Genomic DNA, 57,671 nt, shown 5'->3' on the forward strand with positions numbered 1-57,671 from the left:
ATTTTTTTTGGCCCACCCATATACTCAATTTTCTTTGTTTTATCTTCAATAAAAATAACATGAAAGTCACTATCAGGTGTGGCCACCAAATAAAATTCAACTTTATTATCTCCCATATTTCCGCTGTAAACTCGATAGATAGCCTTTGTTACTTGCGGAATAAGAAAAACCATCATCATTATATATTTTATTGTTTTCATTATTTAATTCATCTTAACTTATTAAATTACTTAAACAGTACAAAAGATAACCAATTGTTATTATTCATCTTTTATAATTAACACCTTTAAACAATTTGATTGATTTTTAATATGCCTATTTTAAAATAGGCATTTCTATAATATGGTGTTTAATCCGCATATTCATCTATCAGTAATTCGCTAGCTTTTTGGCAAAAAAGTTTCTCTTTTTTATTGCAGGCGCGTGAAAGTAGAATTTTTTCTCCGTTTTCCGAGTATTTAATTAATTCACATTTTGAATTAGTAAGAGTGTATTTTTTATCATCTGAATATTCATACAAATCTGTAATAGTAGCCCTTGTCATTGCCGTTTTTATAGGACATATTTTCTCTTTTTTTGCGGTTTTTTTATCTGAATCAAAGGTAATAAATCGTCCAGTCAAATTTAGATAAACAAATTTATTTTGTTTTTCATCATAGGAAAAATACGCATCAATTACATTACTATCGTTGATACTCTCTTTCGATTTAGAAATATAGAAATCGTTATCTCTTCCATCAAAATTGGCATCGCGATTTGTATTTATACTAATAAACGAAAGAAAACCAAAATCTTTCAAATCATTGATTGTTTGAAGTAAGCTACCGTCTTTTTTACGATAAACATTTATTCCAACAACTTTTAGAAACTCTCCTTTCTTCTTTGAAACAAGCGTTTTAAAATAATAATCTTTGGTTGATTCTCTTTGTATAATTTCTTCATTTTCAAATTCAATATTATTCTTTAATTTTAAATTGTTATCATCATTATATGTAAATTCATAATCAAATTTTCTAACTAATTTAAAATCACCATATTTTTTAGAATAACCTTCTAAATTTTGATTCAAGATTATTGAGCGATCCTTATTAAAATCAATGTTTTTTATTACTATTGTATCTATAATATCTTCACCAAAATTAGTTTTAGGAACGTTGAAAACTAATCCATCTTCAATTTGAGCATTATGAATATTATCAAGTTGCTTTGGCTCAAAAGAATCATTATTAAGATAAATAATATTTATATCATTGTCATAAAAAGCATCAAAATAAAGCTCCACCTTATTTTTTCCAATTGTACCCTCATAAATAGTGTAATTAGCTAATGCAAAATTAGAAAAAAACACCATCATAATAAATAAAACTTTTTTTAAATTTATCATTTAAACTTTTCCCACTTAAATTTCACTTTATTTATTTTTTTTTCTTTTTTCTAGAACATCTTTTTGAAGTTTTTTATCAATTGATTTTAAATTAACAAAAAAAGCCGGATTTATTTTAAAGCCTAATTTATTGGTTTCATTATCTTTTTTTGTTGATTTGTTATATCGATATTTCATTGCTATTTCAAAATGTAAATGCGGATTAATCGCGCCTTTTGCGTTACCAGTATCACCAGTATAACCTAGTAAATCACCAGCTTTAACTTTTACACCTTCTTTTAATGATTTTAGCCTTTCACTCATATGGCAATATCGTAAATAAAAATAATCGGCATTAATATCAAACTCATCTCCTTCTTCAAACTCATCTTTATATTCAGAGGTATAGCTATTTCTAGATTTTCTTAAATCATCACCACTAACTTTTAAAACCAGTACATCTCCAAATCCTTTAGGATCTTCATGAAGTGATGCAATTTCTCCATCTAAGCAAGCGTAGCAAGGTGTTCCTATATCAGCAAATAAATCTAAACCTGTATGCGCTTTTTTGTTTCCATTTGCATTTGTACGAACTAGCCCAAAAGCGCCATTAGATGGTTTTTCGACTCCTCCCGAATTATATAAAGTCCGTTGCGGATTTTTTAAAGGTTCATGCCAAGGGCTGGCTTTAATTTTAAAATAGTTAATTAACATCATCGGGTGTATAAAACTTGCCTGACCATCAAGATTTAAAGTAGCTGGTAGCGTGATATCTGAAGAATTACTTTCATTGTTCGTTTTGGATTGTTCTGATTTGTTCTGTTGGTTTTGTTTCGCTAAACCTTTTGCAACATCATCCCACCATAACATTTTTTTTATCTTTTCTTTTTCATTATCCCAACGTGCTACTTGTAGTTTTAATTCTGTATAACAAAAGTCTTCAATTTTTTTATTATTATTGATTCCTTGTGCCTGCAATTCTCGACGTTTTAATTCTAATCCTCTTTTTACCGATTCTCGTTCATTTTCTGCTAATGTACTTATATAAGCATCACATTTTGCGGAATCACCCTCTTCTAAATAGCTCAAGACTTTTTTTGCTTTCTCGTTAAATTCACTATCTAAGGCGTCCCACTTTGGTATTTTGCCTTGTGCATCCATTTCACTATACCATTCACTTTCGCTCTTAATCAGTAAACGTGAAAGTGCCGATGATAATTGTGGTTTATCCGTGATTCCGTTGAAACTTTTTGCATCTATCTTGGCATATTTTTTTTGGTCTAAATGATATTGCCTATCTAAAATTGTTAATGTCTCTTTTAACGTCGGTTTATAGGCTTCAAGAGATGCATTATCTCTAGATGAAGACTTTTTCACATCTAAATAAAATTCTTTTGTGGTCGCCTTTTCTTCGATCAGCTTAAAATCGAACCAATCCCAACAACTCACTTTTTTTACGCCATCACTATTTATGGCTAACCAACCACGGATAGGGACATTATCTTTATCAAGAGCATGCTCTATAAAAATCCATAATGTTCCATCTTTATCCACTGCTCGATGACTCAACTTTTTAAAGACCCCATTATTAATATCAAGTAATAATGGAGTATCAATAATCGAACTGTTATTCGCTAATTCGCTTGCCTGTAATGGATATTCACTCCAGGCTTTTTTATCAGTCGCTAAAGAGATATTACCCTCTGCGTTTATGTTTTTTGATATCTCTTCACTATTTTCTATCCATGCCGTTTTTTTCTTAGTTTTGGATTCAGTGATTTCGATTTGTAACCATTTGACATTGATATCTTTACTGATTACTTTAATCTCAGTATGTTGCCCCACGTCTGTGTCTGCATCTTTCGGTGATTTAAGTAGTTTTGCTTGTTTCGAAATACCTAATAAGGTCTTCTCTTCCTCAGGAAGTTTACTGGCTTCTGCTTGAGTTAGTGCAATAAAATTAGGCAGGTCATCACAAGTAAAACATTCAACATGCAAGTTGGTTTCGCATTTAATTTCAGTACTGTTCTGGGAAAGTGATATCTTAGGGGTATGGTCATGCCCAATATGCCCAATCAAATCACCTGCTTTTATTGGAAATGGTGTATCTAATACAACCACTTCATTGTATTTTTTTCCTCGGGAAATTCTTTCAAGGCAATCAAACCAAATTTTTTTCTTTTCATTTGGTAAAGGAATGGTGGGTTTACCATCCCGAATCACTTCAGTTAATTCAACATAACGTTTTGCATTTTTATTTCCCGATATTTTAACTTGCGTTCCTTCTGGTAGCATTGATAAGATTTTTTTATCATTTCGAACTCTTAACCCTTTAGATTTAGCCCAGTTAGTCTTAAACTCTTTTGTTAGTATGCTAAGCTCTTTAGATTGACCTGAAAGAAGTTTTTTGTGCTCATTTAATTCTAAAATCTCAAATTCTTGCGAGGTCATCTCTTTACCAATAAAAATCCAACCTAAAATGTCTGTTTGACTTTCACCTTGAGTATGTTTGATTGATTTTAACTCGGGAATAGAGGAATAACCTTCCGCTAAGCTTGTAACAGCATACCAGTTATGATTTTCGTCATGTAAATTGAGATTTAAATTCACTTTAGTGCCGACTTGTAAAACCGCTAATATACTGTCATTTTTTGAATTATCTGCCTTATCGCGAATACATAAACCTTCGACGTTATCTAATTCTTTATGATCAGGTAGAACACGATAAATATCTTGTTCCCAAAATGAAGGTGTTGGCATTTTAGAATTTTTATCATAAAAGGCGGTATCGGCCAGATGCATATATAGGCTATAAAAATAGAGTTGATGCGGTGGCAGTTTTTCTTTTTCAGCTTCGGCTGGTTTGTTTTCTGATTCAGTATCAGCTTTATCTGCCGTTGAATTAGTAGAAGTTGCAGTATCATTTGTCTTAGAAGCAGAAGATGCGGGAGAATTATCTTCAGCAGGTTTTTCTTTTGTTGAACTATTTTCGGTATCAGGCTCTGTTGATTCTGTTTTTTCTTCAACTCGCTCCATTTCGAGTAGATGACGTACCAAAACAAAACCTGTTGAATAGAAAGCAACTGTATCTCCGTAGCTAATATTTTGATAGTTATCATTAATTCGATAAGCAACTACTTCACCATCGGCAATACAATGAACCTGTCGTTCGTTTTCATCACCTAATTCTTTAAGTACTGTTTCATCAAAGTGAACGCCCACATGTATAAGCTGATTAATACTAATTGGATAAAATCCTTTTGACGCTTTCAATAAGGCACTGTAATAATTATTGACTGTAAGATCCTTTTTACTATTAATAATAACTGGAAATTTCCATTCTTTTACTGCTGATAATGACATTGCTCATTCCTTAACCTACAAAATATTATAATAATTGTTTTTAAACACAATATATGACACTAAAGAGATTTTTAAATCTAGGATTATTATTTTTTGATACCTTAAATGCCATTTTTAGTATTATTTTTTTTGACTAAACATAAATATAATTAAAATAGTCAATAAATTATATCTCTTTTAAATTAATTTGTGATAAAAGTAATCTAAAATGGTTTATAAAAATACCTTATCTCGTATAATTTGCAATCATTTTTTGAAAAAAATTTTTTGATTTAAATTAGATAGATAACTTAGTAATGACAGTAATAAATTAACGCAATACCAGTTAAAAATTGATTTCTGAGTAGTAGCAAAAAAGGTTGAGTAAGATTTACACTTTAGGAATTTTGTATAAATTGATATTCAATCATTATCTTTAAAAATTAGTTTTTTACTGAAACGTATGTATAACCTGAAACTTTTTGACAGAAATAATCAACTATTCTTAATGAAGAAAATGATTTATATAAAAATTAACAATAGAAAAATAGGAAGTAATCGGCTGTTAGACATTAGGTAATACCTGGATAGCTGTTAAGGCTTTAATAATAAAGCCTTAACCTAAATATAAGATAAGTAATAGTCAATTAATACGTTTAAAATATTCGAAAGTCAGCAAAGCAAAATTTTTAGACTAACAATAATAATTATTTAATCTAAAAAATAAACATTACTTTCTTTCCGCCAAAACTCTTTCAACGGTATCAACAATTGCTTGAGTCTGTGAATCAATTTCTATGTTAACTCTATCTCCTACTTTTTTACTATCTAAAGTGGTAATCGCAAGTGTCTCAGGAATTAAATTGATTTTAAAACGATTATCCATTACATCACCCACTGTTAAGCTAGCACCGTCAATACCAATAAAACCTTTATAGAGAACATACTTGGTAAATTTAGGTGGTAATTCTAAAGTCATTTGGCAATTCGTTGCAGTTTTTTGAATATCAACAATTGTGGCCATACAAGATATATGCCCAGACATAATATGGCCACCTATTTCATCGCCGTATTTAGCACTACGCTCAATATTGACCAGATCATTAATATTTTTATCACCTAATGTAGTAAGCGCTAAAGTTTCTTGCATTATGTCAAAGGTAACCCAATCATCTTTAAAATCAGTCACGGTTAAACAACATCCGTCGTTAGCAATGGATGCACCGATTTCGATATGTTGTGTTAATTTTTCTGGTAATTTTACCTTATAAGTACGTAATTTATCTTGATCGATGATATCAATAATTACACCAACCCCCTGCACAATACCTGTATACATACTTTATCCTTGAATTAAACGAATATTAGCCTCTATTGTACTTAATCAGCTCGTAATTATCTATCATTAAGCAAATTTGCTCCTGACATCAACTACAAAAACAGATTTAAACAAGCGTTCTGTTTAAAACAAACAATGTTGTATTCCGTTTAGTTTTATCTTTTTGATAATCATAAAACACCAATGTATAACTATCATTTTGGCAGGAGATCAAATCCTAAATAATTAAGTTTTCTTTAGCTAATATAATAATTTCATTAGTAAGTAAATTAGTAAATTTGCCAGCTTGCTGTTGTAAAAATGCCTCGATCACTTTATTGTTTCGCAAGGTTATCCAGCCGTTTCCTGTTTCTATAGTAAAACGAATCACAAATGTTTCAGTGGCAATTTTTAATGGTTCTCAGACCCAAAATAGAGGAGAACCTACATCAAATAACTTATCTCGTGTCGCTTCACCTTGTGGGGTAAGAGTGATTAGATAAAAAATTCCACCCTCGCCGTGAGTTACTACACATGATGATTCGTAAAAACTCAAATTTAAAACACAATTCGGATAATCATTACAGGCTATATCAATTATTCTTGATTGTAATACGGTACCTTTTTCGTCAATTTGACGATGCAGCCAACAATTTTCTTCACTTTTGGCAATAATATTAATTTGTTTATTGTCATTATTTATAAAGGATTGATTATATTTTGGAAAAGGAATTTTTGTAGTATAACTTTTTTTAAGATCACCATTTTTAAATTCAACCGCAATCAGTTTATCTAATTGTTTGTCTGAAAAAATATCGACATACTTAAATATAGCAAAATCATGGTAAATACCAATATAATCACCAAGTGTCATTTTTTAGGTTTAGGATAGATAATATTATCGCGGTCAAAGCAAGGAACCATAATAATTAAACCATCTTTATCTGGATGATAAACCTCGATAGCAGTGTAAAGCTTACCCTCTGGATTGATGAAAAATTCTGGCAAGATACCATCAGATTCTAGGTAGTATGTAGGATTTTGTAAATCAGGCTCAAGCACAACATAGATCACTTGATAACTATACCGATCACTTTCAGAATAGTAACAATTGCAGGTAATGATTGGTTTATTTTGATAATTGATGGCTTCCTTGATACTAATACCAGCAGGTGATTTTAAAATAGTCATTGGTCCTAACGTCGTTTGCAGATAGTGCGCCTCAAAAGATATATCGGCTTTTTGTAACATAATTATGATTCATCCTGTTATTGTTTTCTTATTCAATTTATTAAGTTATATAATAAAATTAACTTTAATTATTTGATATTATTTTAGTTTTAACGTCAGGTTTTAATTGCGGTTCAAACCTTGTCAATTATTTCATCAACTGTATAAGTTACCTTATTAATCGTAATAAATCATGTAATAAAAAGTAGTAAATAAACAAAATACCCATACTTACAAAATATCTTTGCATAAAAGTGATGCTATAACTTTTTATTTAACGTGTTCTTAATATCTTTAATTTATTTATCTTTTTGAAAGTTAACAATAAAATCAAATATAAGCTATCGCTTTTTTAAACCTAAAAATGATGCCACAATGAAAGATATGCATTTTATTATTATCTCGGTTATAGTTATCATCCTTGCCATTAACCATAAAAAATAAATTTAATAAGAATGCGCCCAATTATTAAGGATTTAACATGTTTAAACTTATTTTAGCTATATCAGTTGGTTCAGTTGCTGGTGGGTTATTGCGGTGGTTTTTGTCACTTAAATTAAATATTATCGCGTTTGCGATTCCATTAGGAACGTTACTATCTAATCTGATTGCTGGTTATATTATTGGCTTTGCAATTGCTTTTTTTAATCATTCAAACTTATCCGCTGAGTGGCGTTTATTGGTTATCACTGGATTTTGTGGTGGATTATCGACTTTTTCAACTTTTTCGGCAGAAATCGTGAACTTTTTACAAGAAGGTCGTATTTTATGGGGATTAACTACTATTGCTATTCATGTTATTGGCTCTGTTTTAATGACTTTTTTAGGAATTTTATCCTATCAATTATTGCGTTCCTGATTCTATTACAGGAAAAAATAATACAAAAAATGATCATTTAAGGAGTTTACAAACGCAAAATACTGTATTAATATTCACTGTATATTAATACAGTATTGGGGATATTATGCTTATTGAACACTCTTCATCACAACTTATGGTGATTAATTTTGAATCTCCTTTTCAGCAGGTTTTACAACAACAACGCTCTTTGCTGAAGTCTCTTAATAAAGCTAAAAAATGGCAACTCTGGTTATCTGCTCGACCAATGTTAAAACGTTCATGGGTAAATATTGCAGGACTTGATAAACAAAAAATTGTGCATTTGAGTAATCTTAAAAATGAAAATTTAGTATCAACTATTGAAAAAGCGTTAAAAAGCAAAACCTGTAGCTATATCGTCGCTTGTATTAATGATCTTAATGAGCATGATAAACTACGTATTAAGCAAGCAGTATCAAACAGTGATACATGTTTATTATTAGTTCATGATGAGCCGAATCAACAGACAGTTCAATATCATTAGTTTTTAATCGATAATATTGTTTTGCATAAAATCTAATTATTCAATTAATTTTAATTTCAGTTTATGAATAGACACTGCCCGGCCTGATAGTGTCTTTTTTTATATCACTGAGTCCAATTATTTATAATAAAAAGAATAGTGATGTAAATTTTTGTCTCTTTAAATTATATACAATTATATGAAATTTTTATGTTTTAACCTCAGTGTTAAACGGTGCATGTTAAGTTTAAGTACATAAAATTTTTAAAAAGTTAAACTGTTTAATTAAAGTATCAGATTTCAATTGTGAATCATGATGACGACAGAATCAAATTAACAATTGATAAATCATTATGTTAAGAATTTTGCGTCAGGTCATCATCTTAATTTAATACATTAAATAATTAGTCTACTAAAAATTTGTCCTTAACTTGAACCAATAAAGCTGGCTATCATCATAACAGGAATAAAGATCAGGAATATTAATAATCCCAAAATATCATAATTAATCTTTTTCTTTTAGAAGGTAAGAATCTATAAACACTACTTATCAATCTAAAAATTAGATTAATCTAAAGATGACAAAATAATTAAAGCTCAGATATATCTTGTTTTGCTTGGTTAATTACAGCTTTAATAATCCATTGAGAAAGAGAAACGATATAAGAATCATCTAAATTCCATACATCTTTTAATACTGTGATTTGAGAACCAAAAATAATCGACAAAGTATAAATTAACTTATTATTTAGTTCTTCATTTAACTGTGATTGTAATGGTTGTAGTAAATTAGAGAGTACTTCTTTGTGATTCCCACGTACAAATTTTTCTGAATTAGATGATGAAGCTGAACGATCAGTCACCCATTGTTGCAAGGATAATCGCATAGCAGCTCTTATTGCTCCTTCATGTTTTATCATTTGAGCAAAAGCAAATGATAAGAAGTCATTCATTTTTTGGCCTACATCCTGTTCATCCGATTGCCAATGTAAAATTGGTTGAAGTGAATGATCAACAACTGCCGATATCAAATCACTTTGCGTTGGAAAATAGCGATAAGCAGTGGCTCTTGAAATTCCAGATTTATCAGCTAACTCGGTAATGGTTAATTCGTGACCTTCATCTAAAATACTCACTGCTGTATGTAATAAATGTTCGAACGTACGTTTTCTAACGCCTGTATATGTTTGTGGTGTTACGATACTTTGCTTATCCATATTATTTTTTATAATTTATTGCTTATTATAATTAAAATTGATATAGTTAATTACATGAGACATTAGTCTCATTTCTGTTATATACTGTATGATTATATGAGTTATTTAGTAAAAGTATGGAGTTCTATTTTTTATCCCTTAAGGAGCTTTAAATGGCATCACCAAACATGATTTACTTAGTCACGACGCTAAAAATTAAGTTGGAAGAAAGAGTAGATTATATAAAAAAGCTACTTAACCCCAAAAGACTTACAGTTAACGTCGTTGATAATTCAACTCAACCTCATCATCAGAATCATTTTTTCGATTTAACTGCTGAACTTATAGCAAATTACCATATAAATGGAAAAGAAGCTATTTTTTGTTCTAATAGAAAAATAGCTATGTTCGCCATGGCGAATTATTAAAGTTGGTTCAAAAAGATATAGAGTGATTTTTGGTTTAGGTAAATATTTTGATAAAGCAATGGAAAAACTAAATTTATAACAAAAAAGGATGAATATATTTTACACAATTATCCAGACTTTAACGGATTTGAGTGTAAGTACAATGCAAGGGAAACCAATAAAATTACGTAAAAAACAACAGAACAAGTTAATCTATTTGACACCAACAATAAGTAAGACATAACGGTGTAACTTTTAAGTTATGCCGTTATTTTTATCTACAAATAAATAATTAAACTTCCAAATAGCGTAAACATAATCTCATTAACATCGTTCAATTTTAGTAAGTAACTTTACTAATGATTGTTATCTGTGAGACAATCTTAAGTGTAGTATCCTATTTTGTAAATAAGTAATAGCTTTTGTAATAGATCACAATGATTTTAATTATTATTTTGCTAACTTAATATTAGGAACCCCAAAATGAAAGAATATCAAACTGATGTAGCAGCATTTGTATTACGAATTGCTTTAGGTATGATGTTTTTAGCCCATGGTTTTACTAAATTACTTGTTCTCACTCCAGAAGGTACAGCTGAGTATTTCCATACCCTTGGATTTCCAGGATTTTTTTCTTATATTGTTATCGCTTTTGAAATAGGTGGTGGTGCTTTGTTATTATTAGGTATTTTAACCCGCGCTGTCGCATTAATTGCATTTTTTCAACTTGCGATAATTACCATTGTACATTGGACTAATGGTTGGTCTTTTACTAATCCGGGAGGAGGTTGGGAGTATCCAGCATTTATGTCTTTAGCGGCTTTTAGTCTTGCTTTATTAGGTACTGGTCGGTTTAGTGTTTTATCAGGTAAAAAATATACACAAACCATTTAGTCATAATATGCCTGAGCTTTTAGGAAAGGTAAAAACAGTTAATAATTACCTTTCCTAGACCTCTATATTTTAAATATGATTTCATTAAATATCTTTATTATTGGTGATAAGCCTACATTTCATTAATTAAACAATTAAATTTTCAAATCATTCCGCCATTACTAATAATGGTTTACCATTCATACTTACTTGCTGGTAAGCTTTAATAGCACTTAGCCAATCATTGAATTTAAATAAATAAGGTTCATTTAAATCTATTTGGTTTAACTTTGTCCAGATTTCATTAAACATATTCAACCATTCTATTTGATCCATATTGTTTATATATTGACGGATATGAAACCAATGAACTTTAGGTAATCGCTTTTTAGGTTGAAAAAAAGTACCTGAAAGCAAACCATACGAGACAAATTCACTTGAATCAGACATATGATTCAAAATTGTTTCAGCAAGCTCGCCACCAACCGCATCAAAAACAATATCAGCATGTGCAGCAAAATATTCTATAGCTTCAGTATCGTTTTGATTTATTTTTTTAACACCATATTTATTATAAAATTGAACATGATTATCTGAGCGACAAATGACAGTTACAAATAATGCTTGCAAATTTACTGCCCATTTGCATAACAATTTTGCACAATCAGCTCCCCCCGCAGTAACTAAAATATGCTTTCCTTGTGGAGAATAATGTTTAAGCATTAACCAAGCTGCGACAGGATTAATATAAGCTCGAGCAGCGATAGTATCATCAATTGAATCTGGAACTTCAATAGCATATTTTGCAGGTGAATCTACGAAATGCTGCCAAGTTCCTTCTCCTCTTAAAGGTAATACACGTTTTCCAATCAGATGACGATAAGTTAAAGGTGCCTCAATTACCTCACCTACTCCCTCATAACCAGCAATTTGTGGCAGAATGATACGATGCTGATAAGCACCTGTAATTGGAATAAGGTCTGAGGCATTAATTGGCGCATATAACATTTGTACTCTAATATAATCTTCTTTTAATAAGTCTTTATTTGAAAGTTCAAGCTTCAATACATCTTCAGGGATACCAAACTGTCTATAACATAATGCTGAGTTCAAGTATTGTTCCTATTTATTATATTAATCGAATTAAAATAACATGATTATAATTTATTTAACGGTAAATTATTCTATAAACTTTCAACAATTAGATGGCTTTTTTGTACCATCTAAATGCCTATCAATGAAATGCTAATTATAAATATAAAAACCTCTTTCACTGTTATTATGTTATGTTGTTTGAATAAATGCTTCACAGCTCATTATCTTAGAAAATCGCATTAATGCAGACATAAAACTATTGTGAACGTCTTGTGAGGAAATGATGTTGCCATTGAAGTCAAGATCACGAGTAGTACAAGCATCATGAATTAAAATCGGTTGATAATTAAGCTCAAATGCACAGCGAGTAGTTGAATCTACGCACATGTGGCTCATCATGCCACAGATCACTAACTGTGTTATTCCTAATCGCTCTAACTTCTCTTGCAATTGTGTTTGGTAAAAGCTATTTGGATAGGCTTTTTGAATGATCATTTCATTCGGTTTGATAGGAAGTAATTTTGCATGTAATTGACTACCAAAACTATTATTCACAAAAAAAACAGCATTAGGATCTGGGTTAATATGTTGTATATAAATAATAGGCAGTAGTTTTTGCCGAAAATAATTTTGCAGTTTTAAAGTATTTTGTAATGCTTGTTCAGTATTATTTAACGGATATTTTCCGTCAGGAAAATAATCATTTTGCACATCAATAATCATTAATGCTTGAGTCATTTTGCTCTCCTTTATAAGGTTTCGTGTTATTATTTTCTAATAATCAATTTTTAAAGAACATAGCGAATTGAAATGATAAATATCAGTTAGCTTTCAAATTGAAACAATGGATAAAAAAGATAGAGCGATTTTAAGTGAATTAAGAAATAATAGCCGTCAATCTTGGCGCGAAATTGGCGATAAGGTTTTCTTATCTAGCCAAGCCGTTGGTCAACGCGTTCAAGATTTGCTAAATAATCATATTATAGAAAAATTCACCATTAAAGAACAAAAACAAAACTTACAGTTCATTACTATTTATATGAACACGAATCAATTTACTTCTTTTGAAAACTTAGTAAAGTCTTTTAATGAAGTAATAGAATTTTATAAGATTACAGGCGACGGATGTTATATGATTATCAGCCATTTCGACAGCGACGCATTGAATCTCTTTTTAACTAAAATTACCGATTTTGGTCGTTATAAAGTCAGTCATCGATTAAAACAAATTTTATAATTAAGTTAGTTTAACTTGACTCATTAGCAATTAATATCCGTAACTTTTGAAAAGCAAAAAGTCTGATATTTGCAAAATTTCTTTATCAATCATAAAAAATGAGTTGATAGTTATTCATTTCTATTATATTTTATATATCAATTTTGATAATTAATTAAATTATTGGTTTTTATTTTTATGAATTGTTTTTGCGTTTTTGTTACTAAACATCATCATCACCATCATACCTGATTAGTCTTCGGGCGATTGGTGCTGGAAGACAGTTGGTCTTCTGGTGATATCGCGAAAGCAAATAGAAAACCCTCGGAAGATCAAACTTTCGAGGGTTTTTTGTTTGTGGTTAAAAAATTTTTTAGGATAATTTGGAGAATAATATGTTGGATAATTCGCGTTTACGTATAGCAATGCAGAAATCAGGTCGCTTGAGTGATGAGTCAAAAAAGCTACTTGCACAATGTGGCATTAAAATTAATCTTCAAGAACAACGTTTAATTGCCTTCGCTGAAAATATGCCGATTGATATTTTACGCGTTCGTGATGACGATATCCCAGGATTAGTCATTGATGGCGTAGTCGATTTGGGAATTGTTGGCGAAAATGTTTTAGAAGAAGAAGTGTTAGATCGACAAGCTGAGGGTTTCAATCCTCAATATAAAACATTGCGCCGATTGGATTTTGGCGGTTGTCGATTATCCATTGCAGCGCCTCGTGATTTTGATTATACCGGCCCTGAATGTTTAAAAGATTTACGTATTGCTACCACCTATCCTCACCTACTCCGTCGTTATCTTTCTCAGTACAATGTAGCTTTTAAAACCTGTTTGCTTAATGGTTCAGTCGAAGTAGCGCCACGAGCAGGTCTTGCTGACGTTATTTGTGATTTAGTTTCAAGTGGTGCAACACTTGAAGCGAATGGACTTAAAGAGATTGAGGTTATTTACAGATCTAAAGCTTGTTTAATTCAACGCCAAGCCGAGATGTCAGCTGACAAACAAGCATTGATTGATAAGTTGATGACGCGAATTCAAGGTGTTATCCAAGCTCGTGAATCCAAATATATTATGTTACATGCACCAACTGCAGTGTTAGATCAGGTTGTAGCTTTATTACCCGGTGCTGAAAATCCAACCATACTACCACTTACTGGTGAACAAAATCGCGTGGCGTTACATATGGTGAGTTCCGAATCGCTATTTTGGGAAACCATGGAGAAACTTAAGGCCTTAGGCGCTAGTTCAATTCTTGTCTTACCAATTGAAAAAATGATGGAGTAATACTATGAAACTCTCTTATTGGCAACAATGTTCGGATGCACAGCGTGCAGCACTTTTAACTCGCCCTGCTATTACTGCTTCGGATTCAATTAGCCAAGCGGTAACAGATATTTTAAGTCAGGTGAAACAAAATGGTGATCAAGCTTTAATCGCATTAAGTAATAAGTTTGATAAAGTACAAATCCAACAAATAAAATTAACGCAAGATGCCATCAAAGCAGCAACGGCAAGGGTTAAACCTGAATTAAAACAGGCAATGCAATTAGCCGTCAGTAATATTGAAAAATTTCACCAAGCCCAAGTTAAATCAGCGATTACGGTTGAAACAATGCCGGGGGTGAAATGTCAGCTTGTCACTCGTCCGATTGATTCAGTAGGTCTCTATATTCCAGGTGGTTCTGCACCTTTATTATCAACGGTTTTAATGCTTGCAACCCCAGCAAAAATTGCCGGTTGTCGTAAAGTCATTTTATGTTCTCCTCCACCTATTGCTGATGAAATCTTGTATGCAGCTGAACTGTGCGGTGTGACCGAAATATACCAACTAGGCGGCGCACAAGCCATTGCTGCAATGGCATTTGGTAGTGAATCGGTACCTAAGGTCGATAAAATTTTTGGTCCGGGTAATGCTTTTGTTACTGAAGCTAAACGCCAAGTTAGCCAACGCCTTGACGGCGCAGCTATTGATATGCCAGCAGGTCCTTCTGAAGTGTTAGTTATCGCCGACAGTTCAGCTAATCCCGCTTTTATTGCTGCCGATTTATTATCACAAGCGGAGCATGGTCCCGATTCACAAGTAGTTTTAGTTACTCCAGATGAGGATATTGCGAAAGCGGTTTCAATTGAAGTTGATAAACAGTTAACCCAATTATCTCGACAAGGTATTGCCGAAAAAGCTTTACAAGAAAGTCGTCTGATTGTGACTAAAGATTTAGCTCAATGCATTACTATCAGTAATCGTTATGGTCCTGAACATTTAATTATTCAAACACAAAATGCCGATGATCTTGTAGAACAAATCACCAGTGCCGGTTCAATATTTTTAGGGGACTGGTCACCCGAATCGGCAGGTGACTATGCTTCAGGAACTAATCACGTTTTACCAACTTATGGTTATACCGCGACTTATTCAAGTCTTGGATTGGCAGATTTTCAAAAACGTATGACCGTCCAAAAATTATCACCAGAGGGCTTACAAGCCATTGGTAATGCGGTTGAATTAATGGCACAAGCAGAACAACTTACTGCCCATAAACAAGCCGTAACGCTTCGTCTAGCTGCATTAAACGCTAAAAAATAGGTGAACAATATGGATATTAATCAATTAGTCAGAAAGAACGTACAGAAATTAACTCCTTACCAATCTGCTCGTCGTATTGGTGGAAATGGCGATGTATGGTTAAATGCCAATGAATACCCTGTTGCCCCACAATTTGAGTTAACCGAACAGACATTAAACCGTTATCCAGAACCGCAACCGGAACAAGTTATCAATAGTTATGCTCATTATGCAGGTGTCAAACCAGAACAATTAATTGTTAGTCGTGGCGCTGATGAAGCGATTGAGCTGTTAATGCGAGCATTTTGTGAGCCACAGCAAGATAGCATTTTATATTGTCCCCCTACCTATGGTATGTATCAGGTTAGTGCTGAAACATTAGGTATCGATATAAAAACCGTACCAACGAAATCGGATTGGCAATTGGATTTAACAGCTATTGAGCAACATCTTGATAATGTTAAATTAATTTATGTTTGCTCGCCAAACAATCCAACTGGCAATTTAATTAATCCTGATGATATTAAAACACTGTTGGATATCGCTAAAAACCGTGCCCTTGTGGTAATAGATGAAGCTTATATTGAATTTTCACCTGAATCTTCGGTAGTTAGTTGGTTAGCCAATTATCCGCATTTAGTTATTTTAAGAACTTTATCGAAAGCTTTTGCTTTAGCTGGTTTACGATGTGGATTTACTATCGCCAATAAACCAGTGATTGATGCATTACAAAAAGTAATTGCTCCTTATCCGTTGGCAACCCCGGTTGCTGATATTGCGACGCAAGCACTAAGTAAAACGGGTATTGAAAAAATGCGACAACAAGTGCAACAGATCAACAGACAAAAAGAGAGATTTGCAAGCGATTTGTCTGCTTTACCCATTGTCGAAAAAGTTTATCCTAGCTCATCTAACTATTTATGCGTTAAATTTCAAGCGGGTAAAGATGTGTTTAAAACATTATGGAATAAAGGCATTATTTTGCGCGATCAAAGCAAATCAATCGGGCAAGATAGTATAATTCGCATTAGCATTGGCACAGCAGCCGAATGTGATGCAGTGATTTTGGCACTCAAAGCGATAATATAGGAGCAATGATGTTACAGAAATACTTATTTATTGACCGAGATGGAACATTAATTACTGAACCGCCAATTGATTTTCAGGTCGATAGCTTTGAGAAGTTGGCGTTTGAACCTAATGTCATCCCTGCTCTACTTAAGTTGCAATCTGCTGGTTTTAAACTGGTGATGGTAACAAATCAAGATGGTCTCGGTACTAGCAGTTATCCACAATCTGATTTTGATGGTCCTCACAACTTGATGATGCAAATCTTTCAATCACAGGGTGTTAACTTCGAAGAGGTGCTAATTTGCCCTCATTTTCCAGAAGATAATTGTCAATGTCGTAAACCAAAAATTCAATTAGTTCTACCTTATCTTAGCAATGGTAACTTAGATAAAGAAAACAGTTATGTTATTGGTGACAGGGTTACTGATGTTCAACTCGCCGAAAATATGCAAATCAAAGGATTACGTTATCATCCAGAAACTTTAAATTGGGCTGAAATAGCACAACGGTTAACCACAGCAGACCGCTACGCAAAAGTTGAACGTAATACTAAAGAGACAAAGATCTTAGTTGAAGTTTGGCTTGATCGTCAAGGTGGTAGTCAAATCAGTACCGGTATTGGTTTTTTTGATCATATGTTGGATCAAATTGCAACCCATGGTGGCATTAAACTTAATATTAAGGTTGACGGAGATTTGCATGTTGATGATCATCACACCATTGAAGATACTGGATTAGCATTAGGCGAAGCGTTAAAAATCGCTTTAGGAGATAAACGAGGAATTACTCGTTATGCATCAGTCATTCCTATGGATGAGTGTTTAGCAAAATGTGCAATGGATATTTCGGGTCGGCCTTATTTAATATTTAATGCTCAATTTACTCATCAAAAAGTAGGCGATATGAGCACGCAAATGGTTGAACATTTCTTCTATTCTCTCAGCTATGCAATGGCAATTACCTTGCATATTGAGACACAAGGCGATAATGATCACCATAAAATTGAAAGTTTATTTAAAGCCTTTGCTCGAACGTTGAAGCAAGCAATTAAAATAGACGGTAACTGCTTACCGAGCTCAAAAGGAGTACTGTAGATGAATGTTGTCATTCTAGATACGGGTTGTGCAAACCTTTCTTCGGTAAAATATGCCATAGAAAGATTGGGTTATAAACCGATAATTAGTCTTGAGCCCGAAGTCGTACTTGAGTGTGATAAGCTGTTTCTACCCGGTGTAGGATCAGCTTCAGCGGCAATGAAAAAGTTAAAAGAACGTAATCTAATTGAACTTATTAAAGCGTGTACTCAACCTGTTTTAGGCATTTGTCTCGGTATGCAGCTACTAGCCGAATACAGTAGTGAAGGGCATGTACATACATTAGGAATCATTGATGAAAAAGTCGATAAAATTCCAGATATTGGTTTACCTTTACCTCATATGGGTTGGAATCAAGTTTACCCAAAAGCAGGTCATCATCTATTCAGAGATATTGCAGATGGTGCTTATTTTTATTTTGTTCATGGATACGCGATGCCACTATGCTCAGCAACTATTGCAGAAACCAATTACGGCGAAAGCTTTACCGCTGCCGTGCAAAAAGACAATTTTTACGGTGTACAGTTTCATCCCGAACGTTCTGGGTCAGCCGGTGCACAATTGCTAAAAAACTTTTTGGAGATGTAACTATGGCAGTTTATCCAATTATTATTCCAGCCCTTGATTTAATTGATGGTAGTGTCGTTCGATTACATCAGGGCGATTATGACCAAAAACGTGACTATGGAAGTGACCCTCTATTACACTTACAAGAGTATCAACGACAAGGCGCAAAACTTCTACATCTTGTGGATTTAACCGGTGCAAAAGATCCTAAAGCTCGGCAAATTACTTTAATTCAAACGTTAATTAAAGGTGTCCAAGTACCTGTACAAATTGGTGGTGGTATCCGCACCCAAGACGATGTAGAAGCGCTCCTTGCAGCTGGCGCAGCGCGAGTTGTGATAGGTTCAACAGCAATAAAACAGCCAGAATTAGTTAAGCAGTGGTTTAGCAAATATGGTCCTGAAGCGTTAGTTTTAGCTCTGGATGTCCGCATCGCTGCTGATGGTAATAAATATGTCGCAATTCATGGTTGGCAAGAAGATTCTAACCAAACACTTGAACAAGTCATTGATGATTATTTACCTCATGGCTTAAAACATGTGCTTTGTACAGATATTTCTAAAGATGGAACGCTGAGCGGCTCAAATGTGAGATTATATCGTGAAATTAGCCAAAAATACCCGCAGATCGCCTTTCAGGCATCGGGTGGAATCGGTCAACTCGATGATATTAAAGCTCTCAAGGATAGTGGCGTGGCGGGAGTGATCGTGGGACGAGCACTACTTGAAGGCAATTTTACGGTTGAGGAGGCAATTTCATGTTGGCAAAAAGGATAATTCCTTGTTTGGATGTACGCAATGGACAAGTAGTGAAAGGCGTGCAATTTCGTAATCACGAAATTATTGGCGATATTGTACCTTTGGCTAAACGTTACGCCCAAGAAGGAGCTGATGAGCTGGTTTTTTATGATATCACTGCATCTTCCGATGGTCGTGTCGTTGATAAAAGTTGGGTTGCAAAAGTTGCCGAGGTGATTGATATTCCCTTTTGTGTAGCTGGTGGTATTAAAACAGTTGAAGACGCAGGACAGATTTTAACTTTTGGTGCCGATAAAATTTCAATTAACTCACCCGCATTAGCTAATCCTAATTTGATTACTCAATTGGCTGATCGTTATGGTGTGCAGTGTGTTGTAGTTGGAATTGATACTTGGTATGACCAACAATCAAATAACTATCATGTCTATCAATTTACCGGAGATGAAAAGCGTACAGTGGCAACCAAGTGGAATACCCTTGATTGGGTAAAAGAAGTACAAAAACGGGGTGCGGGTGAGATTGTTTTAAATATGATGAATCAAGACGGTGTGCGTAATGGTTACGATTTAGCTCAATTAAAAGCCGTGCGTGAGGTTTGCCATGTACCATTAATTGCATCAGGTGGCGCTGGTACAATGGAACACTTTTTACAAGCCTTTAATGAACCAGATGTCGACGGTGCATTGGCCGCGTCAGTATTTCATAAACAAATCATTAACATTGGTGAACTTAAACAATATTTAGTGCAACATGGAGTAAATATTCGATTATGCTAACAGAAAATTCCAACACAAAATTCGATTCATTGCAATTCAATACAAAGCAACTTGATTGGCAAAAAGTCGATAATTTGATGCCTGTCATTATTCAACATTATGTCTCAGGCGATGTATTAATGCTGGGTTATATGAATCAAGAAGCCCTATCTCAAACTCAAGCCAGTGGTAAAGTTACATTTTATTCACGCACTAAACAACGTCTATGGACCAAAGGCGAAAGTTCTGGCAATTTTCTAAATGTAGTAAGTATTACTTCAGATTGTGACAATGATACTTTATTAGTTTTAGTTGATCCAATTGGACCAACCTGTCACACAGGTACCAACAGTTGTTTCGCTTCTGCGAAAACTCAATGGGGTTTCTTATTTGAGTTAGAGCAGTTAATTGCTGGCCGCAAAAATGCCGATCCAAAATCTTCTTACACCGCTAAACTCTATCATGATGGAACTAAACGTATTGCTCAGAAAGTGGGTGAGGAAGGCGTTGAAACGGCTTTAGCAGCAACGGTACGTGATACTGAAGAGCTGAAAAATGAATCGGCTGATTTAATTTACCATCTACTCGTTTTACTGCATGACCAAAATCTGTCATTGCAAGATGTCATTGGTATTTTGAAAGCCAGACATAAATAGTGCTAATAAAAAAGTGCGATAATTTCGCACTTTATTCAGCTTTATTATTCAAAAATAAAATTTCAAGCTAGCGAACTGGCAATTTTACCCCATTGAACATGGCTAACACTTCAGTATTATTATCACATAACATCAGTTTGTCGATAGTTTGACGATTTAAATGTGGTGAAAATTGACTGATAAAATCATACATATAACTACGTAAAAATAAAGAACGCGCAAAAGTAATATAAGTAGTACTGTAAGGAAAAATATGCCCAGCATTAAGCACAACAAAATCATCATCAGCAATTGCATCACTTACTGCCATTTTAGCAACAATTCCGACGCCAACACCTAATTTAACATAAGTTTTAATTAACTCTGCATCGGTTGTGCTAAACACAATATTTGGCGATTGCCCAGCGCGAATAAAAGCTTGATTGAGGTCAGAACCATCATTAGAAAAGTCATAACTGACTAAGGGATATTGGGATAACTCTGCAATAGAAATTAAACTACTTTTAGCCAACGGATGATCTTTTTTAACTATCACGGCTTGGTTCCAGTGATAACATGGCAATGCAATCATTTCATCATTAAGTTGTGAAAGGTCAGTAACAATGGCAAAGTCCGCTTGCCCTGCTTGTGCCTGTATAATACATTGCGGTGATGAGCCCTGTTCCATATGCAAAATAATATTTGGGTATTGCTTCATAAATTGTTGGATGACTATTGGCAAACTATAACGTGCTTGAGTATAAGTTGTCGTAATCGTTAATGAGCCTTGATTTGGCTGACTAAACTCTTTAGCTATAATTTTTATATCATTTGATTTGTTGAGGATTTCACGAGCGAGGGAAATAACTTTTTCCCCGACAGGAGTAACTTCAGAAAGATGTTTACCGACTCTTGTAAAAATTTGAATGCCAAGTTCGTCTTCTAACAATTTTATTTGTTTACTGATACCAGGTTGCGAAGTATAAAGTTTTTCGGAGGTTAACGACACATTAAGGTCATTGTTGACCACTTCAACAATGTAACGTAATTGTTGCAATTTCATGACAAGGCTCCTTTAACTATATACTCTTCTCGCTTTTAGCTTTACTCAAAAGCGAGAAAACGTAAGGTAATTCCTTTCACACTCTAGCACAAACAAAAACAAATTTTATACTAAAACGTATACATAACCTGAAACTTTTTGACAAAGTTTCAGGTGTTCTTACCTACTTTTTACTATTTACCCATTTGCCGTCTATGTATTGCATTACCCAGCCAGTCGATTTTCCATTAACTTCGGAAGTGACATACTGTTGTTTGCTTTTACGACTAAAACGTACAATGGATGGATTTCCATCTGGATCTTTATTTGGTGCTTGAGTTAAATAAATAAATTTCTCTGGCAAACGATCTTTAAAGCGTTGTAGCTCTTCAATCAATGGTGCACGTGTTTCTCTTGATTTTGGAAAGTTATGCGCAGCCAAGAAGATACCTGAAGCACCATCACGTAAAACAAAATGAGCATCAGATTTACTACACGGTAATTCTGGTAAATCAACAGGATCTTCTTTTGGTGGTGCAACATCACCATTTTTTAAGATTTTACGTGTATTTTTACAATCTTGATTAGTACATCCCATATATAAACCAAAACGCCCTGATTTTAAGTGCATTTCTGATCCACATTTTTCACATTCAATAATTGGGCCTTCGTAGCTTTTAACCTTAAAGTTACCTTTTTCAACGATAGAACCATCACAAATTGGATTGTTACCGCAAATATGTAATTTGCGTTCGTTATCGAGTAAATAACTGTCCATTGCGGTATGACATTTTGGACAACGTTTAAGCGCTCTTAAAGCATCCGTCTCTGCTGTTTCGGCCTCTTCCAAAATATTTAATGTTTCGTGTTCTGGAATGAGATTAATGGTTTGCTTACAGCGTTCTTTAGGTGGTAATGCATAACCCGAACAAGCTAAAAACACCCCTGTTCCAGCAGTTTTAATGCCCATTTCACGTCCACAATTTGGACATTTAATTTCAGGTGTTAATACCAGTGGATTAAGTTGCATACCGCCTTTATCTGGTGCTTGTTCCGCCACTTCAAGATGAGCACTAAAATCGCTAAAGAATTGGTCAAGAACTTCTCGCCACTCTTGTTTTTTATGGGCGATTTCATCTAAAGCATGTTCCATACGTGCAGTAAAATCGTAACTCATTAAATCATTGAAGTTTTCGTTTAATCTATCTGTTACAATTTCACCAATTTTTTCAGCATAAAAGCGGCGATTATCCAAACGCACATAACCGCGATCTTGAATAGTTGAAATGATAGTTGCATAGGTTGATGGACGACCAATTTCTCGTTTTTCAAGCTCTTTAACCAATGACGCTTCGTTATACCGTGCAGGTGGTTTGGTAAAGTGTTGATTTGGATTTAAGCTGATTAACGATAATTCGTCGTTAACAGCAACTTTAGGTAATATTTTATCCTCATTGTTTTTCGAGAGTTGAGGTTGCACTTTAGTCCAACCATCAAAACGCAACGTACGTCCTTTAGCTTTTAAGGTAAAATCGCCTGATTTTACAGTGAGCGTTGTGGAGTTGTATTCAGCCGACGTCATTTGGCAGGCAACAAATTGTCGCCAAATTAATTGATATAATTTACATGCATCCGCTTCAACATCACTAATATTATCGGCAATAACGTTCACATCAGACGGACGAATGGCTTCGTGCGCCTCTTGGGAATTCTTTTTACTGCTGTAAACATTTGCTGATTTAGGTAAATACTTGTCACCAAAATTCTGACCAATGTAATCACGCACCATTGTTAATGCATCTTGACTTAAATTGGTTGAGTCAGTACGCATATAAGTAATGTAACCTGCTTCATACAGACGCTGGGCAAGCATCATGGTTTTTTTAACCCCAAAGCCTAAACGCGTGCTAGCAGCTTGTTGCAAAGTTGAAGTAATAAACGGTGCAGTTGGATTACTTTTCGTTGGTTTTTCTTCAATATTGATAACTTGATATTGATTTTTGTTTAACTCAGCTAAGGCAATATCAATAGCGACTTTATCTTTTGGCTCAAAGGCTTCATCTTTATACTGCACAACTTGCATCGTTAACAGATCACTATTGGCTGTATGCAAATCAGCAAACAGATCCCAGTACTCTTCTGGAATAAAGGCATGAATTTCACGTTCACGCTCAACCACTAATCGAACAGCAACGGATTGTACACGCCCCGCTGATAATCCTCTCGCCACTTTTTTCCAAAGTAAAGGTGATAGCATAAAGCCCACAACCCGATCCATAAATCGACGGGCTTGCTGAGCATTGACGCGATCCATATCTAACATAGCGGGTTCATTGAATGCGTTTTTAATCGCGGTCTTGGTGATTTCGTTAAATACTACACGACGATATTTACTGTCTTCACCCCCTATTACATCTTTTAGATGCCACGCAATTGCTTCCCCTTCTCTATCCAAGTCGGTTGCGAGATAGATCATGTCAGCATCTTTAGCAAGTTTTTTTAGTTCAGCAACAACCCGTTCTTTACCAGGTAAAATTTCATAATGTGCTTTCCAGCCATTATAAGGATCGACACTCATTCGGTCGACTAAAACCTGTTTCTCTGAACGTTTAACTTTTTTCTCAGCTTTGTCTTTTGTGGTTTTTTCAGCACGTTGACTACTACCACTTACTGGAAGGTCACGAATATGTCCCACACTTGATTTAACCACGAAATCTTTGCCAAGATATTTATTAATCGTTTTTGCTTTGGCTGGTGATTCCACAATAACAAGGGATTTTCCCATAATTAAGCCTATTTATCCTGTAGTTGAGTTAGTTATTATCAAGCTTCGCATCAAGAAGTGACTGTAAATCATCCTTAATAGTCGATACTTTTGTTGCATATTGCTCTTTTTGCTCAGCGTCTTCAATAAGTTGTGTAATGGTTTGCGACAAAGTACAGCCTCGACGTTTTGCTAAATTAGCAAGCCGTTGCCAAACTAAAAATTCCAAATCTATGGATTTTTTTCGTGTATTTTGTTGTTCAGCATTAAAGTGACGTTTTCGTCTAGCCCGAATAGTTTGCTTCATTCGATTATCTAAATCGGGATTCAAATGCTCATTGATCCAATTCACAACTCCTTTTGGATTATGTTCTAATAGTAATAATTCATTTACGGCATGTTGTGCAGCACTTTTTTCGATGTAACGAGTAATTAACTCACCCTCTAAATGCCTTTTTACAAGATAGTGCCATTTCCAACCACATTCAAGGTTTTCTAATTGTTGATATTTCATCGGCTCACCTTGTGACGCTGTAACTAAATGGCTTAGTTTTAGCATAATCTGCTCACACAATAAAGAAAATTATTGCATTTGACAAATTTTTTATAAATCTGTTATCGTTCAGCTTTAATTTCGATCTTTATTTTGAGGAATCACTTATAATGGCTAAAGCTGATGTTATTTATGTTAATGGCTATATTTACACCGCTGACAAACAAGACACTGTTTGTGAAGCTATTGCCATTAAAAATGGCTATATTATTGCAACCGGTAGTACACAAGAAATAAATAACCAGAACTATGTTGATAACCAAACAACCATTTATGATCTAAAAGGCAAAACCATGATGCCTGGGATTATCGATTCACATTTACATACTTTTTGGGGAGGAATGCAACTATCCTCATGTAATTTAAATTATCAAAGTTTAACCATTGATGATACTTTAGCAATTATTCAACAATACTTAGATAAAGATTCTACAAATCACAACAACCATTGGCTGCAAGTTCGCGGGTGGTTAAGACAAGAAGTTCTTCCAGTAGGTACAGATATTACTCGTTTTGATCTTGATCGTCTTAACACTTCTCGCCCAGTAATTCTTTTTTCAAATGATTGCCATACCTTAGTTGCCAATAGCATTGCATTAGAAAAATTTGGCTTAGATAGGAATACACCAGAACCTACCGATGGCAAAATCGGCCGTACAGTTGATGGCGAATTAAATGGCATCTTAGAAGATGCCCCTGCCATGCGTGCCTTTGATAGTATATCTAAATTAACGGATGAGCAAGCGGTTAATGTTGCTAAATTATCACAAACCGAATTAAACAAACAAGGCGTTACTGCGGTTATGGATGCCCGAATCACTCATACGCAAGCCGATGCTTTTTTACAATTACAAAAACAAGACCAATTGACCATTCGTTTATTTGGTGCTCATGAGCTTCCACCTGATGATGTTTCATCTATTGAAGATATCCCTAGTGTAATCAATAAAGTAAAACAATTTGCTGCTCGTTATGATGATAAAAACTGGCAACCAAAACCAGGTATCAAGGTGTCACATGTTAAGTTATTCGTTGATGGGGTAATGCAACAACCTTTGATGACCGCTCGTTTACTTAAACCTTATAATTTAACCGATGAAAAAGATCGTTACGGCGATCTCTATTATTCCATCGAAATGTTAGATGCTTTGATTTTAGAATCGTCCAAAGCGGGGTTCCACCCTCATATGCATACTGTTGGGGAAGGCGCAATTGAAGTCGTGCTTAATGCAATTGAGAAGATGCGAAAAGTATTACCCGATGCCGATATTCGTCCAAGTACAGCGCACAATGAGTTAAGCGCTGCACATCAATTTGCTAGATACAAAGAGTTAAATGCTGGTGTGGTCTTTTCATTCCAATGGGCAGGATGCAGCTCAGCCATGGTTGAACAATATCAAACTCTTTTTGGTGAAGATCGCTATCATGGTTTAGAAGCTCATGGACAGTATATCGATGCAGGCGTTCATTGTGCTTTTGGTAGTGATTGGCCGATTGATCCATTAAATGAATGGTATGATTTTCAAATTGCTATGACCAGACAAATCGATGCCGATCTTCCGCGATTAAATAGCGACCGTAATTTAACCGCTAAAGAGGTATTACGTTGTGCCACCATTGGTGCGGCTTATATATTGAAACAAGATGAATATATTGGTTCGATTGAAACAGGTAAATTTGCAGATCTTATCATTTTAGATCGCAATCCGTTTACCATTGCCGCGACGGATATGCAAAATGTAAAAGTTTTGACAACGATTGTCGGTGGTAAAGTAGTCTATCAACAAGATAAATCATTATAAATGGATTGATAAACTGTTACACCGCCATAATTGACGGTGTAACTTATTTTATGATTCACTCTCAATGACTTGCTCCGTTTCTACTGGAGCTTTCTTAGTGAAGTGCAAGATCGCAGCGATAATCAATGCGCCAATAAACATATCAATAACATACCACATTGCGCCTTTTGTTACCCCACCTAAAGCAACAAGTCCTCCAAAAGCAACTAATGAGTCTATACCACTGATCATCCCCAACATCCCTGCAATAGCAGTACCCACAACTATAGCAATGATTACCCGTTTTGGATCTTTGGCTGCAAATGGAATGGCACCTTCAGTAATACCGGCTAATGATAAGAAAAATGCCGTAATACCAAACTCTTTTTCTTCTTTACTGTATTTGGATCGAGAAACAATTAATGAAGAAATAGCCAGTCCTAAAGGTGGGATCGCACAGCACATACGGAAAACCCCATTAGGCCCATAAACACCCTCCGCCATTGCGGCTAAAGTAAACGCTGTTGCAGCTTTACTGCATGGCCCCCCCATATCTAAAGCAGCCAATATCCCAATACCAATCCCTAAAAATGCCGCATTGACTTGTGACATCCCTTTTAAGGTTGTAACCATGGCTTTTACAAACCAATCCAGTGGGTAAGATAAGCCATAAATATAGATTGGCGCCATTACCAATAGTGTTACCGTTGGAATAATCATAACAGGCATTACTGACGCAATAACGGGATGCACTTTGATCGTTTTAAACCATTTAACAAAATAACCAATTAAAATCCCAAAAATCATGGCTCCGATAAATCCAGTACTAACATTATTGACACCAATTGGATTATTAACGACATACCCCATAATGAATGCTGGAGCAAGAGCCGCGTTACCACCAATTGAATAGGCCATATATGCAGCTAAAACCGGTACCATCATTGCAAATCCATAGAATGCAACTTGTTGAAGGTCAGCAAAGAATTGATTGCTTGGTAAAATGGTATTGTTAGTAACATCACCCGTCATTAACACAATTGAAAAGAGAATCCCTGATGCAATAATGACTGGTAAAAATTTGCTAATTCCCGTATTTAAAGCTCTAAAAATTTCTGTACCAATATTATCTTTGACAATTTTTGTCGACATTTGCTCTGCATTATTGAAAATGTTGGCAGTATTTTTAACGGCTTCACCCGTACTGACTTTGATAATATTTTTAAAAGGCTCAAGTCGCTCGGCATTTTCGATTGATATATCCGTTGCCAATATAATGACATCAGCACTTTTAAGATCATGTTCAGTTAAAACATTTTCAACACCTGCTGCACCTTGTGTTTCAACCTTGCAATCCCAACCGCGTTTTTTAGCTTCATTTGTTATTTTTTGTCTTGCAATATAGGTATGCGCCATACCTGCGGTACAGGCGCAAATGGCTACAATTTTCTTATTATTCATAAATACCTCTCACCCTATGAGCAATGGTTTGAATATCACCATTTAACAATTCAGCAATAAAATCATCATCAGCAAGGCTAGCTGCTAATTTAGCGATAATGGCTAAATGTTCTTTATTGGCATGTTCTTGAGCACCAATCATTACAATTAATTTAACTTTATTATTATTGTTCCAAACAATACCATCACTATATTTGCCAACTGCAATAAATGGGGTACTTACGCCACCACTTTTAGCATGAGGTAATGCAATATCGGGTAACACATCCGTTTCCATTTCTTGTTCATGTGCCATAACATCCTCAACAAATTTTTCAACATCAGTTAAATAATTTTGACTTTTTTGAGCCATTAATTGAATGATTGATGATTTTTGTTTTATTACATCATTAGTTAATTCAACAGGTACAACGGGAATTGAGGTCATAAATATATCCTTCTATTGATAAGTATTTACAGATTAAATTATCTGCAATTTATAATAAATATAACGTGTTTTCCTTATACTGACATCTCCTGAAACAAAGAAATAATTAGATATAGATCACAAAATCTGTATCTCTTAAATTGACTTTATCAAAGTGTGATTTTTGTTGATATGACGAAAAATAATTCCCTATAAAATAGCAAGCTCAAAAATTACACACTTGTATGTTAATAAGCTAAAAATTAGCTTGCATAATTATAATAATGTGGGAGAATTCCCTGCCGCTTTCAGCGGGTAAAAAAGGCAAAACTATACTTAGTAGTTTTTTATTGTTTTTTGGGACAGAGGAGCAAAATTAGTCATGTCCGCAATAAAAATGAAACGAGTTTTAACCACACCTGCATTAATTGCATTTGGTTTAGCTTATATGGTTCCTTTAGGGATCTTTACCACTTATGGGGAAGTTACCGTTGCCAGTAATGGACACTTACCTATAGCCTATGTTATCACTCTAGCAATGATCTTTTTTACAGCATTAAGTTATTGTCGTATGGCAAATAAACTACCTATTGCTGGTTCTGCCTATTCGTATGTACAACATACATTTGGTGGAAGAATTGGTTTTTTAGTGGGATGGGCGCAAATTCTTGATTATCTATTTTTACCAATATTAAATTATTTGGTTTTGGGCATCTATCTTAATGAAGCTTTCCCAAGCATACCTGCTTATGTATTTGTGCTTGGTTCATTATGTAGTGTCAGCTTGTTAAATTACTTAGGGATTAAATTAATTAATTCAGTGAACTTTACTTTGATTATTATTCAAATGTTTTTTATTGGATTATTTATTTTCTTAACTTTAACCAATGTAAGTTTAACACCAGAAGCAATGATAAAACCTTTGGCTGTTAATGCAGGTGATTTTAGCGGATTAATGTCTGGCGCAGCAATATTATGTCTTGCCTTTTTGGGTTTTGATGCTATCGCGACACTGGCGGAAGAATCAAATGATGCACAAAAATCATTACCAAGAGCCATTATATGGACGGTTCTTATTGCGGGAAGTATATTTTTAGTTGTTTCGTATAGTGCTCATTTAGCCTATCCTAACTGGACAGATTTTGCTTCTAATAAAGATATCGCTAGCTTGGATGTAATGCGTAAAGTAGATTCTATAAGTAATTTAAAAGAGATACTTGGTAAGTATGGAAATGATTTTATGTATAACTTTTTCCAATCTGCTTACCTAACCGGTGTTTTTGCATCAGCAATGACAGCACAAACCAGTGTATCAAGAATATTTTATGCGATGGGTCGCGAGGGTGTATTGCCTAAACAGATTTTCTTTAAAATCCACCCTCGTTTTAGAACACCTTATTTATCAATATTATTTGTGGCTTGTTTTTCATTGTTATCATTGGTATTAGATCTTAGTTTGGTTGTTTCAATGATTAGCTTTGGTGCTTTAGTTGCTTTCACATTTGTTAATTTATGTGTAATTAAAAGTTATCTATGGGATATCAAAACGAAAACAGCAAAAGTGTTATTTAAATATGGTGTATTACCAGCAATTGGTGTATTACTTTCGTTATGGCTATGGACCAGCCTTGATGAGACTGCGATGATTGTTGGCTTAGTTTGGTTAGCGATTGGATTTTGTTATTTAGTCTATTTGACCAAAGGTTTTACTAAGTTATTGCCATCGATTGATCATCATGAATTGAATTCAATCATTAAAGATTAAAGTAATCTTTTAAAATAGGTCTACTTGAAAGTATTTAGTTAATGCCCTTTTAAAACAATTCCGTCGACTTAAGTCGACGGAATAATAATTTTTTGATGTTAATTTAATTAATTTATCAATTAATTACTCACCAAAACCTGTAGCAAATAATTCACGGATTTCATCCATTGCAGCTTGTTCGTCTTCACCATCACAAATGATTTCAACAGTAGAGCCACCTTTAACGCCAGCGCCTAATAAACCCATCATACTTTTCATTTTAATCGCTTTGTCATTGTAAACAAGTTCGATTGTTGATTTATAACGACCTGCTAGTTTTACAAGTGTTGTTACTGGGCGGGCGTGTAATCCAGTCGAATTTTTTACTACCATTTGTTCTTTTAACATATTGTTGTCCTTCTATATATCTTAAGTTAATACATTGCAGTATTTATATCATAAATTGAATTTTTTTGCTCTTTTTTATATGCAAATTTTTTTGCAATTTATATTATCTTTCTGCTTTTCTTAATCAGATTTATAATCATACCCAATAATATCGCACAACATGAAAAAATATAGGTGCCGCAAAACAGATAGAATCTAAACGATCCAGCACACCACCGTGGCCGCTAATAAGCTTACCCCAATCCTTTACACCTCTATCGCGTTTAATTGCCGACATAACCAATCCACCTAAAAATCCAAGCAAGGTGATCATGAGTGAAATTAAGCCAGCTTGAATGAAGCTAAAAGGCGTTACCCACCATAAACATGCACCTATCAAACTAGCCGAAAGAATACCGCCAATAAAGCCTTCAATAGTCTTGGATGGTGATAAATTAGGGCTAATCGAATGTTTACCAAATAGCTTACCAAATACATACTGTAAGACATCTGATAGTTCAACAACAAATACAAGAAAAGCAATCAACAATAAATTGCGGTCTTGATAATGATCGATGGGTAAAATAATCAATGCTGGTATGAAAGATATGCTATAGACGGTAATCATCAATCCCCATTGCACTTCAGCTATTCTTGCTAAGAAATTATGAGCCGATCCAGTAATTGCAGCTAAAATAGCTAAAAATAGAAACCCATAAATAGGAATAAAGATACAAAATAACTCATACCACGACACGGCAACTAAGATATATTGTAATGGTAACACAATGAAATAAGCAAAAAGTAAAGGCCAATAATCATAACGGGTTATGGGCGTTAATGTCAGAAACTCACGCAGAGCTATACCTGATGCAATAAAAAAGAGAATAATTACGGCAAATTTTCCCAAAAAAATAGCGATGGCAAAAATAGCTACCATCACCCACCAAGCATTAATGCGTTTGTTTAAATTATCAATAACACTATTTGGGCTTTTCATACGTCGTTTCAACAACCAGCCAATCGTAGATGCTACAATCAACAATACACCTATACCAACAAACAATAATAGACCATCGCGTTGATAACTAGACATGTTTTCCTCCATATTGTTTGTTATTATATGTGTGATAATTTTTAATTTAATCAGAAAGTTAATTCGAAATACCCAAAATAACTATCACTATTGCTAAAATTAGCTGCATACTAATTAGGAAAATCTGTTTTTTGAATAATTTCAATGTCCCTTTTTGACGATCTTCGATTGAGCGCAATGGTTGTTGTTTAGATTTTTTTAAATTCAATTGCAATAAGGCATTATCTAATTCATCTAAAACATCAGGAAACTGATCGTATTTGGTGGCTAGATAATCAAATAGTTTTTTATCAAAGGCTATACGTAGTGCATAATATTGACTGATTAATCCAACCAAAAAGCTGACTAAACTGTAACTTGTCAATAAAACAGAATTTAAGACCCAACTAGCCATTAACCCAAAAAACAAGGCTATCAATGTCAGTAATCGCGAAAAAACCTCTAATTGATGACTTATAATAAGAAAATGATTAAATGTTACTAAAACTGTTTGATTGATATTTTCAGTTATTTTAGCTTTATTCGAATTTACCACTGCGGCTTCCTTTTTGAATCCTATTAAACCAATTGATTAACACGGCTTGTTGCTTGGAGGAAATAACGACCGAACTACGACCCGTTTTCACTTTGGTTATTGCTTCTTCGACATTAGTCGCTCTTTTGGTCAATAATAACCATGCGATTACGGCTGTTGCACTACGCGAATAACCTAATGCACAACAGACCAAGACAGAACCTTGCTTTTGAAATTGATCGATTTTTTCGGCTACTCGTTGACACTGCTCAATGGACAAAGGTGTCATATCAAGTACTGGAATCAAACTGTAATAACCATTAAATTGTCCAATTGGTAATTCTGCACAGAGATCAACAACTGAATTAATAGGTTTAATTTGCAAAGTGTTTTGCGAAGCAATCCGCCCTAAATAGACATTGTCCATAATAAAATCTGCTGGTTTGTTTTTTAAAGTCCATAAACGGGAATTAAGCCACATAATTGCAAAATAAGGTAAATATAAAATTGCTACCGCGAGCGTAAAATGTCCATTAGCTTGTTTTTGAAAACCTGTTGCTCCAAATACCAAGTAATTGGCTGATACTAATCCAAAAGCCCCCGCGACCCACAATAGCCAAAGTCCAACCCCACCAATATATATAGCTAAACTTAATGATAATAAAAATAGTAGGAAGTAAATGCCGCCCCAAGTATATTGCTTAGGGTATGATTTACTTTTTAAAGGAGCTATTCCATTTTCTGGCCATAACCAAATACAAAAACAACCTGCCCATAATCCTGTTGGAACATCAAAAAAATGATGTTGCCACGTTGTTAAAACAGATAAGGCAATTAATAAACACCAACCATGTAGAAGCAATTGAGTAAATTTTGATTTTAAATAACTCTTATAAAACTGCCACAAGATCACCAGTAAAGTAATGTGTAAGGAAGGAGCCTGATTGAAGGGTTTGTCAAAACCCATTAAAACATCAAACCATAAACCTAAAAAACCATCAAGATAGGGGCGTTCGAAACTAAATTTTAGAGGGAAAATCAAAAAACAAGTAATACAAATAATTTGCGCCGAAAAAAGCCTTAAACATAAAATTTTAAGTGATTGCTTAGAACTGGCCAATAAAATGGCTAAACCATACATGAAATCAATGGACCAATAAGGCACAATTGTCCAAGCCCATAATGGAGTTGAGGATTCCCAACTGAATACCAAACTCCCCACATCGGAACGGTTTGCAGTAAACCAGTTAGTTAAGTTATAAGTGGTAAAAAAGAATATTGATAATCCAGCTAATAAAGCAAATTTATAATAGATTAACGCTCCAAATTTTAGTTTTTGCATATGGACCAACGACTATTTAATTCTTTGCGCCAGTGATACTGTAAAAATACCCCATTGATCGATACACATATCTATTTTTTTGAATCCAGCAGCAGCAACCAATTGATCCATTTCCAATTGAGTGCGTCTGCGCATAACCCACGGTTGCCCATCACGATGCGAGGTCAAAGCACGGGCTATAAACTCTAATTGAGGATGCCAAGGTTGATTTGTATAGATTAAATATCCACCTTCAGGTATAACATCCGCTAAACCAGATAGAGATTCACGTAATAAAGCATTATCATCGAATAATTCATATAACCCTGAAACTACTGCTAATGTTGGTTGAGGTGTTAATTCAGCTAATTGTTGCCGATTAAATGCATCTCCTTTTTCAAAACGAACAAAGTTTGTTAAACCAAGTTCATCAATTAATTTTTGCCCATCACGAATATTAATATCACTATAATCTCGCAATAGTACCGAATCAGGTTTATGAGCTATTTGATTAACGGTTTCAAGAATATAACGACCATGTCCCGCCGCAATATCAACGATGTTAACAGCTTTATTTTGTTGTTGTAGTTGGTTAACCGCTTGTTTTAAGATCGCTTCAAGATGGATTTTGCGTTGACGAATGCCCCGCCAACCAATGGATTGTAAATAAATATAATCCAAAAACTGCCCGAGCTTAGAATTTCCTGTCGGTTCATTACGATAGATATAATCTAAGGTACTCCCTGAATCAAAACCAGTATCGAAACCGAGTTTAATACCATTTGAAACTCTACTTGCATATTTTAAAATGGCTTTAACAAACCGCCAATATAAAGGTTTAATCAAGCCTGTTGGCGGCATTGCTAAAGAGTCTTTCTCTTGCCTTGTATAACCAACAAGATCAGCATTAACGAGTGATGGCACACTAGGTGTGTTAGCAAAACAGCCAATAATAAATCGTCTTGCCCTGTCGATAGCGATTTGGCGATCTTTTTCACCAAAAGTATCATGATAAAATTTTGGTAGAATATGAAATTCTTTTTGCTGGGTACCCAAATTTTCATAGAATCTTTTTTGTGGTTTACGTTTTACCACATAATCTGATCCCGAAACAAGTAATTGGGTCGGAACGGTAATGGCATTAGCATCTTTAACAATTCGGTCAGATACGGTATAAAGATCTAAAAGTAATCTAACTGATATTGGTCTAGTAATTAACGGATCTTGGGTAAATGACTTCGCTCGCTCAGCATCATGAGTTAATAAATTAGATTTAACGTAACTATTAACAAAAAAATTACCTTTTAAGTTGTATAGTAATTTCAATCCAGGTACAGCGAATGGTACATAAAGTTTGACATTAAATGCAGGAGACCCCAACACCAACGCACGAATATTAGGCACATAGTCGTGTACCCATGCAGAAGCAATCACTGCCCCAACACTTTGGGCAATAACGGCAATATCTTGATGTTTTAAATGATATTCTTGCAAAATATGTTCAATAAAGCAGTTAGCATCTTTAATTAACGTTGCAAAATTAGGCGCATCACCTCGTTCACCTTCTGATTGACCATTACCTCTCGCATCCCAAGCAAAGATCTGATAATCGGGTAGATTCAATTCATCAGCAAGATGAGCAACACGACCTGAATGTTCATGACCACGATGAAAAAGCACAATCGCTTTTGAAGAAAGTCCATCACTGCTATCAACTGCTGGCCAATAACGATAAAATAATTGACAGCCATCGTGACTTATAAAAGTTTTTTGTTGTTGATCACGCATATTATTTCCTTTTTTCATTTTTGTGTTTCTTGCAGACCTTTTCGAATCCGATTAATCACAGTGTATATTAGTAAAAAATTAACGATCCATAACAATGGATCAATCCAATCTAACGGTAATTGATAAATTCCAATGCCTAAACTAATTATCCCAAAGACAAAAGCACGATCACTTTTGCCCATAGGGCCATCATAGCGCCTTGACGCGCCAATCATCACACCTAAAACACCCGTATATTCCGTTAAAAAAGAGAGCAAAATAACCAATATAACCAAATAGTTACTAACATTATCGAGTTGTGTAAAAACCAATAATAACGCACTATCGGAAATAACATCTCCAATTTCATTTAAATAAGCTCCTAAATGCGTTTTTTGATTAAATTCACGTGCCAACATACCATCAATGGCATTAAGAGCCATACGAATCAACATCCAAATGGGAATGACACAAAAAATCCATTGATAAGATGAAAGCAAACCGACAATAAAAGATACAAAAATTGATCCCAAGCAAGCTGAAACTGTCACTTGATTAGCCGTTATATTGGCATTGTAGAGCCTATTCACATACGGGCGCAGTAGTGATTGGAATTTGGGTTTTAATTGGTAAATTGATATCACAATCGATCCTAAAAAATTAACCTACAGTTTAGTTAATTTAATAAAGTAAAATAAACTAACCCGATAGTTTTTATTACACAATTCGTTGTAGCTGTGAATACTTTAATGAACTTACCATAAAGTGCAAACGGTTAAGCACATTTACTTCACCTGCGCCATCGTCAAAATCTAAATACAATAAATTGAGTTTAGGATTAAGATCACGCATACGCTTTTCAACACCTTTTGATACCACATGATTGGCAATACAACCAAATGGTTGCAAGCTAATAACATTGTTAATTCCATATTCAGCAAAAGTCATGATGCCAGCTGGTATCAACCATCCCTCACCAAATTGATTGGATAAATTAAGGATCTGCTTAGCTTTTTTAGAAATATCGCGAATATTATGGAACGGTTGATAATATTTGAAAGTCGATAAAATTTTATTAGTTTTATCGATATAACGTTGTGCTATTTTTTCAAAAAAATGCATTAAATAAGAATGATAGGTTTTTGATACTAAATGATTATCCACATTACTGTCATGGTTGACAAAACATTGTGCAAAAAATTCAATCATAGGTGGAATAATTGGCTCGATACCCTGATCTATTAACCATTCAACACTATGCTGATTACCAAAGTTGTTATACTTGACGTAAATTTCTCCAACAATACCGATTTGAGGACAATCTTTATTATTTATAACTTCAATTTGATTAAAATGTTTAACTGCATCGGCTAATAGCGCAAATATTGAGCGTGCCCCTTTCTTTTGATTAATCAGTTGTTGTAATTTTCGAGTATAGAGTTCTTTAAGTTGATTCGCTTGTTGTTTTACTTTTGCCCTTGGCGCTATGGCATAGTACATTTTGGATAGTGAATCAGCAAACAATATAGAAAAAAAGCTAATAGGTAATGTTTTGAGCCAATTAATTTTAAATCCAGGTTGTTCATCTTGACTCATATTACCCGTACTAAGTGAAATAATTGGAATATCATCAAAACCATTACTGATCATCGCTTTTTTAATTAATGATAAATAGCTACTTGCCCTGCACTGCCCACCTGTTTGCGTAATGCCTACTGCGACCTCTTCACGATTGTATTTTCCAGAACGTAATGCCTTAACAATATCACCCACAATAATGGTCGCAGGATAACAAATTTCGTTATTACAATATTTTAGTCCCCACTCAACTGAACTTTTATCTGGTTTAGGCAAAGTTTCGAGTTTATAACCCGATAAAGCAAAAATAGGCGGTAATAAAGGTGAATAAAAATCAGAAATGAACGGCGCTAAAATTGTTCGACGTTTCTTATCTTGTTTACTAAAAATAGCCGTTTTTTTACGCTCCACTTTTATTAATGGTTGCTGTTGATTCATGCGCATCGATTCAATAATAGAGCGTAATCGTAATCTGACCGATCCTGTCGCAGTGATTTCATCAACACGAATTACCGTGCAAGTTTTGCCTTTAGATTCTAATATTGCTTTACATTCATCAGTAACAATTGCATCAGGACCACACCCGAATGAGTTAAGTTGAACAAATTGCACATTATTAGGTTGCTCAGCAACAAAAGAAGCTGCAGCATATAAACGATTTGGATAACTCCACTGTGAACAAATTTGCAATTCTGGAGATAATTGATTAATGGCACCTAATACCGAATCTTCAGTAATTACATCACAACCTAGTGCGTTTAAAATTTCAGGAGTTTTATGGTTAATTAAACTGTCACTATGATAAGGTCGTCCCCCTAAAATAAACACATAACGACCTGTTTGCTTAGCATTGTTCACTATTTCAATCGCTTTATTATAGAGCGATTTTTTATATTCTGACTGAGCGATCAACGCATGGGAAAAGGCATTTTCCGCCACTTTTTTCGTGATTCCTAGGGATGTTAAATAATTAATACAACCTTTTTTCAGTAATTCGATATCAGTAAAGTTGATAACCGGATAATCAAGGGGCACATTATATTTATTTTCGGGATTAATCGCACTGTGCACAACTTCAGAATAACTACTTACAATAGGGCAATTGTAATTATTAACCGAATTATCAAATTGAGCAGACTCAAACACAACCATTGGCATAAAGATACGATCTACTTTCTGCTCAATAAGTTCCATAATATGCCCATGCACTAATTTGGCAGGGAAGCAGATACTATCAGACATTACCGTACCCGCACCCTTTTCGTAAATAGCCTGAGTGGAATAAGGCGAAAGTATGACATTAATGCCACTTTGCGTTAATAATGTGTGCCAAAAAGGAAAATTCTCATACTGACCTAATACTCGTGGAATACCAATATTGATTTCAGCATTAGGATTAGAGGTGTTAGCGCGTTCAAATAACAGTTCGTTTTTGTAATCGAGCATATTAAATGAACTGTTGTCTTTGTATTGATTATTACTTAAGAATCTTTCACATTTATTCCCTGAATAATAACGTTGCCCATTTGCAAAACGATAAATCATAATATCGCATTTATTTTCACACCCTTTACAACGTGAAGGTTTGGCTTTGTTATCTTCAGCTTTATGAAGCTGGTCTAACCCTATGAACTGGGATAAAACGGGGTTTTGTTGGTAATGATTTTTTGCAACTAATGCACTTCCATAGGCGCCCATTAATTCAGGAATATTAGAGCTGGTAATTTGTGCTCCTGTTAATTGTTCTAATGCTCTAAATACCGCTGGGTTTTTAAAAGTCCCACCTTGTACAACGATATTATTACCTAACTTACGCATATCATGGAGTTTAAGCACTTTATGAATGGCATTTTTAATGACCGAAAAGGCCAGTCCTGCTGAAATGTCCCCCATGGTCGCATTTTCACGCAAAGCTTGTTTTACTTTAGAGTTCATAAAAACGGTGCAACGTGTCCCTAAATCACAGGGATTGGACGAATTGCAAGCCGCGTCAGCAAAATCGATCGTATTGGAATTAAGTGATTTAGCAAAAGTTTCAATAAAAGATCCACAACCTGATGAACATGCTTCATTAAGCTCAATATGATTGACAACTCCATTAGCGATAAAGATCGCTTTCATATCCTGTCCGCCAATATCCATAACAAAACTTACGTTTGGATCAATATGTTTAGCGGCAGCGAAATGCGCCATGGTTTCAACCAATCCATCATCAAATGCAAAAGCAGCTTTTAAAAGTTCTTCGCCATATCCTGTTACGCCAGTGCGAGCAATGACAATTTGTTTACCTGATGCAGCAATTTCATCTTTTAATAGTGTTAACCCTTTAATTAAAGCACTGATAGAGTGACCATTATTAGGAGCATAATGAGTAAAAAGAAGCTCGTTATCTTCACTGATGAGTGTAATTTTAGTCGTTGTTGAACCACTATCAATGCCTAAAAAAGCGTATTCTTTTTGGTAATCGGCTAAATTTAAACGTGGAATTTGAATATATTTACGCTGTTTTTTCCAATCATTAAAAGATAATGATTCATTAAATAATGGTTTTAATCGAAAAGATTGATTAGCTATGATTTTAGTAGAGGCATTTAATCGATTAATAAAATCATCAAGTGAAAGCACGGTTCGCTCAATAAGATGAATTGCAGCTCCCCATGCGGATAATAATGTCGGATGGTCAGTTTTAACGATTTGATCTTCTGCTAATTTTAATGTCTCTAAAGTCGCCTTGCCTAAGGTTGGAATAAAGGAAAACGGCCCACCAATTAACATAACTTTCGGCACAATATCATAGCCGCGCGCTAAAGTATTAACGAGCTGAATACAAACAGCATGTAAAACAGAATAGGCAATATTTTCTTTGGAAACATTGCGGCTGATTAGATTTTGAACATCGGTTTTGGCAAATACGCCACAGCGGGAAGCAATAGGAAAAATTTGGGTATGATTTTGAGCAAGTTGATCAAATTGTTGAATTGGAATATTAAGCAAAGTTGCCATCTGATCAATAAATGCCCCTGTTCCCCCTGCACAACTGCCATTCATGCGAATATCAGGTGAACGATCAGGAAAGAAGAAAATCATTTTGCTATCTTCACCACCAATATCGATTAAAGTTCGTACTTCCGGATATTTGCGCTGCACCACTTCAGAAGCGGCTACAACCTCTTGTATAAAAGCAATATCGGCTTTCTCTGAAATACCCATTCCAGCAGAACCCGTTACTTTTACCGATAAATGAATATCATTACCCAGCTTTTGTTTGATTTCATTCAGTAATTCAAGCACTGTTGCTACAATATGGGTATTATGACGTACATAATTGGTGTAAACAAAATTATCATGCTCATCAAGCACAACACATTTTGCAGTTGTAGAACCAACATCCAATCCTAATCTATACTTTTTTGTCATAATAAACTCACACATTGTAAAATCAAACAGCCGCGCTTCACTATAAATTTTATTTATAGTAACAATATTATAGCTAAATACTTTAACTATTTACTATGTTTGTTTAGTATTTTTATTCTGTAAAAATGTCAGTTTTGTCAAAAAGTTTCAGGTTAAGGCTACGTTTCAGTATAGTTATATCAGTTATTGAAAAATTAAGCTTGTTTTTCTAATCCTTGTTTAGCAATAGCTATCACATTTTTTAAATCGACACCTTGGGCTTTAGCTGCAAAAATACAACCACAATAGCACTGCCGGTATACATCATATTCTTTGCAAAGTTCTATTGAGCGCTTATAACCATTATTTTTTTTAAAATCGGAAGGTAGATAATTAACTGAAAAAATTTCTTGAATTTCAAAACCAAGTTGATTAATTTTTTGACTGTTCTTTTTAGGACTGAGTGTTAACGCACTGGCAAAATAATCGAATCCCAATTCTTGAGCTTTGATTGCAGCTAAATCCAAACGCATTTTATAACAGAGATGGCAACGTTCACCGCCTTCCGGAGCATCACGCAGATGTTCAACTTGTTTAATAAATTCAGCGGGTTGATAAGGTGCTTCTAAAAACTGAACATTGTTGCCTGTCTTTTCATTAAAATCAGCAATAAATTTTTGCTGTACTATACTCCGATATTCATACTCAACACGAGGATGAATATTTGAATTAGCAAAATAGATAGTAATATCTGCATACTGTGCCAAATACTCCAAAACATATGTGCTACAAGGGGCACAGCAGCTATGAATTAATAATTTAGGACGAATGGATCCAGATTGCCAATCGGCAATAACTTCTTTAAGTACCGAGTCATAATTGATTTTATTATGTGGGTTTAATTTTTCGAGAATATCTTTAGCATTAATTAACATAAGGACTCATTTATTATTTTGGTGATCAAAGTCTTTAAAGCTCGCTATAATATAGTTATATAAATCACCATTCAAGAAAAGTATGTGAATTTTTATACTGAAACATATGCGTCTCCTCAAACTTTTTGACAAATTTTTTTATATGGTTTAATTAATACTAAAATTTAACCACGATAAGATAATACTGACTATTGTTTCAGAGCTGAATCAATTTATTTTATCAATAACCTTTTTATTGTCCATTTTTTAATGATACATCAAATTTCGCGATGACTTTAGATGATCAATTTTTTAGTTAACAGTATTATATTAATAAAGTTTATTTTTAATAACATAAGTTCATTTTTATTAAATAAAAGAGTTATAATATCTGCAAAATTTTATGGACAAATTTAGGCTTTAAATTGAATGTTCAATTAGTTGATCGCTTAAAAAAATCACAATTATACCAAAAAAGACATTCAAACAATGTTTTGCTTTGGCGTGAGATTTTCCCCTTAGCCATGCCAATTTTTATTGAAAACCTATCGGTCATATTGATGGGAATTTTCAGTACTTTTCTTGTAAGTTGGATTGGTAGTGCTGAAATGGCTGCCGTCGGTCTGGCGGAAAGCTTTAATATGATTATTATGTCCTTTTTTATGGCTGTCGCACTAGGAACGTCCGTTGTAGTTGCTTTCAGTTTAGGGCGTCACAATCGAAAAAAAGCAGTTTCAGCAGCACGACAATCCATCACTTTACTAATAATAATCTCACTTTTACTTTTTGTTTTTGTAGAGTTTTCAGGCTATTGGATTGTTGAAATCATTGCTGGAAAAGCTGAACCAAAAGTCAAAGAACTCACTTTAACCTTTCTTAAATTAACTGTATTAGGTTATCCTGCATTAGCTTTTATCTTAGTGGGTTGCGGTGCGTTAAGGGGTGCAGGTAATACTAAACTACCAATGTATTTAAACATCATCATGAATATATTGAATTTATCAATAAGTTACGTATTGATTTATGGTGTATTTAATTGGGATGGTTTAGGTTTTATTGGTGCGGGCATTGGTTTAACGGCATCACGTTACTGCGGTATGATATTTATATTAATCGTATTAACTATCAAACCGAGTCGAGCACTATTTATACCATTTAGAAGCTATTTTCACTCGTTCAATGCGAAAATTCTTATTGATATTCTAAGCATTGGTATCCCAGCAAGTGTTGAATCTGTGATGTTTAACATTGGTAAATTATTGACTCAAACTTTTGTAGCCGGTATGGGAACCTCAACCATTGCAGCTAATTTCATTGCCTTTTCGATTGCTGGATTATTGAATTTACCAGGAGGGACATTAGGATCGACATCGACCATTATTGTCGGTAAACGACTTGGAATGGGACAAATCTATCAACCGACCAGACAACTGAAATTTATCTTCCATTTGACCAATATATTATTGTGCTTTTTGGCGTTTCTATCCGTCCCATTTGCGGGTCTATTAAGCTCTATGTATACCGATAATCAAGAGGTTATTCAAATATCTAAACATTTACTTTGGTTAAATGCTTTGTTCACCCCATTTTGGGCATCTTCTTTTGTTTTGCCTTATGGTTTTAAAGGCGCAAAAGATGCCAGCTACACCATGTGGGTAGCTATTGGCAGTATGTGGATGTGCCGAATTGTAGTGGGCTATATTTTTGGTGTATACCTCGGCTTTGGTGTTGTTGGTGTTTGGTTTGGTATGTTTTTAGATTGGATTATTAGAAGTTTATTCTTCTATCAACGATTAATCAGTGGCAAATGGCTGTGGCGTCATAAACAAAGAATTTAGTTGAATAATTTAAACAAAGTAAAAGCAAATCATTGTAGAAATATGAACTAAATGCAACACAATGCAATTCTTTATCAATACATAACATATTGATAAAGAATAGTTTATTTAATGATTCGATTGTTTCAGAAACGATATTCTCTATTTTGTCGGCATAACATATTTATTGAATCCTATAGTTATTATATTACTATAATTATTTAAAATTATTCTTTTAACCATAATATAAATATTCGATTAACAAAGAACAATTAGTATCAAATGATAGTAATCTAATTGGTTAACACGTCAACTTTACCCATCTCTCTCGTTCCACAAATCTATTATTCTCTATTTATTACTATTTTTGATGATAATTTTTCTTACTTGTAACTTCAGTGGTTAATTTTTATAAATTAGATGACAAAATGATGGAAAAAATCCATAAAGATTTACTAATGATAAAAAAGTATTAAAAATCATAATTAGGATAGAAACTTTCGTAAATAATGCGGTTTAAAATTGGGGAGGATTTAATTATCTATGGTGAACGTTATGCGGCACTGACCATTAACTTTAACCATGACAAATATATTTTGTGCTATCGTTACGGGTGGATGAAAGATTCAGGTATCGTTGATGAATATCTGGAGGAAATTACTCAACTCAGTTCATCTGTTTGCCAATTTAAGGTTGATGTTGAACTCAATGGGATTTGCCAATTTTATTATGCAAAACAAGATAATCAATGGATAAAAATAACGCGTAATTTTGCTGCAGGTAAAGGGAAATGGGTGGGTGCCAAAGTTGGTATTTTTGCCTCAACTCAAGCAAAACAACCAACCAACGGCAAGTGTGAATTCGAATATTTCGATATAATAGATAACTAATTGGATAGAAAAAAATTGCTCAATAACATATTGATGAATTGAGCAATTTCTTGATATTGATTAAGTTTAAATGAATAATCACAACTATTCTTAATTTTAACTTATATCTGTTTCGGTAAAATAAACAATTATCAACAAACTTATAAATTTACTGTTACATCATTTTTTAAATCTTTTCAAGCAATTGAGCTTTTTTCGCATTAAACTCCTCTTGCGTTAAAATCCCAGCATCCGCTAGCTCTTTCAATTGTTTTAATTGCTTGATGATTTCTTCATTACTATTTGCTGTATTATTCGCTGTTGAAGCCGTATTAGTATTGTTTAGATCAAACGATTTAGCTAACTCCACACCTGCACCGATTTGTAAACCAGCTCCAGCAAGTCCACCTTCATTTTGTGCTGCATCACGTAGAGCTTTAAGTTTTTCATGTTCAACATAATTCAAGCCAACTTCTTTGGCCGCTAGTGCATCAGTTCTTGAATCGGCAATTCTATTGATTCGATCCAATGTTTCTTGATTAAACGATGTTGCTTCAACTTGAAAATCATCCAAAACAAGACCTAATTTAGTAAAAGGAACTTGAAGATTATCTTTAATTTGTTGAGATAACATAATTAACTGAGAATCTATATTCTGATATGAATAACTTTCAGTCGCTAACTGTGATGAGATGGTAGGTATAATACGTGACATCATCAACTTATTAAGATCCTTTGCTGTATATATTGAATTGGTTCCAACAATTTCTTTGAAAAACAGCCCAGCATGCTCAATTTTGATCGAATAGGTACCATAAGCACCAAGCTCAATTGGAAATTGATACACACTATCAACATACTTAATTGGTGTTGCTGTTCCCCATTTCTGATCAACTAAGCTAGCTAATCGAAAAAAGTAAACATGCAGTTTATTTTCACTTTCAAAACTCTGTAATATTTTCACCAAGTTGGTAATAAATGGATGGTTTGATGTTGAAAGTTCGTAAATCCCTGATTTGATAATTACATCAATTACTTCGCCTTTGTAAACTAAAATACAACCTTGACCAGGATTAATAATGAGTTTACTGGCATTTTTTATTTCGCTTGTTGGAGTTGGAAACTCATAGAATAAGACATCCGGCTCTTGGTTTGTCCATTCTATGACTGTTTTTAATTGTCTTTTAAAAAAATTGCCTAAAGCCATTTAGATTACCTTATATTTTATTTTTCTTGAGTTAATGTTATTTCTTTTGAAATCGTTCCATCGGAACTAATAATTGCATATTTATCACAGTTTTGTTTAGCAATAAAATTATCATTTAAATGAGTGACCTCTTTAATCCTAATCTTATCTTCCGATAGTGTCCACAATACTTTGCCTGTGTTTGTATCAAGTCTTTGGTAATTGTAATGTGAATCAGGGCTCGCACTCGCTTTAGTTTTTATGATTAATGAAGTATCGTCAAAATAAACAATTTCAGGGCTAAAATATAATCTGTTCGGTGTTAAATTTTGATGAGAAACTAATCGATATTTAGAATTTCGATAAAAAGTATTATCAATGTTATAAGCACTTGCCTCATCAGTGAATTTACCAGAACCATCTGTTCTTTCATCGCCCACATCAGCTGAAGTAAAGGTATAATAACTTTTGCCATCAGGGCTGACATAGGTGAATTTAATTAATTTAAAATCTTTATCATATCGTTGAGCAAAGCTAAAAGCCGTATGTTCACTGCTATCATTTACTTGATCAAAGTTCTTAAGTGCCATATAAAAATCGTTATTATCGACATAAGCTTTGTCCTGTATTGGAAAATAATAAATTTTTTGCCCATCATCAGTAAGTATATGGAAAACATGAGCACCTCTTGTACTTTGAGCAGTGGTAATATTAACCGATGCTATACCCGTATTGTATTGAGGGTAATTTTCTAATAATGATGAGGTTACTTCCGTCAAAGTAAGTTTCTTTTTATCAAGTAGGAAAGCGGCTCGTTTTCCTGCTGTTAGATAAGTTTTATCTTGAGTAAAATCATGGGAATCCCATTTTACGTTCCCAAAATTATCCATTTTTAAATCTGCAATTTCACTTTCTTGAACAATTTTATTAGCAAGCAAATCATGAACAACAAAAAAGTATTTACTTTGGCTTGATTGGCTGTATTTTCGTTGAGCAATACTAATAATGAAAGGTTTGTTCTCAACTGCCGTTAATGAACAATAATGATAATTAACTTCTTTGACACTATTTTTTGTCTCAGCAGGTAAGGTTGTATCACTCTTTGTTGATTTTGTTGTATGAGTTACAGGAGGATTTGAATATGAATTATTCGAATAGGATTTTGATTTAAAGAATATTGAAATCAAACTACCGAAAACGATAGCAACAACGATACATGCAACAATAATAATAATTGATTTAATGTTAGCTTCATCAAGATAATTTGTTTGTGTACTATTCTGATTCTGATATTTAACATTTACATTTATATCATCACTATCTAAAAAATATTCGGTATTACAATTTTCACAACGATAATGTTCAGGTTTTATTTCCGTTTTTTCTATACTGCCGCAATTTGGACATTTTATTACTTTAATTTGCTTTGCCATTCCGATTTACTCTAATTGTTATTTTATAAATGTATAATTTTTGCTATTTTATCTATTTTATAATTAAGTGTCACTTTAATAATTAATTACTGCCAAAATTGATCGAGTTGCAATGGAATGACTTGTACATTTTCAACTATTGGATATAAAGAAGCCAACGACAACTTATATTCATTGGCAAAGCTTTGACTATAAACAAACCAACGTGTGTGGTTAATTTCTACAATCTCATCATTATAAAAAGGGAACGGTAACTCAAACGAAGATGGTGAGAGATAGAATCCCTGCCCTTGAGCTTTCATAATTGCTTCTTTTAATGTCCATAATTGAAAGAAGTCAAAATTTGGATTATTAAGTGCTCTTTGGTACTCATTTTCTGTCATAACATCCTTATAATCAATAATATTGATGGGTTTAACATGTTCAATATCAATGCCAACTTCACCATTACTACTGTATACACAAGCAACCCAATCATGAGAATGTGAAATATTAAAATGTCCTTTTATTGAATGAATAAATGGCTTTCGATAAAGACCATAATCAATGATGGGTAAGTGGGATTGTTGAAATTGTTCATGACATTGTAAAGAATAGAGCAACAACATTTTACCAACTAAACTGCGGCATTTATCTTGCTCAAATCTGAATTTCTCAATATCTAACTGCGCGGAGTGGCTAAGTATTTTTTTTTGATCTTGTAGAACAGACCATGATAGGTTATTGATATTCGCTAAATAAATGAAGTTCATTATCTTTACCTAAAAAGTATCCCCTTAAAATAAAGTTTATTTTAAGGGGATAGTTTATATTAAGGTTATAAAATTTGAGCTAAGATCTCTTGTTCATGAGATAAAATTGTGTAGTGATCACAATCTAACTTAACTAATTTTAATTGAGAATTATCCTGCAAATAAGTATCAATATTATTTAATATATATTTTTCAGCTAAATCTCCACCTTGTTCAATCTGTTCAGCTTTAAACAACACAACTTGAGTCTGTTTCAATTGAGCAGATATTGGCTGTATAACGAGCTTGTTATCAATTTTTGCATAAACCTCAATCTGATCGCGTACATGTGCAGGTAGATTTAATCGATCCATAGCATGAGTAATGTTTACTGGATGATTATATTGTTCTAAATCCTGCTCTTTTAATAGCCAAGTGTCCAATAGATAAATTTCAATCTTTTCGATTCCTTGCTGCTCAAGTAGTACTGCGATTTGTAACGCAATGTTGCCACCTAAAGACCAACCAAGTAATTTGATTGGCTGATCTTTGGTTGCAACTTTACTGATATGATCCAGATAATATTGCGCTAATACATTGAGATCCTCAATAGGTTTGTCATGATATAAATTGTAAGAATCTACACCAAAACAGCTGTATTTTGAGGATAACTTATTCGCTAATGATTGATAAACATCACATCCGCCTAATCCAGGGTGAATCATAAAAATCTGTGGTTTTTCATGATCAACTTTTAATTCCACAATAGGATTAAACTGCTGTTTAGCCGTTGAGATTTTTTTCGCTAATTCCCGAATTGTGTTGACACTTAAAATATCAACTAAACGCATTTTAACTTTAAATGCATCATTAATTCGGTTATTAAGCATCATAGCCAAGATACTATTACCACCTAATCGGAAGAAACTATCTTGTATACTAATTTCTTCAGCAGGAATTTTAAGGATATTAGCAAAGATGTCACATAATGTTCTTTCAGCATCATTTTCTGGCGCGACATATTCTACCTTATCGGTAAGCTCTGGTTTTGGTAGAGCTCGACGATTTAACTTACCATTTGAAGTAATTGGTAATTCAGTTAAATATATAAATGCTGACGGAATCATATATCCCGGTAAAGTTTCATTTAAATGAGCTTGTAATAATTGGCTATCAATCTCCTCATTAGCAAGATAATAAGCAACCAAATACTTACTGCCCGAAGCCTGTTCATAAGCGATAACAATGCTATGTTTGATTCCATTATACTGGGTTAATCGAGCTTCAATTTCACCAAGTTCAATTCTGAATCCGCGAATTTTAACTTGGAAGTCATTACGACCTAAATACTCAATATTACCATCAGCTAAAGAACGAACAAGATCGCCAGTTTTATAAATTCGACCGTTGTAATCTTGTGCTTTTTCTACTTCCGTTTGGAACGGATTAGCAATAAAACGTTCATTTGATAATGGAATGTTATTTAGATAACCTCTAGCGACATTATCACCACCGACATACAACTCACCTATTCCGCCAATAGGCACTGGCTGTAATAATTCATTAAGAACATAAGCAGAAGTATTAGCAATAGGTTTACCGATTAATACTTGTGAAATATTCGGATTATTACAATCATAATAAAGTACATCAATGGTTGCTTCTGTTGGTCCATAAAGATTATGTACCTCACAGTTTGGCATCAACACTTGGCATTTTTTCACTTCATAAAGATTAAGTGCTTCACCACTACAGAACAGATATTTTAATCCCTGAACTTTTGGAACCAAATTAGGTTGCGCTTCTAATGTTTCCACAAATGCAACTAACATAGATGGTACAAAATGTAATACAGTGATTTGTTCAGCTTCAATCAACTCTGCAAGATAGACATTATCTTTATAAAGTTCTGAATGAGCAAACACAATACAAGCACCATACCAATTCGCCCAAAATAGCTCCCACACCGAAACATCAAAGGTATAATTTGTTTTTTGTAAAATATGATCCTTTTCAGTAATCGGATATTCGTTATTCATCCAAATAATACGGTTAACCGCACCTTGGTGCTCTAACATTACACCTTTTGGCTTACCGGTCGTACCACTGGTATAAATCACGTAAGCTAAGTTTTTAGGCTGTGCTAATGGCGTTGGGTTAGTTGTTGGATATTTACTTAAGCAATCAATCGTTTGTGAAGATTGCAAGTTCAATGCAACTTGATCCTTAGAAACTAAAGAATTGATCTTTTCGTAACTTAAGTTAGTCGTTAATACAACCTTAGCTTTGGTATCTTCTATCATATAACTGAGACGATCTTCTGGCATATTAGGATCCATTGGTACATAGGCCCCTCCTGCCTTCAAGATAGCTAAGATACTTACCAACATATATTTACAACGTTCAAGACAGATCGCCACCAAATCATCAGGCTGAATATTAAAGTTTTCACGCAAATAATGTGCTAGCTGATTAGCTTGTTCATTAAGCTCTTGATAGGTCAAGCGATCATTTTCATAAACTAAAGCTAGATTATTTGGTGTTTTTAATACTTGTCTTTCAAACAATTGATGCATTGTCACATCGGTTGGATAATCGCAACGCGTCTTATTCCAATCAAAGATCACTTTTTGATAAGTTAAGTTATCAATCAAACGTAAGTCTGTTAGAGTTTGTTGCTGTTGATACATCTTAGTAAATTGCTGCAAGATTGATTCATAAATAGTGATATAGTGGTCAATCGTCTGCGACTTATATAGTTTAGTAGCATAATTGAACAAGCCAGTTATCGCTGGTTTAGAATCATCAAGCATCACGGTCATATCAAACTTAGCAGCTTGATAACTTGCATTGTCATTATAATAACGTTGCAATAAATTATCCTCTTTCCCATCTTCGCCAAATGACTGTACGCCAAACATTACTTGGAAAATAGGATGTCGTGAGGTATCTTTTTCAATCGATAACGCATCAACTAAGCGCTCAAATGGTAAATCCTGATATTGTTGAGCTTGTGTAATTAATTCACTGGTTTGCAAAATGAACATTTTTAGGCTGTCGCTTGGTTCAATACATTTTCTTAATGCTAATGTATTAACAAAGAAGCCTATGGTATTTTCTGTACCCTGATAATGTCTTCCTGCAATTGGTGAACCAATAACAATATCTTTTTGATTGCTAAATGAGCTAAGTAGTAAATAGAAACCACTGAGTAGCACTGAATAAACACTAACATTGAGTTCTTTTGCTAATGAACGTATTTGTTGGCTGACATCATAATCAAGTTCAAACATGACATTTTGACCAGTATAATCAATTTGCTGCGGACGAACATAGTCAGTAGGCAAATTAAGCGGTTCAAAATCAGCTAGTTGATCTTGCCAGAACCGCAATTGCTGATTCAAAATATCACCTTGCAAATACTGCCGTTGCCATAAAGCAAAGTCTTTATATTGCACTTCAACAGGTGGTAAGTTAAGTGCAACCGCTTGATTACTATCACCTAAAGATAAAGCTTCATAGTATTGATATAACTGTCTGAACTCATTAATGAACAGATCAATTGACCAACCATCAAATGCAATATGGTGGATCACAATACTCATATAATTCTCTTGAGCTAATTGATAGCGACAAATCGAGATCGGTAACTCATGAGATAACATGAATACTTTGTATACATGATTATGAATCGCTTTATCTAATTCAGCTTGACTATCACAATAATGATTTTCGATTGCTAACGGTTGTTGTTGCAAACTTATCACTTGTTGGTAGGCAACACCATCTGTGGTATTTTTAATTAATGAACGCAATACTTCATGGCGCTGAACAATTTCTTGTAACGCTTGCTCAACAAACGATATATTAGTCTCTGGCAGAAGTTTAAATACTAATGGTATATTGTAGGCGTTGCTACCTCCTTCATAACAATCAATAAACCATAAACGTTCCTGCGCAAAGGATAATCTCTGTTCTTGTTCATTAGCCACTTGTTGTTTGGTAATTGATTGACGTTTTTGGTGATTACTGTCAATAAATTTCGCAATATCCTGAATGGTACGATAGGTAAAAATATCACCCACACGCACATCACGTTCGAAAGTTTTAGCTATTTTACTTGACAATTTAATAGCTAAAATACTGTTACCACCTAATCTAAAGAAGTCATCGACCACACTAATTGAGTCGATATCCATCCCTAATAGTTCAGCAATATCAGCAACTAACTGTTGTTCAGTCACTGTACTAGGAGCAAGATAACTTTCTTGCATAACAAAATTAGGCATTGGCAATGCTTTACGATCAATTTTACCATTCACATTAACAGGCATAACCGTTAGATGTACAAAGGCTGCTGGAACCATATATTCAGGTAATGTTTGTTCTAAATAGCTGGTTAATTCAGTCTGATCTATGGCTGTATCAGATACATAATAAGCAGCAAGATATTTATTACCTTGATTATTTGTCAGCGCCACAACAAGTACCTGCTTAATTTGAGGATGACTGATTAATCTTGTTTCTATCTCACCTAATTCAATTCTGAAACCGCGGATTTTAACCTGAAAATCATTACGACCAATATATTCAATATGACCGTTTGGTAAATAACGAACCAGATCGCCCGTTTTATAAATTCGAGCATTATAATTTTGCGCTTTTTCCTCACTGGTTTGGAATGGATTTGCGATAAATGACTGATTTGTCAATTCAGGGTTATTTAGATAACCACGACCGACACCCGCACCACCGATATATAATTCACCAATAACACCTGGAGGCACAGGACGCAAATATTCATCAAGAACATACAAAGTAACGTTTTTAATGGCTTGTCCCAAATCTGTATTTAGGTCATCTTTACTATAACGATGAGCCATAGCCCAGACAGTCGTTTCACTTGGTCCATAAACATTAATTAACTTGATACCCTGCTGACAATAACGATTCACTAATTTAGCATTAACAGCTTCCCCACCCACTGTTAAAACAGGGACTGAAAGCAGCTCATCTTGATCAAGTAAAGCTGGTGGGATAAAGGCAAAATCAATGTGTTGATCTTGGGTATATTTTGATAATGCTATAAAGTCTAATCGTTTATCTTCTGACAGAATGTGCAACTGATGACCATTAAGTAAGGCGTTATATATTTCGAAAGCATGCGCATCAAAAATATAATTTGAATACCACAGAACTTTTTTCTGATCTTGTTCATGATGACATGGTTGTAGATCTAGAACGTCTTGCTGAACTGTTGCTAAATTAGCTATTCCATGGTGTTCAATCATCACACCTTTTGGTAGTCCAGTGGTACCACTCGTATAAATAACATACGCCAAATGATGGGCTTGTGTTGAAGTAATCACATTGTGTTTATCAAACTGTGAAAGTTTGTTACCCATTGATGGATCATCAACAGCAATAACTTCTGGTTGCAATTGAGTTTTTAATTGAGTTAATTCTTTAGCATAATGAGCATGAGTTATCACACCTTTCGCTTTAGTATCATTAAGAATTAACTCTACTCGTTCTGCTGGTGTGCTTGGACTAATTGGCACATAAGCAGCCCCAGCTTTGAGCACAGCTAAAATACTTACTATCATATATTGCGATTTATCTAAATATAACGCAATTAAATCATCAGGTTGAATTGATAATTGTGATCGTAAATAATTTGCCAGTTGATTCGCTTGTTCATTCAAACTTTGATAAGTTAAATTTATTCCCTCATAAACAACTGCAATAGAGTCAGGTGTTTTCTGAACTTGCTCTTCAAACAATTGGCTCGCGAGTTTATGATGTTCAAATGAAACAATGTTCTTTTGTTGGTTAACAATTAATTGGTCATACTCTTGCTCAGTTAATAAGTTAAGCTTAGATGCCTCTATAGCTGGATTTTTAGCTAAATGTGTTAAGGTTAATTCTATTCCTTTCAATACACGTTTAATAGCTAAGTCATTAAAGAGTTCTCCAGCATATTTGATTTTAATCGATAGCTTACCAGCAGCCTCGAAGACCACAATTCCGAGAGGATAGTCAAGTTTTTCATGACCGCCTTGGAACACAATTTTTAATTCATCTTCTTCGCTTTCTGATAATGGGTAATTTTCAAATACAAATAATGAATTAAATAGACGTGTACCCGATTTTTGTAATTCAATCAGATTAATATTACTGTTATTATTCACATTATTAATGTGTGATTGTAACATTTTGATGGTTTCAATGACGCTACCATCACTATGCTCTAAAATTACAGGTAATGTGTTAATATAAAGCCCGATAGAATTTTCTATACCGTCAATTGGTAAATTACGACCCGATACCGTCATACCAACAACGGTAGTTTTGCTATTACCAAAAATGCTTAATTGTTGATGCCAACAATATTGAACCAAAGCATTCAATGTAAACTCATTGTTTTTACATAATGATTTTAATTGTTCACATTGTTGGGAACCAATCTCTATCGAAATTTCTTGTGGATCTTCAACGTATTTTTGGTCAGCTAAGTTAATATGTCTTAAATCCGCTTTAAGTAAGCTCTCTAGATTTTCAGGTTCAAGTTCAACATTAAGGTATTGTTTCCAGAATGATGCTGTCTCATTGGTTTTACTTTGTAAGTAAGATTGTGCAGCTAAATAACTGCTATCTTCTTGGATAGTAATCTCTTTTTGATGTAATAGAGCTAAATAATTTTGATGCACATCATTTAGTAAGACAGGTAAACTCCAACCATCTAAAATAGCATGATGATTATTAAATAAACATCGGTAATTCTCATCAGAACATTTAATTAAGGTCACTCTAAATAGTTGGCCTTTCATTAAATCATAACCGATTTGTTCATCTTGTTTAATCAATTTATTCATGCTGACTTGTTGTTGCTCTTGAGTTTGATTGCTAAGATCAACAAATTGCCACGCAAAATCAGATTGTTTATCAATAATCTGTACCAGTTCTTCTACCCATGAAAAACGTAATCGTAATGAAGGGAATTTTTGCTGCGTAAGATGCCATGCTTGTTCAAGCAAATTAATATTCAGTGAATTATGATAATCCCAAATCATCTGAATTCGATAAGCATTATCTGAATCTCCCTGCGAAACAGCATGATATATAAACCCTTGCTGTAAACTATTTGCAGGATAAATTGCTTCTATTTCTTTATCGCTCTGTAATGAATTAAGCAGTGTTGGAGAGATCACGTTATTAATGTCAGATTGTGTCAAATAGCTACGTTCAATCAGTACTAATTGATCAATGAGCTCATTAAGCTGTTGAATAAAGGACGTAACTAAAGCTTCACCGTGTACATTATTGACGTATCCTGTAATAGCAAATTGTAATTGATCATCCAAAATACCACCATTAACGGATAAAAAGTCAGTCATGCGATTATTAGAAGACATTGCTAAACCGCTATCTTCATCACTAAATCGCCATTTATTAGCTTTTTCAGTACTATCAAATTGACCTAAATAGTTGAAGCTAATCGCTGGTAAAGCTTGTGTAATATAACCTACCAAATAGCCATAACCTACACCATGGTTAGGTATTTGTCTTAAGGTATCTTTAATCATGGCAACATTATTAATAACATTATGGTTATTCACCATTAGTTTAACTGGATACATACTGGTAAACCAACCAACCGTGTTATTAATATCCATTTCAGTGTAAAGATCTTCTCGTCCATGACCTTCTAATAAAATATAATGATCATTACCACTGAATACCAATTTTAACGCTTGTGCGAGTGCTGTTAATAAAATATCGTTAATTTCAGTTCCATATACCTTATTAACCTGACTAAGTAAACGAGATGTTTGCGTCTTAGACAGCTGCATTTTGGCTTGATATAGCGTATCAACACGATGTTGATCAAGATGATTATGATACTGATTAATATCAGCCAATATAGTTTGCCAATAAGCAGGTTCTTGCTCATTAGCAATGAGCGTTGGATATTGCTGTTGTTTATTGACCCATTGACGATAACTACTACCTTTTTCACCTAGAATATGTTTCACATTGATATTGGCATCAACAGATGATTGTTGGCTTAAATACTGATAAATCGCTTCTAGATCATCTTTAATGATACGCCAACTTACTGCATCAATATTTAAATGATGCGCAGCAACATGGATACGAGCAGAATTATCATCAAAACCAGTTAAATAACCAAAATGACATAATGCCCCTTGATTAAAGGTAAAATGACTTTGCCAATTGGTCAATAATTGGTGAATCTTATCTTGTGACCAACCAGAGATATTTTGAGTAGAAAATGGCAATCTCTCAGGCAGTGATTGATAAGTTGCCACTGAATCATGATAATTAACTCGTAACATATCATGATATTCAAGCAATTTTTGTACACTTAGTTTGAGTAAATCAACATCAAGCATTGGAACTTTAAGCAAGAATGCTTGATTCCAATGGTGATAGTCTGGGAATCGGTCAACTGCAACTTCTTTAAAGAACCACTGTTGAATAGGAGAAATTTCAAGAGTTCCTGTTAACATACCTTGTTCGGTTTCCACACTGATTTTTTCTTCATGACGATTATTAATCACATGATTGCTTAAAGCTTCTACCGTTCTTAAATTAAAAATATCTTTAATTGATAGATAATAATTAAGAGCCTGTTTAATTCGGTTGGTAAGTTGAATACTGCTAATACTGTCCCCACCGAGTTTGAAGAAATCATCATGAATACTGATTTCATTGGCTTGTAAACCAAGTATATTTGCAAAGGTTTGACAGAAAATAGCCTCTGTTTCATTTGTTGGACCGACATAGTTTTGCTCATCAAGAAGTTGTGGTGTTGGCAACGCTTTACGATCCAATTTACCATTCATGTTCATTGGCATAGCGTCAAGATGAACAAAGGCAGCCGGAATCATATATTCAGGAAGAGATTGTTGTAAATAACCAACGAGTTGTTCTTGGCTCAATGATTGTTTAGCCACATAATAAGCAGCAATATATTTAGCACCAGCACTATTTTTCAAAGCTAGTACTGCAGCTTGCTGAATATCAGGATGGTTGACTAAACAAGTTTCAATTTCTGCAAGTTCAATTCTAAATCCTCGAATTTTAACTTGGAAATCATTACGACCAATATAATCAATATTGCCATCCGCTAAATAACGCACTAAATCGCCAGTTTTATAGATTCGCGCATTATAATTTTGCGCCTTTTCGACAACAGTTTGGAATGGATTTTGGATAAATACTTTATCTGTCAGTTCAGGTTTATGTAAATAACCACGGCCAACACCATCACCACCTACATAAAGTTCACCAATTGCCCCCTCAGGTACAGGACGACGTTGTTCATCTAAAATATACAGCGATACATTTGTCAATGCTTTACCGATTGGTACACTGTAAGTAAATGGTTCTTGTGCTAAGTTAGTTAAATAAGAAACAGTAAATACAGTGGTTTCAGTTGGGCCATAAGCATTAACCACATTGACATGCGGATAAAGTTGATGGCACTTATTAACATGATATGCGGATAAAGCTTCACCACCAACGAATATGTAATTTAATAATTTTAAATTAGCAACTTCATTATCGACTAATGCATTGAAGAAGGTGGTTGTACAACAGAAATTAGTGATTTTTTTATCACCAATTAACTTGTTAAACTGCTCTAAATCTAAAAATGTCTCTTTTTCAACAATAACCAGTGTCACACCATTAAGTAAAGGGGTGTAGAGATCGTAAACAGAACCGTCAAATTGATAACCAGAGATGCTTAGTAAACGATCGTTAGAGTTGATTTTGACATAATTAGCATTAACAATAAAGTTATTAAGATTTTGATGTTCAATCAGCGTTCCTTTTGGATTGCCCGTTGTTCCACTCGTATAGATAACATAAACTAAATCATGCGGTTTCACTTTAATTAAAAGATTATCTTTCGCATAATGTTTTAGATTATCGACAAAATCAGCTTGATCAACAGCGAGTATGGATACATTAGGGGCTAAATTAGTTACCTTCTCACAATGATTTTCGGTTGTAAGAACGGCTTTAACTTGAGCATCTTGCATT

At 34.0% G+C, this 57,671-nt stretch carries 44 protein-coding genes and 1 other annotated feature (1 of these 45 running past the window's edge); of the genes, 17 read left to right on the forward strand and 27 right to left on the reverse strand.

Annotated elements, in window-relative coordinates; genetic code table 11:
* The 7 genes from H3S73_RS12050 to H3S73_RS12080 all read right to left on the reverse strand — a co-directional run.
* Nucleotides 1-200, reverse strand: a 200-nt coding sequence (locus H3S73_RS12050) for a hypothetical protein (protein WP_198248905.1), incomplete at its 3' end; no start/stop codon positions are given.
* 149 nt (nucleotides 201-349) lie between these two features.
* Entirely contained in the window at nucleotides 350-1,384 is a 1,035-nt protein-coding gene (locus H3S73_RS12055; protein ID WP_198236770.1) for a hypothetical protein, read from the reverse strand.
* 27 nt (nucleotides 1,385-1,411) lie between these two features.
* On the reverse strand, nucleotides 1,412-4,726 hold the full coding sequence (locus tag H3S73_RS12060; RefSeq protein WP_198236769.1) for a M23 family metallopeptidase: 3,315 nt from the start codon (nucleotides 4,724-4,726) through the stop codon (nucleotides 1,412-1,414).
* Nucleotides 4,727-5,435: 709 nt separating this feature from the next.
* Entirely contained in the window at nucleotides 5,436-6,044 is a 609-nt protein-coding gene (locus H3S73_RS12065; protein ID WP_198236768.1) for a riboflavin synthase subunit alpha, read from the reverse strand.
* Nucleotides 6,045-6,261: 217 nt separating this feature from the next.
* On the reverse strand, nucleotides 6,262-6,414 hold the full coding sequence (locus H3S73_RS12070) for a hypothetical protein (protein WP_198236767.1): 153 nt from the start codon (nucleotides 6,412-6,414) through the stop codon (nucleotides 6,262-6,264).
* 30 nt (nucleotides 6,415-6,444) lie between these two features.
* Nucleotides 6,445-6,897, reverse strand: coding sequence for a hypothetical protein (locus H3S73_RS12075; protein ID WP_144091243.1), 453 nt, complete (start codon nucleotides 6,895-6,897; stop codon nucleotides 6,445-6,447).
* Nucleotides 6,894-7,274 (reverse strand): hypothetical protein, encoded by a 381-nt coding sequence (locus H3S73_RS12080; protein ID WP_144091242.1) that lies wholly within the window; start codon nucleotides 7,272-7,274, stop codon nucleotides 6,894-6,896. Before H3S73_RS12080 ends, H3S73_RS12075 begins: the two co-directional genes overlap by 4 nt.
* Nucleotides 7,275-7,734: 460 nt before the next feature.
* Here H3S73_RS12080 and crcB point away from each other — a divergent pair, with 460 nt between their 5' ends.
* Both crcB and H3S73_RS12090 read left to right on the forward strand, forming a co-directional pair.
* Nucleotides 7,735-8,112, forward strand: a complete 378-nt coding sequence (crcB, locus tag H3S73_RS12085; RefSeq protein WP_198236766.1) for a fluoride efflux transporter CrcB — start codon at nucleotides 7,735-7,737, stop codon at nucleotides 8,110-8,112.
* Between the two features lie 106 nt (nucleotides 8,113-8,218).
* Entirely contained in the window at nucleotides 8,219-8,617 is a 399-nt protein-coding gene (locus H3S73_RS12090) for a cell division inhibitor SulA (RefSeq protein WP_198228287.1), read from the forward strand.
* A gap of 569 nt (nucleotides 8,618-9,186) precedes the next feature.
* Here the strand turns inward: H3S73_RS12090 and H3S73_RS12095 are convergent.
* Nucleotides 9,187-9,813, reverse strand: coding sequence for a TetR/AcrR family transcriptional regulator (locus tag H3S73_RS12095; protein WP_198228285.1), 627 nt, complete (start codon nucleotides 9,811-9,813; stop codon nucleotides 9,187-9,189).
* A gap of 152 nt (nucleotides 9,814-9,965) precedes the next feature.
* On the opposite strand from H3S73_RS12095, the gene H3S73_RS12100 reads away from it, so the two are divergent.
* Both H3S73_RS12100 and H3S73_RS12105 read left to right on the forward strand, forming a co-directional pair.
* Complete coding sequence (locus tag H3S73_RS12100; protein ID WP_198228283.1) at nucleotides 9,966-10,220, forward strand: hypothetical protein; 255 nt, start codon at nucleotides 9,966-9,968, stop codon at nucleotides 10,218-10,220.
* A 462-nt stretch (nucleotides 10,221-10,682) separates the two neighbouring features.
* On the forward strand, nucleotides 10,683-11,093 hold the full coding sequence (locus tag H3S73_RS12105) for a DoxX family protein (protein WP_039126302.1): 411 nt from the start codon (nucleotides 10,683-10,685) through the stop codon (nucleotides 11,091-11,093).
* 147 nt (nucleotides 11,094-11,240) lie between these two features.
* Here H3S73_RS12105 and H3S73_RS12110 read toward each other — a convergent pair whose 3' ends face one another.
* Together H3S73_RS12110 and H3S73_RS12115 are read right to left on the reverse strand one after the other, a co-directional pair.
* Nucleotides 11,241-12,185: a zinc-dependent alcohol dehydrogenase family protein gene (locus tag H3S73_RS12110; RefSeq protein ID WP_198236765.1), complete on the reverse strand. Its 945-nt coding sequence runs from the start codon at nucleotides 12,183-12,185 to the stop codon at nucleotides 11,241-11,243.
* A gap of 171 nt (nucleotides 12,186-12,356) precedes the next feature.
* Nucleotides 12,357-12,905: a cysteine hydrolase family protein gene (locus H3S73_RS12115; RefSeq protein WP_198228275.1), complete on the reverse strand. Its 549-nt coding sequence runs from the start codon at nucleotides 12,903-12,905 to the stop codon at nucleotides 12,357-12,359.
* Nucleotides 12,906-13,011: 106 nt separating this feature from the next.
* Here H3S73_RS12115 and H3S73_RS12120 point away from each other — a divergent pair, with 106 nt between their 5' ends.
* The 9 genes from H3S73_RS12120 (at nucleotide 13,012) to hisIE (ending at nucleotide 20,858) form a co-directional block, all read left to right on the forward strand.
* Nucleotides 13,012-13,404 (forward strand): Lrp/AsnC family transcriptional regulator, encoded by a 393-nt coding sequence (locus H3S73_RS12120; RefSeq protein WP_144091238.1) that lies wholly within the window; start codon nucleotides 13,012-13,014, stop codon nucleotides 13,402-13,404.
* A gap of 209 nt (nucleotides 13,405-13,613) precedes the next feature.
* Nucleotides 13,614-13,739 (forward strand) — a sequence feature (His leader region).
* 39 nt (nucleotides 13,740-13,778) lie between these two features.
* Nucleotides 13,779-14,678, forward strand: a complete 900-nt coding sequence (gene hisG, locus H3S73_RS12125; protein ID WP_144091237.1) for an ATP phosphoribosyltransferase — start codon at nucleotides 13,779-13,781, stop codon at nucleotides 14,676-14,678.
* Nucleotides 14,679-14,682: 4 nt separating this feature from the next.
* Nucleotides 14,683-15,978 carry a histidinol dehydrogenase gene (gene hisD / locus H3S73_RS12130; RefSeq protein WP_198236764.1) on the forward strand — a complete coding sequence of 432 codons (1,296 nt, stop codon included), beginning with the start codon at nucleotides 14,683-14,685 and terminating at the stop codon, nucleotides 15,976-15,978.
* A gap of 9 nt (nucleotides 15,979-15,987) precedes the next feature.
* A complete protein-coding gene (gene hisC / locus H3S73_RS12135) occupies nucleotides 15,988-17,046 on the forward strand; it encodes a histidinol-phosphate transaminase (protein ID WP_232352516.1) in 1,059 nt (352 codons plus the stop codon).
* An 8-nt stretch (nucleotides 17,047-17,054) separates the two neighbouring features.
* Nucleotides 17,055-18,122: a bifunctional histidinol-phosphatase/imidazoleglycerol-phosphate dehydratase HisB gene (hisB, locus tag H3S73_RS12140; protein WP_198236763.1), complete on the forward strand. Its 1,068-nt coding sequence runs from the start codon at nucleotides 17,055-17,057 to the stop codon at nucleotides 18,120-18,122.
* Nucleotides 18,123-18,710: an imidazole glycerol phosphate synthase subunit HisH gene (gene hisH / locus H3S73_RS12145; RefSeq protein WP_086326347.1), complete on the forward strand. Its 588-nt coding sequence runs from the start codon at nucleotides 18,123-18,125 to the stop codon at nucleotides 18,708-18,710. It abuts the gene before it with no gap.
* Nucleotides 18,711-18,727: 17 nt separating this feature from the next.
* Nucleotides 18,728-19,465, forward strand: coding sequence for a 1-(5-phosphoribosyl)-5-[(5-phosphoribosylamino)methylideneamino]imidazole-4-carboxamide isomerase (gene hisA, locus H3S73_RS12150; protein WP_198236782.1), 738 nt, complete (start codon nucleotides 18,728-18,730; stop codon nucleotides 19,463-19,465).
* Entirely contained in the window at nucleotides 19,447-20,223 is a 777-nt protein-coding gene (gene hisF, locus H3S73_RS12155; RefSeq protein ID WP_039126270.1) for an imidazole glycerol phosphate synthase subunit HisF, read from the forward strand. The genes hisA and hisF overlap by 19 nt, the downstream gene beginning before the upstream one ends.
* Nucleotides 20,217-20,858, forward strand: a complete 642-nt coding sequence (hisIE, locus tag H3S73_RS12160; protein WP_198236762.1) for a bifunctional phosphoribosyl-AMP cyclohydrolase/phosphoribosyl-ATP diphosphatase HisIE — start codon at nucleotides 20,217-20,219, stop codon at nucleotides 20,856-20,858. Before hisF ends, hisIE begins: the two co-directional genes overlap by 7 nt.
* 67 nt (nucleotides 20,859-20,925) lie before the next feature.
* Here hisIE and cysB read toward each other — a convergent pair whose 3' ends face one another.
* The 3 genes from cysB to matP all read right to left on the reverse strand — a co-directional run bounded on the left by cysB (nucleotide 20,926) and on the right by matP (nucleotide 25,157).
* Complete coding sequence (cysB, locus tag H3S73_RS12165) at nucleotides 20,926-21,900, reverse strand: HTH-type transcriptional regulator CysB (protein WP_198236761.1); 975 nt, start codon at nucleotides 21,898-21,900, stop codon at nucleotides 20,926-20,928.
* Nucleotides 21,901-22,063: 163 nt separating this feature from the next.
* Entirely contained in the window at nucleotides 22,064-24,664 is a 2,601-nt protein-coding gene (topA, locus tag H3S73_RS12170; RefSeq protein ID WP_198228257.1) for a type I DNA topoisomerase, read from the reverse strand.
* Between the two features lie 28 nt (nucleotides 24,665-24,692).
* Entirely contained in the window at nucleotides 24,693-25,157 is a 465-nt protein-coding gene (gene matP, locus H3S73_RS12175) for a macrodomain Ter protein MatP (RefSeq protein WP_039126398.1), read from the reverse strand.
* A gap of 149 nt (nucleotides 25,158-25,306) precedes the next feature.
* Here matP and H3S73_RS12180 point away from each other — a divergent pair, with 149 nt between their 5' ends.
* Complete coding sequence (locus H3S73_RS12180; protein WP_198236760.1) at nucleotides 25,307-26,998, forward strand: amidohydrolase; 1,692 nt, start codon at nucleotides 25,307-25,309, stop codon at nucleotides 26,996-26,998.
* A 48-nt stretch (nucleotides 26,999-27,046) separates the two neighbouring features.
* On the opposite strand, the gene H3S73_RS12185 is transcribed toward H3S73_RS12180, so the two are convergent.
* Together H3S73_RS12185 and H3S73_RS12190 are read right to left on the reverse strand one after the other, a co-directional pair.
* Entirely contained in the window at nucleotides 27,047-28,438 is a 1,392-nt protein-coding gene (locus tag H3S73_RS12185) for a PTS fructose transporter subunit IIC (protein WP_198236759.1), read from the reverse strand.
* Nucleotides 28,431-28,865, reverse strand: a complete 435-nt coding sequence (locus H3S73_RS12190) for a PTS sugar transporter subunit IIA (protein ID WP_198236758.1) — start codon at nucleotides 28,863-28,865, stop codon at nucleotides 28,431-28,433. The genes H3S73_RS12185 and H3S73_RS12190 overlap by 8 nt, the downstream gene beginning before the upstream one ends.
* 361 nt (nucleotides 28,866-29,226) lie before the next feature.
* Here H3S73_RS12190 and H3S73_RS12195 point away from each other — a divergent pair, with 361 nt between their 5' ends.
* The gene (locus tag H3S73_RS12195; protein WP_198228254.1) at nucleotides 29,227-30,609 is read left to right on the forward strand and encodes an APC family permease; all 1,383 of its coding nucleotides are present in this window, start codon (nucleotides 29,227-29,229) and stop codon (nucleotides 30,607-30,609) included.
* A gap of 123 nt (nucleotides 30,610-30,732) precedes the next feature.
* On the opposite strand, the gene H3S73_RS12200 is transcribed toward H3S73_RS12195, so the two are convergent.
* The 8 genes from H3S73_RS12200 to H3S73_RS12235 all read right to left on the reverse strand — a co-directional run bounded on the left by H3S73_RS12200 (nucleotide 30,733) and on the right by H3S73_RS12235 (nucleotide 41,582).
* A complete protein-coding gene (locus H3S73_RS12200; protein WP_039126254.1) occupies nucleotides 30,733-30,996 on the reverse strand; it encodes an HPr family phosphocarrier protein in 264 nt (87 codons plus the stop codon).
* 136 nt (nucleotides 30,997-31,132) lie between these two features.
* On the reverse strand, nucleotides 31,133-32,071 hold the full coding sequence (locus H3S73_RS12205; protein WP_198236757.1) for a phosphatidate cytidylyltransferase: 939 nt from the start codon (nucleotides 32,069-32,071) through the stop codon (nucleotides 31,133-31,135).
* 58 nt (nucleotides 32,072-32,129) lie between these two features.
* On the reverse strand, nucleotides 32,130-32,606 hold the full coding sequence (locus H3S73_RS12210) for a hypothetical protein (protein ID WP_198236756.1): 477 nt from the start codon (nucleotides 32,604-32,606) through the stop codon (nucleotides 32,130-32,132).
* Entirely contained in the window at nucleotides 32,590-33,927 is a 1,338-nt protein-coding gene (locus H3S73_RS12215) for a phosphatase PAP2/dual specificity phosphatase family protein (protein ID WP_198236755.1), read from the reverse strand. The genes H3S73_RS12210 and H3S73_RS12215 overlap by 17 nt, the downstream gene beginning before the upstream one ends.
* Nucleotides 33,928-33,939: 12 nt before the next feature.
* Nucleotides 33,940-35,694 carry a bifunctional alpha/beta hydrolase/class I SAM-dependent methyltransferase gene (locus H3S73_RS12220; RefSeq protein WP_198236754.1) on the reverse strand — a complete coding sequence of 585 codons (1,755 nt, stop codon included), beginning with the start codon at nucleotides 35,692-35,694 and terminating at the stop codon, nucleotides 33,940-33,942.
* Between the two features lie 14 nt (nucleotides 35,695-35,708).
* Nucleotides 35,709-36,317, reverse strand: a complete 609-nt coding sequence (locus H3S73_RS12225) for a CDP-alcohol phosphatidyltransferase family protein (protein ID WP_198228250.1) — start codon at nucleotides 36,315-36,317, stop codon at nucleotides 35,709-35,711.
* 73 nt (nucleotides 36,318-36,390) lie between these two features.
* Nucleotides 36,391-40,668 (reverse strand): acyl-CoA dehydratase activase-related protein, encoded by a 4,278-nt coding sequence (locus H3S73_RS12230; RefSeq protein ID WP_198236753.1) that lies wholly within the window; start codon nucleotides 40,666-40,668, stop codon nucleotides 36,391-36,393.
* 194 nt (nucleotides 40,669-40,862) lie between these two features.
* On the reverse strand, nucleotides 40,863-41,582 hold the full coding sequence (locus tag H3S73_RS12235; RefSeq protein WP_198236752.1) for an epoxyqueuosine reductase QueH: 720 nt from the start codon (nucleotides 41,580-41,582) through the stop codon (nucleotides 40,863-40,865).
* 404 nt (nucleotides 41,583-41,986) lie between these two features.
* Here H3S73_RS12235 and H3S73_RS12240 point away from each other — a divergent pair, with 404 nt between their 5' ends.
* Nucleotides 41,987-43,399, forward strand: a complete 1,413-nt coding sequence (locus H3S73_RS12240) for an EmmdR/YeeO family multidrug/toxin efflux MATE transporter (protein WP_198236751.1) — start codon at nucleotides 41,987-41,989, stop codon at nucleotides 43,397-43,399.
* Nucleotides 43,400-43,887: 488 nt separating this feature from the next.
* Nucleotides 43,888-44,268: a hypothetical protein gene (locus H3S73_RS12245; protein ID WP_198236750.1), complete on the forward strand. Its 381-nt coding sequence runs from the start codon at nucleotides 43,888-43,890 to the stop codon at nucleotides 44,266-44,268.
* Nucleotides 44,269-44,434: 166 nt separating this feature from the next.
* Here the strand turns inward: H3S73_RS12245 and H3S73_RS12250 are convergent, their stop codons facing one another.
* The 4 genes from H3S73_RS12250 to H3S73_RS12265 all read right to left on the reverse strand — a co-directional run.
* Nucleotides 44,435-45,454 (reverse strand): SPFH domain-containing protein, encoded by a 1,020-nt coding sequence (locus H3S73_RS12250; RefSeq protein ID WP_198236781.1) that lies wholly within the window; start codon nucleotides 45,452-45,454, stop codon nucleotides 44,435-44,437.
* Between the two features lie 17 nt (nucleotides 45,455-45,471).
* Complete coding sequence (locus tag H3S73_RS12255; RefSeq protein ID WP_198236749.1) at nucleotides 45,472-46,866, reverse strand: hypothetical protein; 1,395 nt, start codon at nucleotides 46,864-46,866, stop codon at nucleotides 45,472-45,474.
* An 86-nt stretch (nucleotides 46,867-46,952) separates the two neighbouring features.
* Nucleotides 46,953-47,618 (reverse strand): 4'-phosphopantetheinyl transferase superfamily protein, encoded by a 666-nt coding sequence (locus H3S73_RS12260; RefSeq protein WP_198236748.1) that lies wholly within the window; start codon nucleotides 47,616-47,618, stop codon nucleotides 46,953-46,955.
* 65 nt (nucleotides 47,619-47,683) lie between these two features.
* Nucleotides 47,684-57,671, reverse strand: the 3' portion of a protein-coding gene (locus tag H3S73_RS12265; protein WP_198236747.1) for a non-ribosomal peptide synthetase. Its footprint extends 4,895 nt past the window's final position; the window shows 9,988 of its 14,883 coding nt (coding positions 4,896-14,883); the start codon falls outside the window, past its right edge; the stop codon is at nucleotides 47,684-47,686.

Origin of the sequence: Gilliamella sp. B14384G12 (genome assembly GCF_016101825.1) — a bacterium.
Classification (GTDB): Bacteria; Pseudomonadota; Gammaproteobacteria; order Enterobacterales; family Orbaceae; genus Gilliamella; species Gilliamella apicola_N.

Bases quoted from the DNA above. Each gene is read 5' to 3' on its own strand.
- H3S73_RS12055 (WP_198236770.1), bottom strand. From the start codon at position 1,384: ATGATAAATTTAAAAAAAGTTTTATTTATTATGATGGTGTTTTTTTCT.
- H3S73_RS12060 (WP_198236769.1), bottom strand. From the start codon at position 4,726: ATGTCATTATCAGCAGTAAAAGAATGGAAATTTCCAGTTATTATTAAT.
- H3S73_RS12065 (WP_198236768.1), bottom strand. From the start codon at position 6,044: ATGTATACAGGTATTGTGCAGGGGGTTGGTGTAATTATTGATATCATC.
- H3S73_RS12075 (WP_144091243.1), bottom strand. From the start codon at position 6,897: ATGACACTTGGTGATTATATTGGTATTTACCATGATTTTGCTATATTT.
- H3S73_RS12080 (WP_144091242.1), bottom strand. From the start codon at position 7,274: ATGTTACAAAAAGCCGATATATCTTTTGAGGCGCACTATCTGCAAACG.
- crcB (WP_198236766.1), top strand. From the start codon at position 7,735: ATGTTTAAACTTATTTTAGCTATATCAGTTGGTTCAGTTGCTGGTGGG.
- H3S73_RS12090 (WP_198228287.1), top strand. From the start codon at position 8,219: ATGCTTATTGAACACTCTTCATCACAACTTATGGTGATTAATTTTGAA.
- H3S73_RS12095 (WP_198228285.1), bottom strand. From the start codon at position 9,813: ATGGATAAGCAAAGTATCGTAACACCACAAACATATACAGGCGTTAGA.
- H3S73_RS12100 (WP_198228283.1), top strand. From the start codon at position 9,966: ATGGCATCACCAAACATGATTTACTTAGTCACGACGCTAAAAATTAAG.
- H3S73_RS12105 (WP_039126302.1), top strand. From the start codon at position 10,683: ATGAAAGAATATCAAACTGATGTAGCAGCATTTGTATTACGAATTGCT.
- H3S73_RS12115 (WP_198228275.1), bottom strand. From the start codon at position 12,905: ATGACTCAAGCATTAATGATTATTGATGTGCAAAATGATTATTTTCCT.
- H3S73_RS12120 (WP_144091238.1), top strand. From the start codon at position 13,012: ATGGATAAAAAAGATAGAGCGATTTTAAGTGAATTAAGAAATAATAGC.
- hisG (WP_144091237.1), top strand. From the start codon at position 13,779: ATGTTGGATAATTCGCGTTTACGTATAGCAATGCAGAAATCAGGTCGC.
- hisD (WP_198236764.1), top strand. From the start codon at position 14,683: ATGAAACTCTCTTATTGGCAACAATGTTCGGATGCACAGCGTGCAGCA.
- hisC (WP_232352516.1), top strand. From the start codon at position 15,988: ATGGATATTAATCAATTAGTCAGAAAGAACGTACAGAAATTAACTCCT.
- hisB (WP_198236763.1), top strand. From the start codon at position 17,055: ATGTTACAGAAATACTTATTTATTGACCGAGATGGAACATTAATTACT.
- hisH (WP_086326347.1), top strand. From the start codon at position 18,123: ATGAATGTTGTCATTCTAGATACGGGTTGTGCAAACCTTTCTTCGGTA.
- hisF (WP_039126270.1), top strand. From the start codon at position 19,447: ATGTTGGCAAAAAGGATAATTCCTTGTTTGGATGTACGCAATGGACAA.
- hisIE (WP_198236762.1), top strand. From the start codon at position 20,217: ATGCTAACAGAAAATTCCAACACAAAATTCGATTCATTGCAATTCAAT.
- cysB (WP_198236761.1), bottom strand. From the start codon at position 21,900: ATGAAATTGCAACAATTACGTTACATTGTTGAAGTGGTCAACAATGAC.
- topA (WP_198228257.1), bottom strand. From the start codon at position 24,664: ATGGGAAAATCCCTTGTTATTGTGGAATCACCAGCCAAAGCAAAAACG.
- matP (WP_039126398.1), bottom strand. From the start codon at position 25,157: ATGAAATATCAACAATTAGAAAACCTTGAATGTGGTTGGAAATGGCAC.
- H3S73_RS12180 (WP_198236760.1), top strand. From the start codon at position 25,307: ATGGCTAAAGCTGATGTTATTTATGTTAATGGCTATATTTACACCGCT.
- H3S73_RS12185 (WP_198236759.1), bottom strand. From the start codon at position 28,438: ATGAATAATAAGAAAATTGTAGCCATTTGCGCCTGTACCGCAGGTATG.
- H3S73_RS12190 (WP_198236758.1), bottom strand. From the start codon at position 28,865: ATGACCTCAATTCCCGTTGTACCTGTTGAATTAACTAATGATGTAATA.
- H3S73_RS12195 (WP_198228254.1), top strand. From the start codon at position 29,227: ATGTCCGCAATAAAAATGAAACGAGTTTTAACCACACCTGCATTAATT.
- H3S73_RS12200 (WP_039126254.1), bottom strand. From the start codon at position 30,996: ATGTTAAAAGAACAAATGGTAGTAAAAAATTCGACTGGATTACACGCC.
- H3S73_RS12205 (WP_198236757.1), bottom strand. From the start codon at position 32,071: ATGTCTAGTTATCAACGCGATGGTCTATTATTGTTTGTTGGTATAGGT.
- H3S73_RS12215 (WP_198236755.1), bottom strand. From the start codon at position 33,927: ATGCAAAAACTAAAATTTGGAGCGTTAATCTATTATAAATTTGCTTTA.
- H3S73_RS12220 (WP_198236754.1), bottom strand. From the start codon at position 35,694: ATGCGTGATCAACAACAAAAAACTTTTATAAGTCACGATGGCTGTCAA.
- H3S73_RS12230 (WP_198236753.1), bottom strand. From the start codon at position 40,668: ATGACAAAAAAGTATAGATTAGGATTGGATGTTGGTTCTACAACTGCA.
- H3S73_RS12235 (WP_198236752.1), bottom strand. From the start codon at position 41,582: ATGTTAATTAATGCTAAAGATATTCTCGAAAAATTAAACCCACATAAT.
- H3S73_RS12245 (WP_198236750.1), top strand. From the start codon at position 43,888: ATGCGGTTTAAAATTGGGGAGGATTTAATTATCTATGGTGAACGTTAT.
- H3S73_RS12250 (WP_198236781.1), bottom strand. From the start codon at position 45,454: ATGGCTTTAGGCAATTTTTTTAAAAGACAATTAAAAACAGTCATAGAA.
- H3S73_RS12255 (WP_198236749.1), bottom strand. From the start codon at position 46,866: ATGGCAAAGCAAATTAAAGTAATAAAATGTCCAAATTGCGGCAGTATA.
- H3S73_RS12260 (WP_198236748.1), bottom strand. From the start codon at position 47,618: ATGAACTTCATTTATTTAGCGAATATCAATAACCTATCATGGTCTGTT.